Origin of the sequence: Lacihabitans sp. LS3-19, assembly GCF_024343575.1 — a bacterium.
Classification (GTDB): domain Bacteria; phylum Bacteroidota; class Bacteroidia; order Cytophagales; family Spirosomataceae; genus Leadbetterella.
This window is the reverse complement of record NZ_RJUA01000008.1, coordinates 1-57,671: the sequence shown is the minus strand read 5'-3', so window position 1 is coordinate 57,671 and position 57,671 is coordinate 1. Positions and strand designations below refer to the sequence as shown.

The 57,671-nt window shown below is 35.9% G+C and carries 48 protein-coding genes (1 of these 48 running past the window's edge); 23 read left to right on the top strand and 25 right to left on the bottom strand.

The window, feature by feature from the left end; translation table 11 throughout:
* The 4 genes from EGI22_RS08985 to tyrS all read left to right on the top strand — a co-directional run.
* Positions 1 to 75, top strand: the end of a protein-coding gene (locus EGI22_RS08985) for an RNA polymerase sigma factor (protein WP_255067878.1). 504 nt of this gene lie to the left of the window's left edge; the window shows 75 of its 579 coding nt (coding positions 505-579); its start codon lies beyond the left edge, outside the window; its stop codon occupies positions 73 to 75.
* Positions 68 to 1,384 (top strand): outer membrane beta-barrel protein, encoded by a 1,317-nt coding sequence (locus EGI22_RS08980; protein WP_255067877.1) that lies wholly within the window; start codon positions 68 to 70, stop codon positions 1,382 to 1,384. The genes EGI22_RS08985 and EGI22_RS08980 overlap by 8 nt, the downstream gene beginning before the upstream one ends.
* A 142-nt stretch (positions 1,385 to 1,526) precedes the next feature.
* Positions 1,527 to 2,165, top strand: coding sequence for an outer membrane beta-barrel protein (locus EGI22_RS08975; protein ID WP_255067876.1), 639 nt, complete (start codon positions 1,527 to 1,529; stop codon positions 2,163 to 2,165).
* Positions 2,166 to 2,172: 7 nt separating this feature from the next.
* Positions 2,173 to 3,486: a tyrosine--tRNA ligase gene (gene tyrS, locus EGI22_RS08970; RefSeq protein WP_255067874.1), complete on the top strand. Its 1,314-nt coding sequence runs from the start codon at positions 2,173 to 2,175 to the stop codon at positions 3,484 to 3,486.
* 297 nt (positions 3,487 to 3,783) lie between these two features.
* Here the strand turns inward: tyrS and EGI22_RS08965 are convergent, their stop codons facing one another.
* The 9 genes from EGI22_RS08965 to EGI22_RS08925 form a co-directional block, all read right to left on the bottom strand.
* Positions 3,784 to 4,350: a hypothetical protein gene (locus tag EGI22_RS08965; RefSeq protein ID WP_255067872.1), complete on the bottom strand. Its 567-nt coding sequence runs from the start codon at positions 4,348 to 4,350 to the stop codon at positions 3,784 to 3,786.
* 190 nt (positions 4,351 to 4,540) lie between these two features.
* Positions 4,541 to 5,344: an AAA family ATPase gene (locus EGI22_RS08960; protein ID WP_255067870.1), complete on the bottom strand. Its 804-nt coding sequence runs from the start codon at positions 5,342 to 5,344 to the stop codon at positions 4,541 to 4,543.
* A gap of 19 nt (positions 5,345 to 5,363) precedes the next feature.
* Positions 5,364 to 6,269 carry an EamA family transporter gene (locus tag EGI22_RS08955; RefSeq protein ID WP_255067868.1) on the bottom strand — a complete coding sequence of 302 codons (906 nt, stop codon included), beginning with the start codon at positions 6,267 to 6,269 and terminating at the stop codon, positions 5,364 to 5,366.
* A gap of 106 nt (positions 6,270 to 6,375) precedes the next feature.
* Positions 6,376 to 8,304, bottom strand: coding sequence for a 1-deoxy-D-xylulose-5-phosphate synthase (gene dxs / locus EGI22_RS08950; protein WP_255067866.1), 1,929 nt, complete (start codon positions 8,302 to 8,304; stop codon positions 6,376 to 6,378).
* A gap of 69 nt (positions 8,305 to 8,373) precedes the next feature.
* Positions 8,374 to 9,279, bottom strand: coding sequence for a rhomboid family intramembrane serine protease (locus tag EGI22_RS08945; protein WP_255067865.1), 906 nt, complete (start codon positions 9,277 to 9,279; stop codon positions 8,374 to 8,376).
* A gap of 33 nt (positions 9,280 to 9,312) precedes the next feature.
* Positions 9,313 to 9,972 (bottom strand): rhomboid family intramembrane serine protease, encoded by a 660-nt coding sequence (locus EGI22_RS08940; RefSeq protein ID WP_255067864.1) that lies wholly within the window; start codon positions 9,970 to 9,972, stop codon positions 9,313 to 9,315.
* A 57-nt stretch (positions 9,973 to 10,029) separates the two neighbouring features.
* The gene (gene mutL / locus EGI22_RS08935) at positions 10,030 to 11,877 is read right to left on the bottom strand and encodes a DNA mismatch repair endonuclease MutL (RefSeq protein ID WP_255067863.1); all 1,848 of its coding nucleotides are present in this window, start codon (positions 11,875 to 11,877) and stop codon (positions 10,030 to 10,032) included.
* 98 nt (positions 11,878 to 11,975) lie between these two features.
* Positions 11,976 to 12,440: a hypothetical protein gene (locus EGI22_RS08930; RefSeq protein ID WP_255067861.1), complete on the bottom strand. Its 465-nt coding sequence runs from the start codon at positions 12,438 to 12,440 to the stop codon at positions 11,976 to 11,978.
* A gap of 76 nt (positions 12,441 to 12,516) precedes the next feature.
* A complete protein-coding gene (locus EGI22_RS08925) occupies positions 12,517 to 13,908 on the bottom strand; it encodes a POTRA domain-containing protein (protein ID WP_255067860.1) in 1,392 nt (463 codons plus the stop codon).
* Positions 13,909 to 14,036: 128 nt separating this feature from the next.
* Here EGI22_RS08925 and EGI22_RS08920 point away from each other — a divergent pair, with 128 nt between their 5' ends.
* The 6 genes from EGI22_RS08920 to EGI22_RS08895 all read left to right on the top strand — a co-directional run bounded on the left by EGI22_RS08920 (position 14,037) and on the right by EGI22_RS08895 (position 19,426).
* On the top strand, positions 14,037 to 15,377 hold the full coding sequence (locus EGI22_RS08920) for an MFS transporter (RefSeq protein ID WP_255067859.1): 1,341 nt from the start codon (positions 14,037 to 14,039) through the stop codon (positions 15,375 to 15,377).
* Positions 15,378 to 15,526: 149 nt separating this feature from the next.
* The gene (locus tag EGI22_RS08915) at positions 15,527 to 16,351 is read left to right on the top strand and encodes a phosphosulfolactate synthase (protein WP_255067858.1); all 825 of its coding nucleotides are present in this window, start codon (positions 15,527 to 15,529) and stop codon (positions 16,349 to 16,351) included.
* A 3-nt stretch (positions 16,352 to 16,354) separates the two neighbouring features.
* Positions 16,355 to 17,005: a VTT domain-containing protein gene (locus EGI22_RS08910; RefSeq protein WP_255067857.1), complete on the top strand. Its 651-nt coding sequence runs from the start codon at positions 16,355 to 16,357 to the stop codon at positions 17,003 to 17,005.
* Positions 17,005 to 17,742 (top strand): shikimate dehydrogenase, encoded by a 738-nt coding sequence (locus EGI22_RS08905; RefSeq protein WP_255067856.1) that lies wholly within the window; start codon positions 17,005 to 17,007, stop codon positions 17,740 to 17,742. Before EGI22_RS08910 ends, EGI22_RS08905 begins: the two co-directional genes overlap by 1 nt.
* Before the next feature lie 617 nt (positions 17,743 to 18,359).
* Positions 18,360 to 18,662 carry a ferredoxin gene (locus tag EGI22_RS08900; RefSeq protein WP_255067855.1) on the top strand — a complete coding sequence of 101 codons (303 nt, stop codon included), beginning with the start codon at positions 18,360 to 18,362 and terminating at the stop codon, positions 18,660 to 18,662.
* 74 nt (positions 18,663 to 18,736) lie between these two features.
* The gene (locus tag EGI22_RS08895) at positions 18,737 to 19,426 is read left to right on the top strand and encodes a YjjG family noncanonical pyrimidine nucleotidase (RefSeq protein ID WP_255067853.1); all 690 of its coding nucleotides are present in this window, start codon (positions 18,737 to 18,739) and stop codon (positions 19,424 to 19,426) included.
* 91 nt (positions 19,427 to 19,517) lie between these two features.
* On the opposite strand, the gene EGI22_RS08890 is transcribed toward EGI22_RS08895, so the two are convergent.
* The 3 genes from EGI22_RS08890 to EGI22_RS08880 all read right to left on the bottom strand — a co-directional run bounded on the left by EGI22_RS08890 (position 19,518) and on the right by EGI22_RS08880 (position 21,844).
* Positions 19,518 to 19,718: a hypothetical protein gene (locus EGI22_RS08890; protein WP_255067852.1), complete on the bottom strand. Its 201-nt coding sequence runs from the start codon at positions 19,716 to 19,718 to the stop codon at positions 19,518 to 19,520.
* Between the two features lie 435 nt (positions 19,719 to 20,153).
* On the bottom strand, positions 20,154 to 20,600 hold the full coding sequence (locus EGI22_RS08885) for a hypothetical protein (RefSeq protein WP_255067851.1): 447 nt from the start codon (positions 20,598 to 20,600) through the stop codon (positions 20,154 to 20,156).
* Between the two features lie 611 nt (positions 20,601 to 21,211).
* Positions 21,212 to 21,844: a cation transporter gene (locus EGI22_RS08880; RefSeq protein WP_255067850.1), complete on the bottom strand. Its 633-nt coding sequence runs from the start codon at positions 21,842 to 21,844 to the stop codon at positions 21,212 to 21,214.
* Between the two features lie 74 nt (positions 21,845 to 21,918).
* Here EGI22_RS08880 and EGI22_RS08875 point away from each other — a divergent pair, with 74 nt between their 5' ends.
* Together EGI22_RS08875 and EGI22_RS08870 are read left to right on the top strand one after the other, a co-directional pair.
* Positions 21,919 to 22,158: a hypothetical protein gene (locus EGI22_RS08875; protein ID WP_255067848.1), complete on the top strand. Its 240-nt coding sequence runs from the start codon at positions 21,919 to 21,921 to the stop codon at positions 22,156 to 22,158.
* 10 nt (positions 22,159 to 22,168) lie between these two features.
* A complete protein-coding gene (locus tag EGI22_RS08870; RefSeq protein WP_255067847.1) occupies positions 22,169 to 22,675 on the top strand; it encodes a 3'-5' exonuclease in 507 nt (168 codons plus the stop codon).
* Positions 22,676 to 23,129: 454 nt separating this feature from the next.
* On the opposite strand, the gene EGI22_RS08865 is transcribed toward EGI22_RS08870, so the two are convergent.
* Entirely contained in the window at positions 23,130 to 24,518 is a 1,389-nt protein-coding gene (locus EGI22_RS08865) for a sialate O-acetylesterase (protein ID WP_255067846.1), read from the bottom strand.
* A 91-nt stretch (positions 24,519 to 24,609) separates the two neighbouring features.
* Between EGI22_RS08865 and EGI22_RS08860 the strand changes: the two genes are divergently transcribed.
* From EGI22_RS08860 to EGI22_RS08840, 5 genes are all read left to right on the top strand, one after another.
* On the top strand, positions 24,610 to 24,978 hold the full coding sequence (locus EGI22_RS08860) for a Rid family detoxifying hydrolase (protein ID WP_255067845.1): 369 nt from the start codon (positions 24,610 to 24,612) through the stop codon (positions 24,976 to 24,978).
* 162 nt (positions 24,979 to 25,140) lie between these two features.
* Positions 25,141 to 26,067, top strand: a complete 927-nt coding sequence (locus tag EGI22_RS08855) for a hydroxypyruvate isomerase family protein (protein WP_255067844.1) — start codon at positions 25,141 to 25,143, stop codon at positions 26,065 to 26,067.
* Positions 26,045 to 26,530, top strand: a complete 486-nt coding sequence (locus EGI22_RS08850) for a histidine phosphatase family protein (protein WP_255067843.1) — start codon at positions 26,045 to 26,047, stop codon at positions 26,528 to 26,530. Before EGI22_RS08855 ends, EGI22_RS08850 begins: the two co-directional genes overlap by 23 nt.
* Before the next feature lie 112 nt (positions 26,531 to 26,642).
* On the top strand, positions 26,643 to 27,032 hold the full coding sequence (locus EGI22_RS08845) for a GxxExxY protein (RefSeq protein ID WP_255067842.1): 390 nt from the start codon (positions 26,643 to 26,645) through the stop codon (positions 27,030 to 27,032).
* A 122-nt stretch (positions 27,033 to 27,154) separates the two neighbouring features.
* Positions 27,155 to 30,475 (top strand): DEAD/DEAH box helicase, encoded by a 3,321-nt coding sequence (locus tag EGI22_RS08840; protein ID WP_255067841.1) that lies wholly within the window; start codon positions 27,155 to 27,157, stop codon positions 30,473 to 30,475.
* A 13-nt stretch (positions 30,476 to 30,488) separates the two neighbouring features.
* On the opposite strand, the gene EGI22_RS08835 is transcribed toward EGI22_RS08840, so the two are convergent.
* The 9 genes from EGI22_RS08835 to EGI22_RS08795 form a co-directional block, all read right to left on the bottom strand.
* Complete coding sequence (locus EGI22_RS08835; protein WP_255067840.1) at positions 30,489 to 31,148, bottom strand: hypothetical protein; 660 nt, start codon at positions 31,146 to 31,148, stop codon at positions 30,489 to 30,491.
* 235 nt (positions 31,149 to 31,383) lie between these two features.
* On the bottom strand, positions 31,384 to 31,593 hold the full coding sequence (locus tag EGI22_RS08830; protein ID WP_255067839.1) for a hypothetical protein: 210 nt from the start codon (positions 31,591 to 31,593) through the stop codon (positions 31,384 to 31,386).
* 611 nt (positions 31,594 to 32,204) lie between these two features.
* Positions 32,205 to 32,852, bottom strand: coding sequence for a hypothetical protein (locus EGI22_RS08825; protein ID WP_255067838.1), 648 nt, complete (start codon positions 32,850 to 32,852; stop codon positions 32,205 to 32,207).
* 86 nt (positions 32,853 to 32,938) lie between these two features.
* On the bottom strand, positions 32,939 to 34,429 hold the full coding sequence (locus tag EGI22_RS08820; protein WP_255067837.1) for a M28 family peptidase: 1,491 nt from the start codon (positions 34,427 to 34,429) through the stop codon (positions 32,939 to 32,941).
* Between the two features lie 89 nt (positions 34,430 to 34,518).
* Complete coding sequence (locus EGI22_RS08815; RefSeq protein WP_255067836.1) at positions 34,519 to 36,060, bottom strand: acyl-CoA carboxylase subunit beta; 1,542 nt, start codon at positions 36,058 to 36,060, stop codon at positions 34,519 to 34,521.
* 111 nt (positions 36,061 to 36,171) lie between these two features.
* Positions 36,172 to 38,289 carry a methylmalonyl-CoA mutase gene (gene scpA, locus EGI22_RS08810; protein WP_255067834.1) on the bottom strand — a complete coding sequence of 706 codons (2,118 nt, stop codon included), beginning with the start codon at positions 38,287 to 38,289 and terminating at the stop codon, positions 36,172 to 36,174.
* A 33-nt stretch (positions 38,290 to 38,322) separates the two neighbouring features.
* A complete protein-coding gene (accC, locus tag EGI22_RS08805) occupies positions 38,323 to 39,789 on the bottom strand; it encodes an acetyl-CoA carboxylase biotin carboxylase subunit (protein ID WP_255067832.1) in 1,467 nt (488 codons plus the stop codon).
* Positions 39,786 to 40,784, bottom strand: a complete 999-nt coding sequence (locus EGI22_RS08800; RefSeq protein ID WP_255067830.1) for a methylmalonyl-CoA mutase family protein — start codon at positions 40,782 to 40,784, stop codon at positions 39,786 to 39,788. The genes accC and EGI22_RS08800 overlap by 4 nt, the downstream gene beginning before the upstream one ends.
* 1 nt (position 40,785) lies before the next feature.
* Positions 40,786 to 41,265 carry an acetyl-CoA carboxylase biotin carboxyl carrier protein subunit gene (locus EGI22_RS08795; protein WP_255067829.1) on the bottom strand — a complete coding sequence of 160 codons (480 nt, stop codon included), beginning with the start codon at positions 41,263 to 41,265 and terminating at the stop codon, positions 40,786 to 40,788.
* A 368-nt stretch (positions 41,266 to 41,633) separates the two neighbouring features.
* Between EGI22_RS08795 and EGI22_RS08790 the strand changes: the two genes are divergently transcribed.
* The 5 genes from EGI22_RS08790 (at position 41,634) to EGI22_RS08770 (ending at position 51,693) form a co-directional block, all read left to right on the top strand.
* Positions 41,634 to 43,961 (top strand): PSD1 and planctomycete cytochrome C domain-containing protein, encoded by a 2,328-nt coding sequence (locus EGI22_RS08790; RefSeq protein WP_255067828.1) that lies wholly within the window; start codon positions 41,634 to 41,636, stop codon positions 43,959 to 43,961.
* Between the two features lies 1 nt (position 43,962).
* A complete protein-coding gene (locus EGI22_RS08785) occupies positions 43,963 to 45,414 on the top strand; it encodes a DUF1501 domain-containing protein (RefSeq protein ID WP_255067826.1) in 1,452 nt (483 codons plus the stop codon).
* Between the two features lie 6 nt (positions 45,415 to 45,420).
* The gene (locus EGI22_RS08780) at positions 45,421 to 47,526 is read left to right on the top strand and encodes a chitobiase/beta-hexosaminidase C-terminal domain-containing protein (protein ID WP_255067825.1); all 2,106 of its coding nucleotides are present in this window, start codon (positions 45,421 to 45,423) and stop codon (positions 47,524 to 47,526) included.
* 49 nt (positions 47,527 to 47,575) lie between these two features.
* On the top strand, positions 47,576 to 48,643 hold the full coding sequence (locus EGI22_RS08775; protein ID WP_255067824.1) for a phosphotransferase enzyme family protein: 1,068 nt from the start codon (positions 47,576 to 47,578) through the stop codon (positions 48,641 to 48,643).
* A gap of 74 nt (positions 48,644 to 48,717) precedes the next feature.
* Positions 48,718 to 51,693 carry a PVC-type heme-binding CxxCH protein gene (locus tag EGI22_RS08770; protein WP_255067822.1) on the top strand — a complete coding sequence of 992 codons (2,976 nt, stop codon included), beginning with the start codon at positions 48,718 to 48,720 and terminating at the stop codon, positions 51,691 to 51,693.
* A gap of 74 nt (positions 51,694 to 51,767) precedes the next feature.
* Here the strand turns inward: EGI22_RS08770 and EGI22_RS08765 are convergent, their stop codons facing one another.
* Together EGI22_RS08765 and EGI22_RS08760 are read right to left on the bottom strand one after the other, a co-directional pair.
* Positions 51,768 to 52,427 (bottom strand): GDSL-type esterase/lipase family protein, encoded by a 660-nt coding sequence (locus tag EGI22_RS08765; RefSeq protein ID WP_255067820.1) that lies wholly within the window; start codon positions 52,425 to 52,427, stop codon positions 51,768 to 51,770.
* Complete coding sequence (locus EGI22_RS08760) at positions 52,424 to 53,161, bottom strand: DUF6503 family protein (RefSeq protein WP_255067819.1); 738 nt, start codon at positions 53,159 to 53,161, stop codon at positions 52,424 to 52,426. The genes EGI22_RS08765 and EGI22_RS08760 overlap by 4 nt, the downstream gene beginning before the upstream one ends.
* Positions 53,162 to 53,245: 84 nt before the next feature.
* Between EGI22_RS08760 and EGI22_RS08755 the strand changes: the two genes are divergently transcribed.
* Entirely contained in the window at positions 53,246 to 56,653 is a 3,408-nt protein-coding gene (locus EGI22_RS08755; RefSeq protein WP_255067817.1) for a HEAT repeat domain-containing protein, read from the top strand.
* Positions 56,654 to 56,729: 76 nt separating this feature from the next.
* Here EGI22_RS08755 and EGI22_RS08750 read toward each other — a convergent pair.
* Positions 56,730 to 57,671: M20/M25/M40 family metallo-hydrolase (locus EGI22_RS08750; RefSeq protein WP_255067816.1), on the bottom strand; the 942-nt coding region annotated here is incomplete at its 5' end.

Here is a 57,671-nt window from a genome sequence, read left to right as displayed (position 1 = left end):
AAAGCTCGACACAAAATGCAAGAATGGGTAAAGATGTACTTAGACGAAAACATAAATCAAAATAATCATGTCTGAGAATAATTTTGATAATAATATAAGGAAGAAATTGGAGTCTATCCGGCCCGAATATGAGGAGGCCGCGTGGAAAAAACTCAAACGGTCAATGCCGATACCGTGGTATCTCAGTTTTATGAGAGACTATGGCGGCTGGATGTTTGGTGGCATAGCTACTGTGGCATTTTTAGGAACTCAATACAATAATCAAACTATTAAAAAAGAAAACAAATTACTGAATGATAAAATCTCTACTATCTCAAATATTCCCGCTTTAACTACAGTTACTGACACCGTATACATATATAAAAACGATACCATATATGCTACGCAATATGTCACCAAATATGTGAAAGTTGGAGACGAATATGCTAAAGTTGAACCTTTTGGTACTGAAAGTAGAGGCATAGTAGGTGTAGGGTCTAAAAAAGATTTGAATAAAGAAGAAAAAGCACTGAAAGATGGAAAGGGATTGTCAAAGTCTGAAAATGCTGATTTAAGAAATTTGGCAATTGAATCAGACACACAACCAGAAATGGATCCTAATACAAGCCAGTCTAAGCTTATAAGTGATGCGGGTGAAAAAACGGAAACCAAAGAATTAGCCAAGGCAAAAGAGAATGCTGCGGAGGATGTGGGAGAGGAAAAATTGGTCGCCGAAGAATTGATAATTCCGGAGAAAAAAGTTGAGGCTCCAACTGAACCAAGCAAAGAGAAAAAGTTAAATCTAAAATCTATAAATGCTAGATTTGGGGTTTCGGCAGACTATATGGGTACCAAGTTTAAAAGTATGGGGCCCGCAGTTGAGATTTTCTTGGGAGATAGATTTGCTCTAAATACAGGATTGTTGATAACAGGCAAAAATCAGTTTGATTATCGATTGCCAAAAGATTTTAATAGCGGTACCGGAAAGCAGTTTGAAGAGCGATATCGACCTTATGTTGGTGGTAAGCCTGAAACGATAGAGAATATCAAAATTGAAACTTCTAGCATTAAGTTGCCTTTGTATTTTACATACTATGTTCCGGTTAAATACAACCTCTCATTTATGATGAGTACGGGAACTAAACTGGATTTATCTGTATTAGAATCAGTTAGTTATGTGGGAAGGAATTTCGCTGGGAATTCGTCATTTATAAGATTTGATAATCAATATAAACCGAAAGTATTCAATAGCTGGTATTATGGAATGGGTATACAATACCAATACAAGCGATTTGCAGGTCAGTTGTCGCCATATTTCGAGTTTCCTTTCAGGCAGGCATCCTATTTAGTGCCTCCAAAGAGATTCGGATTGAATGCCTCTTTGAAGTTTTCATTAAAAAAATAAGAATCCTTTTAAACCTTATCCTGCTTTTTGAAATACAAAGGCAGGATTTTTTTTATAGTTAGAATAAATAAAGGCTTAAAATTTAGTAGATTTGCAGACTTTTTTGCAATTAAAAAGCGTTTCAATTATAAAAAAACCAATAATGCACTCCATTAGAATATTGATACTAACCTTGTTTTGTACTACTGCTTTTGCACAATTTAAACCTAGACTTTTTGAGTTTGGTCCAAAAGTTGGCTTAAATATAACTGGTATTTCGACCCTGGACACCATAACATTTGACAAGAAGCTTTCAGTTGGTTATCAAGGAGGAATATTTACCAGATTAAATGTTGGTCGATTGAGCCTACAGCCTGAGTTTATTTATCAAACAAAAGGTGCAACTTTCAAATCCCCAAGTGCTGCCAAATATTCGTACAAATATTTTTCTACACCTATCATTTTAGGATTTACACCTTTCAAAGGCATCTATTTTGAAGGAGGATTTGAGCCAAGTTGGGCATTAAATACCGGTTACAAGAAAGATGGCTTAACCATATATGGACCTGATGTAGCTACTGATAAAAGCATTATAGTAGGTACTAGAATAAATATGCTAGATATGTTCTCGCTTTTGAGTTTGAATATCAGATACTCACACGGACTACAAAATGTAAGCACATCAAAACAAGGAATTACCCCAACTGATTTCCGCAATAGGGCAGTTCAAGTTTCCGCCACATATACATTTTCGGAGTATTATTTGTGGAAGAAAAAATATGGTGTAAAGAAAAAGAAATAAGCGAGAGATGAATTTTATAGAAGAACTTAAGTGGCGTGGTATGCTTCACCAGATGATGCCAGGCACAGAGGAGCAGTTAGATAAAGAAATGACTTCGGCCTATATTGGCTTTGACCCTACAGCAAAATCCCTTCATATTGGCAATCTGGCCACTATTATGCTTTTGGTGCATTTGCAGCGTGCGGGCCATAAACCGTATGCCTTGGTCGGTGGAGCCACTGGTATGGTGGGCGATCCTTCAGGGAAATCCTCTGAAAGACAATTTCTAGACGAGAAAATACTGAGAGAAAATCAAGAAGGTATCCGTAAGCAATTGGAAAAATTCTTGAGTTTTAACGCAGAGGCCAACAGTGCCGAAATGGTCAATAATTACGATTGGTTCAAAGACTTTGGATTTTTGCAGTTTTTGAGAGAAGTAGGAAAGTATTTGACGGTAAACTACATGTCTAGCAAGGATTCAGTGAAAAATCGTATAACTACGGGTATATCTTACACTGAGTTTACCTACCAACTTTTGCAAGGCTACGATTTCTATCATTTGTATAAGCACAAAGGCGTGAAAATACAGATGGGTGGCTCAGATCAGTGGGGGAATATTACCACAGGAACAGAGTTGATTCGTAGGAAAGAAAACAACGATGGCTCAGATGCAGAAGGTGATGTAGAATATTCGGCTTATGCACTTACTACGCCATTGGTTACCAAGTCTGACGGAACCAAGTTCGGTAAATCAGAAGGTGGAAACGTATGGTTAGATCCTGATTTAACGAGTCCTTATGAGTTTTTTCAGTTTTGGATAAATCAAACCGATGATGATTGCAAAAAACTGATTAGAGTATTTACGCTTTTGTCAAAAGAGGAAATAGAAAGCTTAGAAGCTCAGCACGCAGAGGCTCCGCATTTGAGAATAGTGCAAAAAGCCATTGCGAAAGACGTAACCACAAGAGTACATGGAGCAGAACAATATGAATTGGCCGTAAAAGCCTCAGAAGTATTGTATGGAAAAGCAACACTTGAAACTCTCCAAAGTTTAGACGAAGCTACATTTAAAAAAATATTTGATGGTGTACCTCAAACTACCATCTCAAAAGCAGAATTCGATGCTTGTCCATCGTTTTTAGACTTGATTTCTGTTACGACCAAAGGAGAAATTTACACTTCAAAAGGTGAAGCTAAAAGAGCCCTACAAGGCAATGCGGTAAGCATAAACAAAGAAAAACAACAAGACGAAAAACTCTCCGTTTCAGAAATTAGTTTGCTTGCTGGTAAGTATATTTTAATAGGAAAAGGGAAGAAGAATCATATTGTGGAGGTGGGGTAAACCTAATAAATATTGAAAATAAGGCCTAGTGAAGCATTTTACTAGGCTTTTTTTGCTAAAAAAATACAGTTACTCATTTTTTCATAACTTAAGAAAATATATTTTTGAAAGGAAAAAAACACAGATGGAAGTATTAGAAACTTTAAAGAATTCCGCATTACCTATGAAATGTGGCGAGCTAGAAGCAAAGCTACAGGAATAGACAAAGAAAAAGTAGAAAAAGCGTTAAAAACCCTTAAGAAAGAAGAGAAAATTACTTCACTCAACATGTGTTTTTATCATGCCTTTTGATTTTTATTAAATATTTACCCTCCAATATTCAACTCCGCTTTGGGTTTTAAAATAAACTAAACCAACTAGGGGTGCTAGAATGATTTTGTCTACCTCCAAATCTTCTATTTTTCCATCTTTCAATTCAAAAACTAAGACTTGAGGAAAAACTTTTTCATTAACTTTAAAATCTGATTCAAATTTTACAATCGATTGAATTTTACTGGAATTAACGCCAGAATAATTGGGGTTAGTGAAGGATTGGTTATTGTTACTTACATTGAACAGCTCAAAATTCGAGAATTTCAAAGAAAAACCAATATTGTTTAAATGCACAGAAACCATATTGCCCAATGGTTCATCAAAACCGTCCATTGTTATGCTGAAACTGTTGCCCAATCCATTAAATGTCTGAGTAATTCGCTCGTATTTAGCAATCTTTGTTGGTATACCTGCAACAGTGGTTTTGGAAGGTGAAAATTCTTCTCTGTTATATGCCAAATCCAACATTATATTTTCATTCGTGGAGCTCTCAAAGCTCATTTTTTCGTATTTCTTAGTGTCTACTTTCCAATTTCGTGTGTTAGGCAGCAAATAAAATGTCTCTTTTTTGAAAGCAAAGTCTTCTTTGCAAGCAAAAAAGGAAAATAAAAAAAAGATTAAATAAAAATTCTTCATTGTGCTCTATTTATAATTCAATTTAGTAACGACGAAATAATCAAATTATTTACTAGGGATTTAGAAATCAAATATTGCAACGAAAAAACTGCAATTCTTTAATTCTTCAATTTTTACTTTCCAATTCTCTCAAAAACACCTCCGGTCCATCCAAAAAAGCCTTCGTTAGCTGATAATGCGGAGTTTCTCTGTAAGTAGTTTCAGTAATGGTGTTGTTTTCGAATTGGAGAATTTGGGCGTTTTTCATTGCTAGTATTATCGGCGAATGCGTCGCAATAATAAACTGTGCATCTACAGTTTTAACTTTTTCAAGAATAAGGGCTATCAGAGATAATTGTCTTTGTGGCGAAAGTGCAGCTTCGGGTTCGTCTATGAGGTAAAGGCCTTTGCCAGTAATCCTGGTATTGAAAAATTTAAGGAACCCTTCTCCGTGGCTCATAGCATCTAGGTTTTCAGAGTAGCGGTCGGTTATCTCTTTTCTTTCACTCAGTAGGGGACTTAGGGCGAGGTTTATATCTCCTCCAGTCCAGGTTTCTTTTATTTCTTTTATTTCGGCGTCTAGTTCGGCTATGCTGCGAAGAATGTTTTTCACAAAGCCTATGAAATCCTCAGCTCTTGCAAAAAAGCCTCTATGTGTTTTTTCTGTAAATCTCAAAGAGAGCATTTTGCCTAAGGCTCTGGCCGGCTCCATCAATGGATCATCAGCAATAGAGATTCCTCCTGCCGTTGGTACACCAGAAGAATAGGCAATAGCTTCTAAAATTGTAGATTTTCCTGAACCATTCTCGCCCACAAAAAAAGTGATATTAGAGCTAAACTTGATGGTTTCTAGGTTTTTAACCAGTTCTAAATTAAACGGAAATTCCTCAGTTTCTGGTAAATTCCTTAAGCCTACAGATTGTAATATCATAAGTCCTCAAATTAAATTATCATCTAACTTTTCGCCTACCGATGGTCATTAAAACTACCCCTGATAATAAAATAATACTTGCCATAATTGACAAAATACTTAGTTTTTCGTGCCCGATATAAAATCCCAAAATCAATGCAACCACAGGATTAACATAAGCATACGATGATGCTAAAATAGGCGGGGCGTTATTTATCAACCAAACAAAAGCAGAATATCCAATATAAGATCCGAAAATTATTAAATAGACAATGGCCCATATACTACGAGCATGCATAGATTTAAGTTCCTCTATTTGCCCAGACTCTAAAACCATCGATAATATTATGGCGATAATTCCACCTGAAATCAACTGTAAACTTACACCTAAAAAACCTGTTGCTTGGGGTGTTTTGTAGCTTATTAATGAGCCATAAGCCCAGCTGATTGAACCAAAAAGGATTACCAAAATGGGAAATAATTGTTCTTTGCCAACGTCGTAGCTCGTACCAAATGGATTGAAAAGTAATACAATTCCACAAAAACCTAAGCTAAGACCGAGGATGGAGGCCAAAGATGGTTTTTTCTTAGAAAAGAAAAAATAGTCGAGGCCTAAAGTATAAATGGGTAATGCTGCTACAAATAGAGAAACTATGCTGGAGGGAATATAATTAATACCAAAACACATGCTAGAGCTACCAACTCCTGATAATATCCCTCCAATCAAAAGGCTTCCTTTGGCTTTGCTAAAGTCTCGATTTTTTGTAAAAACAACTGTAATTATTAAGAGCAAAATTCCACCTATCAAAAAACGCGTACCTGTAAGCAAAAACGGACTTAAGTCTTCCAAGCCGATTTTCATGCCCAAATAGGTACTTCCCCATAAAAAATAGACCAAAAGAAGATTTAAGAATAAATTGGCCTTGGGGTTATTGAAAAATTCCATTAATGATATTTGTACCTTACGTAAATTTGCATTTACAAAGCAATATTTGAGTATATTTAGGTGTCGAATTTAGTTTTGAGGTACATCTAAAATCAGAAATTCTTGATTAAGCCTTTATGACAGTTTCTACAGATGCCAATGCTGAAGCAACTATTCCTTTGGCATCGTATCCACATTCAGCATACAATTGCTGCTGTTCTCCATGTTCAACCAATCTGTCAGGTATTCCTAGACGTTTTACTTTTGCATGATAATTATGGTCAACCATAAATTCTAATATGGCCGAACCTATGCCGCCTTGTAAACAGCCATCTTCTACCGTAATTATATTATCAAACTTTTCGAAAACCTCATGAAGTAATGCCTCATCCAAAGGTTTTGCGAAACGCAAATCGTAATGTGCCACAGAGAGTTGTGGTTCTAATGAAGCAATAGCCTTGGTAACTTCATTGCCGATTGGCCCAAAACTCAATATCGCCAAATCTTCGCCGTCTTTTACTTTTCTTCCTTCTCCTACCTTAATTTCTGAAAAAGGCGTTCTCCATTCTGGCATTACACCTTCACCTCTAGGATATCTCAAAGTAATGGCTTCATGTCCACTTTGAAAAGAATCCGACTGAGCCAAAAACATTAAATTCCTAAGTTCTTCTTCGTTCATAGGTGATGCCACTACCATGTTAGGTACGCAACGCATAAATGCAATGTCATAAGCTCCGTGGTGAGTTGGGCCATCAGCTCCAGCAAAACCGGCTCTGTCTAGACAGAAAATCACGGGCAATTCCTGAATACAAACATCGTGAATTACTTGATCGTAAGCACGTTGCATAAACGAAGAATAGATATTGCAGAAAACTGTTAAGCCTCTCGTAGCCATACCAGCCGAAAGTGTAACCGCATGTTGCTCCGCTATGCCAACGTCAAATGCACGGTCAGGCATAGCTTTCATCATGATATTTAATGAAGAACCTGATGGCATCGCTGGTGTGATCCCAACTATTTTTTGGTTCTTTTCTGCCAATTCTACTATAGTATTTCCGAATACGTCTTGGTATTTTGGAGCTGTAGGTTTTGTGATAATTTTTTTCTGTATCTCACCTGTTACTTTATCAAAAAGCCCAGGAGCATGCCATTTGGTTTGGTCTAATTCTGCAGGGCCATAGCCTTTTCCTTTTACGGTTAAAACATGCAATATTTTCGGGCCAGGAATGCTTTTTAAATCTTTCAAAACCTCAACCATGTGGTCAATGTCATGCCCATCAATTGGACCGAAATACCTCAAATTCAGAGCTTCAAAAAAGTTAGATTGACTTAATAAAGCACCTTTCATGGCATTTTCTACTTTAGAAACGATCTCTCTTGCACTATGTCCAAAAGCACTCATCTTTCCGAGTAAATTCCAGACTTCATCTTTTACTTTATTGTAGGTTTTAGAAGTAGTAATGTCTGTTAAATATTCTTTAAGAGCACCTACATTTGGATCTATCGCCATGCAGTTGTCATTAAGAATAATCAAAAGGTTAGCATCATTTATAGAACCGGCGTGGTTCATTCCTTCAAATGCCAATCCGGCTGTTAAAGCTCCATCACCAATAACCGCAATATGCTGTCTGTCTTTTTCTCCATTGTGCATTGAGCCCATTGCCATACCCAAAGCAGCGGAAATTGAAGTAGAGCTATGCCCTACACCGAACGAATCATAAACACTTTCTTTTCTTTTCGGAAAACCAGAAATACCACCATACATTCTGTTGGTATAGAATTGCTCTTTTCTTCCAGTTAATATTTTATGTCCGTAAGCTTGATGACCTACATCCCAAATCAGCTGATCGTCAGGCGTATTGAAAACATAATGAAGTGCAACTGTTAGTTCTACTACTCCTAAACTGGCACCAAAATGCCCGCCATGCGTAGAAACCATGTCTATGATGTATTGTCTTAATTCCTGACATACTTGATGCAGTTGACTTGGATTTAATTTTTTTAAATCTTCAGGATAATTTATATCCTTCAAAAGATTTCCCTGGGTAATTAACATATTCTATTTAGTTGTTTCATTCTAACCAAATACCAGTTAAAATGTTTACTATGTTTTCATTGAAAATATTCAGTCTTTACTTTGGCTTGCCTTGAAAAGTCTATTTTTCTCTTCTTTGGTAAGGCTTTCGTAACCGCCTCCTTTATTTATTTTATCTAAAAGATAATCTACTTCAGCTTGGTCTGGTGTATCCGTATTATCGAAAAACTTTGTGCTGCTATATTCTCCAGCTGGCGTTTTGCTGAAGCTTTTCATTACCATTTTTTTCTTGGGTTTTCCAAGGTTCGAAAACCAATTGAAAATGTTTTCCACTGGTTCTGTAATATTAAAACCTGATCGTAAAAATTTTATCTGTAAATATCCAAAACTTGCTGCTCCCAGGTTAAGAATTCCTGTGTATCTATTTAATAACAAGGATAATATTAAAAAACTAATGGCTATTATACGGAGTTTTATGAAAAACCTAAAGAACATTAATTCGTATTCTGGTAAAAGTGCCACAGCAGCAAACATAATGGCATAAAGACCAGCTGATGCACCATAAAGTGTGCCATTGTAAACTTCCGTTCTGTTGAATAGTCCCAAGAATCCCCAAACTGCTTGATAAAAAAACACGGAAACAATAGCTCCTAAGATATAGATAATCATTGTTTTTTTTGTGCCTAAGAAGTCTGATAGGATATGTCCAAACCAAAATAAAGCCAAGCCATTGAATAGGACACTAAGTACGCCTGGATTGGTAAATGGGAAGATGAAAAGTGTCCATGGTCTTCGTATATTCTCTAGAAATGAACTATTTAGATAAAAGTTTTTAGATAAAAACTCTAAATATAAGTCTGGTTGAGGCAAAAATCTAAAGCTGAATTTTAGTAATTCCAAAAACAAAAACAAAAAAACATTAATCAAAATCAATTGAATGACTTGATTGTCTTTTTTTCTGAAAACATCCAATATGTCCGAAAATACACTCCGCATCAGCAATTTTATTGAATTAATTCGAGTACGAATTTAATAATAATTTCTTTTAGAAAAGCCAAAAAACTTTAATAATATGAATCCAGTGATCAAACCGCCAATATGAGCAAAGTGTGCAATGCCTGATTGTAGACCAGCTGTACCTTGAACTAACTCATAAATACCATACATTGTTACGAAATATTTGGCTTTTATAGGGAAAGGAAAAAACAAAAGCATCATTTCGACATTTGGGAATAAAAATGCGAATGCCATCAAAATACCGAATATTGCTCCTGAAGCTCCTACCATTGGAATTCTAGCTTGTCTTAGATAATCTATACTATCAACTGGAATTTGCGACATTTGATAAAAATCTAAGCCAGAATTTAAAATAGCAGCCCCAATACCACAAATAAGGTAATAAATTAAGAATTTTTTCGAACCCATATAGGTTTCCAAAGCTGAGCCAAATATGAATAAACCGAACATGTTACTGAATAAATGCCCAATACCACCATGTAAAAACATATAGGAAATAAACTGCCACGGTTTAAACAAAGGGTTGATTAAGTCTGGCGAGTTAGGAAGTAGGGGATTAAAGAAAGCGAAATATTGATGTATAAAATCCACTGAATAGATACTCGCAAAAAAATGAACTGCGACATTTATTATCAGAAGGTTTTTAACCATCGGCGTGATTCTGTCAAACATAAATTTGTTTTTATTATAATATACGAAATCCAAGAAAGAATAATTCTTTTTTTGGCTTTAATTTAAAAGCAAGGTAGCGATTTTTTCTAAACTAAGAATACGCATAACCTGTTTTCCATCAGGACTAATTGATGGCATAGAAGTCTCGAAAAGTTGATTTATAAGGCTTGAAATCTCCGGTTTACCTAAAGATTTCGACATTTTGGTGGCATTTCTTTTTGCCAAAGTTTTAGCTAATGCCTCCTTTTTATCAACTTTTTGGTTGTTCTCGTTTATTTTGTATTGTTCAATAATACTTTTAAACAAAACACCTTCGTCTTCATCCATAAACTGACTTGGTACCCCATTTATTAGATAGGTATTTTGGCCAAATTCTTCGACATTAAAACCGATATTCCGGATCATGTCTATAATTTCAAAACTCAAAGCATAGTCTATAGAATTCAATGTTACAGTTTTAGGAAATAATAACTGTTGCGAAATTCCATGCTGTGTATTTATTTCTTTCAGGTATTTCTCGTAAAATATTCGTTCATAGGCACTTTGCTGGTCTATGAGCATCAATCCACTTTTTACTTGAGCTATTATGTATTGATGATGAACCTGAATCGCGTTTATGTCTGTACCGTCTTTTGGAAGCGGGACTACCTCTTCTATTTTGTTTATTTTACTACTAAATATTACTTGTTGAGGTTCATCTTCAGCGAAGTCTTTCTTGGTTCCAAAACCATCAAAAAGCTTATCCCAATTGGTTCTATTGTCTTTTTGGTTTATTTCTCCTAAAGAACGAGGCTCTTTTTCGAAAGATGAAATCGAGGACTCAGAGCTTCGGATTGGGCTTTGTGTTGGTCGAGGGTTGTGGTTGCTGGCGTAATTGCCAATGTTTATATCAGCTTCAAAATCAATGCTTGGCGTAAGATTATAAACGCCAATTGCTTGTTTTACTGTAGATCTCAAAATAGCATAAATTGCCTTTTCATCATCAAATTTTATCTCGGTTTTGGTAGGATGAATATTTATATCGATATGACTTGGGTCAATTTCTATAAACAATGTGTAAAAAGGATGGCTTCCTTGTGGTATGGTCGATTCAAATGCCCCAGTAACAGCATGATGCAAGTAGTTATTTTTTATGAATCTTTTATTTACAAAAAAGTACTGCTCTCCCCTTGATTTTTTTGCTGTTTGCGGATTGCCTACATATCCATTGATTTTTATAAAAGGTGTATCTACTTGGCATTGAGCTAATTGGTCTCTGTAGCTTTTGTCTAAAACATCGGTTATCCTTTTGCTAAGTTTGGCAGAAGGTAAGTTATAAATCTCTATTTCGTTGTGAAACATCGAAAATTGCACTTCAGGATGTGCTAGAGCAATTCGCTGGAATTCTTCTAAAATATGTTTGGTCTCTACTGGATTGCTTTTAAGAAAATTTCGCCTTGCTGGTACATTAAAGAAAAGGTTTTTGATAGAAAGATTGGTGCCCTGAGGAGCCTGGATAAACTCTTGACCTTTAAATTCCGAGCCTTCTATTTTTATGGAGGTAGCCAATTCGTCTTCAGATCTTTTGGTCCGAAGTTCTACTTGGGCTACAGCCGCAATCGAAGCTAAGGCTTCCCCTCTGAAACCCATCGTACGGATATTAAAAAGGTCGTTTGATTCTTTGATTTTGGAAGTGGCATGGCGTTCAAAACACATCCTCGCATCAGTTGTAGACATACCCTTTCCGTCGTCTATAACTTGTATAAGGGTTTTACCTGATTCTTTTATAATTAGCTGAATATGAGTAGCTTCGGCGTCAATGGAGTTTTCCATAAGTTCTTTCACTACCGATGCTGGTCTTTGTACAACCTCACCCGCTGCTATTTGGTTGGCTATCGAATCTGAAAGAAGTCTAATTACGTCCATTTATATCAAAATTAAATGGCAAAGTTCCGAAATTTATGAGGGAATTCCGAATGAGAACAGGAAGTAATTAGGAATTGCTTAAAAAAATACCAGAGATTTTATTTTTCAAAAACCAAAAGTAAACCTTGTTCAATTTGGTTTTCCACTTTTGTAAGTGAAATTTTCGTTTCAAATTCATGGTTCCAACAATATCCATCTTTTATTGGAATAGGGAAGCCGTGTTTTTCGAAAATTTGGAAATAAAAAGCATCGAATAAATCGTTCGCAGATTTTTCGGTGTTCATAAAAACATCAACTTGGATTTTGTCTAACTTATTGAAAACATTCTTGAAGTATAGAATGTCAATAGTTTCCATTTTGGTGTTTGTAAACGATACACCAGTGTATTCTTTTTCTTTTTCAAATACTTTGAATCTTTCTTGGGAAATAATTTCGTCCAAATCTTGACCAAATCTAAAACCACGAAATATACCTTCGTTAGAATCAAATATTTTTTTAGAAAGCTTACTAATAGCGGAGTTTTCGCTCCTCCTTTTAGGGATTTTTAAGGCGACAGTGTTCAATTTTTACTCAATGGGTTATTAAATACAGCACTAAAGTATTGAAAAAAAACGATTTACAAAACATTTATGAAATTTTTTATAAATCTCTAGAGATACCGAAAAAGAATTTTCGTTCACCAAATTGATTTATAGAATAGGATGTTTTGACGTTGCTATTATACCAAGTCACAAAATCTAAGCCAATTCCACCACCGTTTAATAATTTGTTTGATAATTTAGAATTACTATAAATAGGGTAGTAGTTTTTAATGTACCCAAAATCGAAATAAATATTAGGATAGATGGCCAATGGAAGTGTGTTAAATTGAGGAAGTTTTATGAGATTTTTTAAATTAAAAGTCCTTTTGAAGGCTTCATATTTTAAAGTATTTTTTGATAAAGCGTAATGTTGGCCGTCTATAACATACAGTTCATATCCACGCACTAGGTTGTTCCCATAGCCCAATCCTGCAACAAGTGGATAATATTGTTTTTTAGGCGTTGATATTTTTCCTCTTAGTGTAGATTCGAAAAACAATGAATGGCCTAAAGGCCTATAATAGCCACCAAGTCCATAGATACTGGTTTGATTGTAGCCATTAAAAACAAAGGAATTATTAAGTTGAGTATACAATAATGTGCCTTTTAGTGGGTATTGTCGATTATCTCTTTTGTCAAATCTGTAATCGTAAACAAAGCTTAAGACTTTTTGATTAAGTGTGTTTTCTCCAAAATATCTGGGATTTAGTTGGCTTATAGTGTCTGCTATAGTAGTGTTTGTAAAACCTAAGTTTATGCTATGAAAATGATAGTGAGCATTTCTCAGTCGAAGTTCAAATATGGCACCGAGCCGTTCCCTCATGCGATTTTCTGTTGAAAAAAAATCTAGTTTATCATTCCAAGTTCTATAGGCCATCGTTCTTTGTGTGGAATAAAAAGCACCCGCTCTTATGCCAATTCGTTTTCGTTTGTCTATATAAGGTTTGGAGTAGGAAACTTCAAAATAGGGGATAAAGCCATTCATTGCTTTAAACTTGATCTGGTCATTGTTGCCACTTAGGTTAAAGTGCTTGGCAGTAAGGCCGTAGGTTAGTCTGTTGAGGTCTCGATTTCGGAGATACCACCATTCATTAAAGCTTCTGTCTGCTAAATATACTTCAGGTAGTACAACTAAATACCAGCGTTCTTTTACTGCCACAAATACGTGGATATGATCTCCTGACTCGTTGTAAAATACCTCTACTGTAAGGAAAAGATTTGTGTTTATGATATTTTGTCTGCAGCGTTCTAGAACCTGCTCAATATTGGTTAAACTTAGTGTATCACCTTGTTTAAAGGTTAATTCTCTAACTATAATATCTCGTTTAGTTTTATGATTTCCAGTTACTTGGATTTGTTCTACACTAAAAGACTTTTGGGAATATGACCCAAAGCTGAAAAATGTAAAAATAAAAACAAAGAATATATAAAATTTAACGCTGATATTCATTCTGCAAAGTATTCCGCCTCAATCCTAATCGCAATATTAACTATTTTAATTTTAATAAATATTCAAAAGGATAATTCAGAATATAATTTTTTTCATTTCTTTTGTAAAAATACTAATACGAAAAACCTATGATGAAAACCTTTAAACCGAAATTGACTTTTGCAAATATCATAAACATGAACGTTGGATTCTTCGGAATCCAGTACAGTTTTGGTCTTCAGCAAAGTGCCGTTAATCCTATTTATGATTTTTTGGGAGCAAGCCCAGACGAAATCCCCTTGTTAAATCTTGCAGGTCCTATGACGGGTTTGTTGATACAGCCAATTATAGGTGCTATGTCAGACAAAACTTGGTCGCCAAAGTTTGGAAGAAGAAAACCTTACTTTTTTATTGGGGCTTTAATGTGTAGCATTGCACTTTTGTTTTACCCATTTAGTAGTTCGCTTTGGATGGCAGCAGGACTTTTATGGATTTTAGATGTGGGCAATAATACAGCCATGGAGCCATATAGAGCATTTATTGCAGATAAATTAGATGAGTCTCAGCAACCGACAGGTTTTCAGGCTCAAAGCTTTTTTACGGGTCTCGGACAAACTTTGGTCAATCTTTCAATTTTTATTTTTCCAATGATCTTTTTGGGGACTACAGGCTCCTTACCCACTTGGATTTATGCTTCATTTTTTCTTGGTTCAGTATGTTCTATTGGTTCGGTATGGTGGAGTATGAGAAGTACGTCCGAGATTCCTCCAACGGAAGAAGAATTAGCAGAGATGAAAGCATCGCCCTTGAGTATTTTATCTCCTTTTATAGATATAATTGGAGCCATTAAAGATATGCCTAAAGTGCTCTGGCAATTGGCATTGGTTTATTTATTTCAGTGGTATGCTTTGTTTTGTTATTGGCAAAATTCTGCCAAAAGTATTGCTCAATCTGTTTGGAAAACCACGGTATATCAGGATAATCCTACTTATAGTGAGGCCGTGAGTTGGTCAGGTTTGGTAAACGGCTGGTACAATATCGTGATGTTTTTGGTGGCATTTAGTTTGGTATATTTTGCCAAAAAATACTCACCTAAAAAAGTACATGCATTTTGTTTATTATTAGCAGGCTTAGGTTTTTTAGCATTTCCAATGATTGAAAATAAATATTTGCTATTCCCTGCCATTACAGGTTTTGGAATAGGTTGGGCAAGTATGATGGGAATTCCATATTTGATAGTGGTAAGTGAGATTCCCAAAGAACGTTATGGTGTATATATGGGTATAATTAATATGATGATTGTAATTCCGATGCTTATTCAAACCCTGTCTTTTGGGTATATTTTAAAGCATTTCCTCAACAATGACCCTGGCAAGGCAATAACTTTCGCTGGTGTATTCTTGCTGATAGCTGCCGCTGCAACATTGCTAATAAAAGCCAAGCCCAATCAAAATATTGATATAAAAGCCGTTCCGATGGGTGGACACTAAGCTTTTTTATCTCACAAAACCACGATTTTGTTGCACTATCGTGGTTTTTGTGTTCAAATCTTTTATTAATTGTCAGAAGTCATAAAATCAATGCGGGTATTTTGTACTTTTGCATTTTGTAATTAATCGTAAAAACTAAGAGAGAAGAAATGAATTATTCGCTTTCGCAAGTGCCCGAGCGTACTTTACAACCTCGAAATGAAGGCCTTACCATGGTGATGGACAAGGGCTTAAGTATCAGAGAAACAGAAGACATGCTTAGCATATCATCAAACCATATAGACATCGTAAAATTAGGTTGGGCAACTTCGTTTGTTACACCAAATGTCCAAGATAAATTAGCAGTTTACAGAAACGCCAACATTCCAGTTTATTTTGGAGGTACGCTTTTCGAAGCTTTCGTGGTTAGAAATCAGTTTGAAGACTACATGAGAGTATTAGATAAATTTAATTTAGAGCTTGCAGAGGTCTCTGATGGCTCTATTACCTTGCCTCATGACGAAAAATGTCACTATATATCAGAGTTGGCCAAAAGAGGAAAAGTGCTTTCTGAAGTAGGTTCAAAAGATGCGGAAAAGATTTTTGCTCCTTATAAATGGATCGAAATGATGAAAGCTGAGCTGCAAGCAGGAGCTTGGAAAGTAATCGGAGAAGCTCGTGAAGGTGGAAATATAGGACTATACAGAAGTTCTGGAGAAGTTAGACAAGGATTAGTGGACGAGATAATTCACGCTATTTCGGCCGAAAATATCATTTGGGAAGCTCCTCAAAAATCACAACAAGTATATTTTGTGAAATTGGTGGGTACTAATGTGAACCTTGGAAATATAGCTCCAAACGAAATCATACCTTTGGAAACCATCCGTTTGGGCTTAAGAGGCGATACTTTCGCGACTTTCTTATCAGACGATGTAAAACAAAAATACAAATTGGGTAGATACTACCAAGACGACCGCATAAGACAAGACGACTAATCTATGGAATTGATTCATTTTTTATTAGAATTTTTAAAAGACCCATTAACCACACTTCAGGGCTTTTTAGCCGAATATGACAAGCTGACCTATGCTTTGTTGTTTTTAGTGATTTTTGTAGAAACGGGTCTGATCGTAATGCCACTTTTGCCTGGAGATTCATTGCTATTTGCTGTGGGATTGTTGGCCGCCACTACTGGTCAGCTGAATGTTGCATTTGTAATTCCACTTTTGATTTTTGCGGCTTTATTAGGCGACAATGTCAATTATTTTGTTGGAAGGAGATTTAGCGAATATGTAAAGTCTAAAGAAAAGATTCTTTTTTTGAAAAGAGAATACATCACCCAGACCGAGGAGTTTTATATAAAGCATGGACCAAAAGCGGTTATTATTGCCAGGTTTATGCCTATCATCCGGACTATAGCTCCATTTGTGGCAGGTGCGGCAAGTATGAAATACCGAACCTATATCACCTTCTGCTTCGTCGGAGCAGTGTTGTGGGTTACAAGTATTACAATGATTGGTTATCTTTTAGGCAACAATGAATTTGTAAAAGCCAACTTCGAAAAAGTGGTTTTAGGAATAGTCTTCGTATCTATTTTACCGATGCTTTGGGGAATTGTAAAAGTGAAGTTTTTTAATAATAAAGCCTAATGAAAAAATACGGTTTAGTTGGGTTTCCGCTCTCACATTCGTTTTCAAAGAAATATTTCACGGAAAAATTCGGAGAATTAGGACTGTCTCAAACACATCAGTATGAGTTGTTTGAGATGGAGGATATAAAAGAATTGAAGTCTTTGATTAGCAAAAATGAAGACTTGGTTGGATTGAATGTAACGATCCCGCACAAAGTTGATGTGATGCAATTTCTGACTGAAGTAGATCCTGCTGCTAAGCGAATAGGGGCTGTAAATGTGATAAAAGTTGCAGAAAACAAAAAACTAATCGGTTATAATTCGGATTATTTCGGGTTTCGTAAATCTTTAGAGGAGTTTTTGGGCAATGCCAAAGGTATAAAAGCTCTTGTTATGGGTAACGGAGGTGCAGCCAAAGCAGTTTGTGTGGCATTGGAAGACATGGAGATACCCTTCGAATTGGTTTCAAGAAGAGCTTCGGAGCATACGATAAATTACAGAAAGGCAAATGAGCTTTTGGCAGAATATAAATTGGTGATAAACTGCACACCATTGGGTACATATCCCAATGTAGCAAGTTTCCCCGATTTAGATTACGAGACATTCACAAGTAATCATTTTTGTTTCGATTTGGTGTATAATCCATCAGAAACGCAGTTTTTGCAGAAAGCCAAAGCCAATGGAGCCAAAACTAAAAATGGCTACGACATGCTGGTTTATCAAGCCGAGAAGTCTTGGGAGATTTGGGGTGAGTGATGTGGTTATTGGTTTATTAGTTAAAAGTGTATTTGTGTATTGGTTAATTAGTGTTTTAGTTATTGGTTTGTAGAGGGCTTTTGGTGATTATTGGTGAAACGGTTTTTGAATATTTTGAAATAACAATAACCCTAAAAAAGTAAAGAAACCAAAACCCCGAAGGGGTGCCATTATTATAATTAACAAGTCAAAAAGCAAAAAGTTATAACCCCGAAGGGTTGAAATTATTATAATTAAAAAGTCAAAACCAAGTGGCTAAAACCCCGAAGGGGTGGAATTATTATAATTAAAAAGTCAAAACCAAGAGACTATAACCCCGAAGGGGTGGAATTATTATAATTAAAAAGTTATAACCTAGTGGCTAAAACCCCGAAGGGGTGGTATTATTATAATTAACAAGTCAAAACCAAGAGGCTAAAACACCGAAGGGGTGAAATTGTTCTAATTGCCCTCCCTATAACTATCAGGACACAGACAACAAATCAAAACCCTGAAAGGAAAAAGCTTGAACTTAAATTTGAATTTGAATTTGAACTCGAATTTGAACTTGAACTTGAACTTAAACTTGCTTTTTGAGCTTGAGCTTGATTTTTAAAAAGAAATAAAATTATCAAAAAATGAAATATACAAAACACGTATTTGTTTGTACAAACGATAAAGACGCACCCAAAAAATGTTGTGGTAGCGAAAGAGGTATGGAGTTGGTAAATGCCTTTAAGGCAGGTTTAAAAGAGCGAGGATTAGATCTTGAGATAAGAGCTCAACGTTCAGGTTGCTTGGATACTTGTGCTTTGGGACCATCATTGGTGGTTTATCCTGAAGGCGTTTTTTATGGCAAAGTTACTTTGGACGATGTTGAAGAAATCATCGAGAAGCATTTGGTAGGAAACGAAGCGGTGGAGCGTTTGGTTATCGCCTAAAAAATCAATTTTATTTTGGTGCCTGATTTTTGTGTTATATTTTGCGGAGGTTTAAATCTTTAAAATATAGCATATTGAAAATCAGGCATTTGTTTTTTGACCTCGACCACACCCTTTGGGATTTTGAAAAAAACTCGCAAGTTTGTTTACAGCAAATTTTTGATAAAAATGATGTGATTTTTACTGGAAAAATTAGCTTCCAAGAGTTTAATGATACATTTTCTGTAATTAACAAAGGCCTTTGGGATGCTCTGGACCAAGGGCAGATTACCCACGAATATCTTCGAAAAATTCGCTTTCAAAAAGTCTTAAGTGCTTGTGATATACATATAGACGAAGAAACTTCTTTCAGTTTAAATGATATGTTTCTTAATCTTTTGCCTCATCAAAAACTACTGATGGACGATGCTCTTGCAACTCTCCAAGCATTAGAAAAGAAAGCTTATAAAATGCATATAATAAGCAATGGCTACCATGAAATCCAAAAGTTGAAGATGGAGAGTTCAGGCATTTTGCATTTTTTTGAGTGTATAGTTACCAATGATATTGCTGGCTCAAGAAAACCCGAAAAGGAGATTTATGAATACGCACTAAACAAAGCCAATGCCCATGTTTCAGAAAGTGTGATGATAGGAGATAACCTAGTAGCTGATATAGAAGGAGCCCAAAAAGCTGGTTGGAAAACCGTTCATTTTGATATAAATGGGGCCTATACGCCAAATACAAAGATTAATGCTTTGAGTCAGTTGTTGGAGATTTTTTGATGTAACTTTGTGAGCCAAAATCTAAAAACATAGAGAACCTGCCTTAGAATGTCATCTCGAACGAAAATTAGCAAGTTTTCACATGTATAGTTTATTCATTTAAAAATAACAGCAATTCTTTGTCAGAGTATCTTCTTGATTTTCTTTTGCCATTGACACTGATGTGAAATTTGTATTCTTGGTCTTTGAAATGCCAAAATAAGTATTCAATAATTCCGATTATTTCAGGTCTTTGGATTTCTGAAACACAATCACCAATTTGATATTTGGGCTGTGGTTTTAATGGTTCCATTTCTGTTTTTCATCGTTCCAACGGCTCGCAAGCAAGATGATTTTGGAGCGAACATTGAGTTAATTAATTGATTATCAAACTTTTAATTGCTTGCCCGCGTTGGAGACAGACCAACTTTGCAAGCTCTTCTTTTCGAGTGTCGCCCGAAAAATAAGCGACCCAAAGTTATAAAAAAATGTAGTAAAAACTACGTCATAACATCGAAAAAAAAACTTTGAATACCACGCCAATTTCACGTCGAAAGTAACGATGGCGAAAAAAGAACCAAAAAATGGCGAAGTTTTTGAGAATTAACGCTTTAAAACTTCGCTTTGAAATTGTCGAAAGTGCCTAAAAATTAGAGGGAAAACTCAAAAAAGAATTGTGGAAAATATAAGCTAACCTTGAACTTATCTTTATTGTTTACTGAAAATATTTCTTTTGAAGAACATCGAATCATAAATTTAAAAAACTTTCTAATTTTTTCAAGAACTCAAATTCATTTTTAAGTAGAAAATAAAGAGCTATCGGTGTAGTAATTATTATATAAGAAATCATTGTTACAATGCTTTTAGTAGGATTCGTCTCCTCCAAAATAAAATCCTTCGGGTTTTGTTCTAAATATTTTATTATAACACTTTTTTCTTGTACAAGATATTGCTTGTAATCTAATCCCAAACTGGCTTTTTCGGTTAACACTTCACCAAAAAATGTGTTAAACTTCACAATAGGGAAATATGTTTTTACATTTTTCTTTTCCTCAATATGATATTCAATAATTTCCCCTGAAACACTAATTCCATTTTTAAAAATTTTACGGAATTTGAAATAAATTTTTGCGTATGTCCATATTAAGTAACTATCGAATATAATAAATATTAAAATTATTATAATCGGTTTCATTTTTGCATTTTAAAATTTTTCCAACATATAAAATACGTATCTACTAATACCCCCTTTGGTGTTGACAATCAATGGAATAATAGTATTTTTGCATTATTATGTTGTTTTGTTTAAATATCGCAATATATGAGAGAAAATACTAAACATCAAATCTTTCAATTAGAAAATTTTGAAAGGCATTATCTTGATTCTTACAATCGCCTTTATTTTAAAAAGTCTGCTGAATCTGATTTTAAACTGAAAAAAGCAATATTTAAAAACTCTAAATTGGGATATAAAATTAACAACAGATTTTACTTTGTTCATTAATTAAAGCGATTGATGGTTTCCCCAAATCCTTATAAACTCCCTTTTTAATCATCATCTAATAAGTTTTTTACCTCTTTGGCGGCATCTTCGCCGCTTACTTGCAAATATCAAAATAAAAATATTTTCGCCTCATCAGAGTCCCCGATAGGAACTCCGCACATTTCAAATGCTTAGTGAGTAATTTCATTCAATTTCAGAATCCACTTAAGTGAGACTCTGAACGGACGCAATCATCTAAAAAGTAATAATCTTATATCGAACTCAGGGCAATATAGGGAAATTCCGAAATTGTCTTATGGCTTTCAATGACAATGACAAACATGCACGCCTGCCGCTTTTTCCAAAGACTCCTTGCCTTCAGAATAAGAAAAATAGGCGATGCCGATGGCTCCCAAAGCGTCAATATAGGGGATTTTAGTGAAATAATAGATGAAACTGGAAGCTAAAAGCACCATAGACATATACATGCAAACACGTGCACAATTGGCATCTGATATGATGGCGTCGGAGTTTAGGGCTTTTCCGACTTTTATTTTTTGTTGTATCAAATACCACATGAAACCTATCGAAATACTCGCGATTATCACGCCAGGTAAGGTGTTTTGTGGCTGATGTTTTTCATAAATACTTAGAATTGAGCTCAAAACCAAAAGTATGGCGAGCCCATATAAACAGTATCCTGTGATTTTTAAGGCCGTTTTCTCAAAGTCCGATGTATGGCTTTCTGGATTTTTCTGAATTCTTTTTATCATGATCAAAATTCCGATACTCGATATCATTTCTATAAAACTATCGACTCCGAATCCAAAAAGGGAAAGGGCCTCGTCTTCAAAACCCCAAAAAGTACTCACTATGCCTTCTAGAAGGTTGTATATGATGGTAAACCAAGATAGGATGGTGGCGGTTTGGTAATATTTTTCTTTTATATTTTCCATATTCAAAGGTAAGTTTTTTGAAAGTGCAACAGGGAATCAAAAAGGTTTTTTTATTTTTGATAAAATATTGAGAAATGGCTGGCTGTTCGAAAAAAACTTATCTTACTGAAAATCTCGCTGTAGATGCACTTTTAGAGGCACGCATCCGGTTTGTGCAAAACACTTCTGTGGCGGTGTATCAATGTGAAGATTGCGGCTCTTGGCATTTGACTTCTCGTGGAAATATGCACCCGAGACTAGCCAAGGCTATGGAAACTGGCGAGATAAAGAAACAGAGTCAAGCGTATTTTTGGGAAAAGAAATTGGGATATTAAACGTAAGAAATTGGAATTTGTAGCGATAGATTTTGAAACAGCAACTTGGCACCGAAACAGTGCTTGTGCGGTAGGTATAGTGCATGTAAAAAACGAAGTTATCGTGGAGGAATTTTATACACTAATACAGCCACCCAACAACGAATACATGTATCATAATACCAAAGTGCACGGCATTACATCAGAAGATACTTTCGATGCTCCCACTTTTGAGGAGGTTTATCCTAAAATTAAGCAATTGATGGAAGGGAAGCTGGTAGTTGCTCATAATGAATCTTTCGACAGGAATATTCTGTACCACACGATGGAGCATTTCGGGCTTTCTTATTCCGAACTTAGGATAAAGTCTAGCTGGGAGTGTACGGTGAAGATTTTCAGAAAAAAAGGAAACTTTAAAGTCAACTTGGCTGCCTGTTGTGAGAGATATGATATTCCGCTCGACCACCACAATGCCCTTTCAGATGCCCGTGCATGTGCAAAACTATATTTAATCCATAAAATGCCTTTGTTTTCTTGATTTGGTGCGACGTGATGGAACACTGATGACACGGATTAGACAGATGTGCACAGATTTTTTTTTTGACTACTAATGGTGCAGATTAAGTAGATGTGCACGGATTTTTTTTGGAACACTGATGACACGGATTGGACAGATGTGCACAGATTTTTTTGGAACACTGATGACACAGATTGGACAGATGGGCACGGATTATTTTTGAACACTGATGACACAGATTGGACAGATAGGCACAGATTTTTTTAGAACACTGATGACGCAGATTGTACAGATAGGCACAGAAATTTTTTAGAAAACTATGAATCTTATTCAATAAAACGATACTGATTTAATGGTCTTAATAGGATTTAAAAAAAAAATCCGTGTTAATCCGTGCTGCTTGCATCCGTGTCATCCGTGTTCCATTCTCAAGTATATCAATACTATTTGCATCCGTGTTCCATTCTAAAGAACATCAATAGTTTTTAAAGCTCCACCAATTGTCTGTTATTAATGCTGATGCGGGTAAACCTTGGGAGTTTTTTAGGCTGCCTTCGGTGGTGTTGGTCCATTCGAACCTTGCAAAAATCGGGTAACTTATTTTGTGATTAGTTAAAACAATCGAATTGCTTTTTACTCTCACATTGGCTTTTTTAAACTCTCCACTGATGTCTGCTATCTCGAAATTATCTTGGCAGTTTTTATCGCAATGAAGATCTGTTGTATCAAAATATAAGGTTACATGACCTTTTTTGGACTCAAAAGTAAGGAGTTTTGGGCCTGAAATATTTCCGTTGTAGGCATTGTAAAGATTTTTTAGAGCCACATTGGCCAGTCTTATTCCAACATCTTTTTTGTTTCTTGGATGAATATCGTTTACGTTACCTATGTCAGATATCGTCACCATCGCAGTGTTTGGTGTTGATTCGGCCATTCTTTGTGCGTTTCTGAGTATTACACCTTCCTCTGGGTTCCCATATTTGTAAGGAGCAATTTGCACATAATAAAACGGCAATTCCTCAGCCCAAGCTTTTCTCCAGCTACTTATCATTGTGCTCAATAATTTATCATAATTGGCGGCATTCATCACGTTTGATTCCCCCTGATACCAAAGGAAGCCTTTGATTTTTAAGCCTGCCAAAGGTGCGACCATGGCGTTATAGATAACAGCGTTTTTTACAGGCCCCCAAGGTACTTCTTTTAGACCCAAAGCGTCTTTGTTGAGCACAGGATCTGCCTTTATGTACTCTTCAGGTGTCCAAGCCTCGGCAGGTGTACCACCCCATGATGTATTTATTATTCCGATAGGGATTTGTGTGTTTTCGTAAATTTGTTTTGCAAAAAAATACCCAATTGCACTGAAATTTTTCATGGTTTCGGGTGTACATTCTTGCCATTCGCCACTAAGGTTTTGTTGAGGAAAAGGTGCAGTGGCATGGTTTACAGAGAAAAACCTTATTTCTGGAAAATTGGCTTTGGCTATTTCTGATGCTGCGTCGTCTATGCCAGCGTTGGGAGTCCATTCCATGTTGCTTTGTCCTGAGACTACCCAAACTTCACCTATCAAAATATCTTTCAAGCTTAATTCATTGAAGCCTTTTATTTTTATTTCGTAGGGTCCGCCATATTGAGGTGTATTGATTTCAATGCTCCATTTGCCGTTATTATCTACTTTAGATATATATTTTTCATTGTCCCAACTGCTAGTAATTTCTACTGGTTCACCCGTTTTTCCCCAGCCCCATATTTTAACTTTTGATTTTTGTTGCAAAACCATGTTAGAGGTAAAAAATGAAGGAACTGTTAGGTTTGCAAAAGTTGTAAATGTGCTTATAAGGAGGATAAAAAAGATTTTAAATTTCATAATTGGGTTATTTTTTTTGCAAAAATGCTAAATCTAAACACATGAAACCAAAAAATGCTCGTATTTTTACTTTTATTCAAATCAATAATAAATGAGCAAAAAAATCATATTTACAGAAAAAGCACCAGCGGCTATTGGGCCTTATTCTCAAGCCGTTTTGGCTGGCGATACACTTTATGTTTCAGGACAAATAGCCTTGGATTTGGCTCCATTAGGAGATATTAAAGCCGAAACGCAAAGAATTATGGAAAATCTAGGGCATATATTGACAGAAGCTGGGATGAATTACACGAATGTTGTAAAGTCGAGTATTTTCTTGAAAAACATGGATGATTTTGCCATAGTAAACGAAGTCTACGGGAGTTTTTATCCAGAGAATCCACCTGCAAGAGAAACGGTACAAGTGGCTAAATTGCCAAAAGATGTGAATGTGGAAATATCAGTAATTGCCGTAAAATAAAAAACCTCCCGATTGCTCAGGAGGCTAAGTATAAGGTCAAGATTGATTGATTATTAAGGTTAAATAGCGATGCAAATCTATGACAAATTCAAGAAAAAATATAATTTTTGTTCAAAAAAGATTTTAAAATTTTATATCTCTCTCATAATCAACCTTTAAAAAATGGAAAATAGACGTGATTTTATTAAGAAAAGCCTTGGAGCAGCTTCTTTGCTTAGTATCGGAGGCTTAAATAATACTTTTGGAAATCCAATAAAAGTGGATGCCAACAATTTTAAATTGCTATATGCACCTCATTTTGGCATGTTTAAGAATTCGGCTGGCGATGACCTTTTTGATCAGTTGCAGTTTATGGCTGACAATGGTTTTAAGGCAATGGAAGACAATGGCATGCTAAAAAGACCTGTGGAAACCCAAAAGAAGATTGGAGAAACTATGGCAAAACTGGGCATGAAAATGGGTGTTTTTGTGATTGACGGGGGCGAAAACTGGAAAATATCTTTGGCTTCAGGGAAAACTGAGTTTAAGGAGAATTTCTTGAAAACTTGTCGTGAGTCTGTGGAAGTAGCTAAGAGAACCAATGCAAAATACATGACTGTAGTTCCTGGTTTTTTTGAAAGAAAATTGCCAATGGGTATCCAGACAGCCAATGTTATAGATGCTTACCGCAGAGCTTGTGATATTTTTGAGCCACACGGCTTAGTTATGGTGATGGAGCCTTTGAGCGATACACCAGACTTGTTTTTGCAGAATTCTGATCAAAGTTATATGATTTGTAAAGCTGTCAATAGTCCTTCGTGCAAGATACTGTTTGACATGTGGCACATGCAACGCAACGAAGGCGAACTGACCCGAAATATGGATTTGGTTTGGGAAGAAATAGGGTATTTTCAGATTGGCGACGAACCAGGCAGAAAAGAGCCAACCACTGGCGAAGTGAACTATAATTTCCTTTTCAAACATATACATGACAAGGCGAAGGAAAACAAACAAGAGTTTATTTTAGGTATGGAACACGGGAATATGTTTCCAGGCAAAGAAGGAGAACAAAAATTGATACAAGCCTATGTTCAGTCTGATAAATTTTAGGAAAAATATTTTTATAGTATTTCTTGTGGTATGGGCTTTAAACTCCTGTACCACAAGTTTTTATGTTGTAAGGCATGCCGAGAAATCTTCCACTCCTAAAAACGATCCAGTTTTAACTGAGGCTGGAATGCAAAGGGCGGAAAGATTGAAGGATATTTTAGTAAATAAGAAAATCAAAAAGATATATTCTACCCAAACGGTAAGGACTACAAGTACTGCACAACCGCTTTCCGATGCTATTCATATTCCAGTTGAAATTTATGATGCAAAAAATCAAACCGAGTTTATCGCTACGCTCAAAAAGTCTAAAAAGAATACTTTGGTAGTTGGGCATAGCAATACCATCAGGTACATTATCAATGGTTTAGCTGAAAAAGAAGTATTATCTAAAGATTTGGAAGATAATGAATATTCCAATTTGTATATCGTGAGGAGGGGGAAGGTGAAGGTGGAGAGGTATTGAAACTTAATTGTCGGAATTAGGATTTTTAGGATTTTGAGATTATGGGATTTAAATTTTTGAAATATTCTATAGGATATTTTTTTTGATTGTATAATATGAATTTTCTGATTAAATGAAACACAAAGAAATAACACACAAGATAATAGGATGTGCTATGACAGTTCATAGTGTACTCGGTAATGGATTTCAGGAAGTTATTTACCAAAGAGCTTTAGATATAGAAATGACAAAGCAAGGTTTGATATTTAAAAGAGAAATGTCAATGAACATTTTTTATGATGGTCATGATATTGGTACCAGAAGGGTAGATTTCTTTGTTGAAGGTTGCATAATGGTAGAGATTAAGGCAGTAATTCAAATGGATGATGTACATTTAGCTCAAGCAATGAATTATTGTCAAGCCTATAATTTACCCATAGGATTATTGATAAATTTCGGTGCTAAAAGTCTTGATTTTAAGAGGGTTTACAATGTTAATCATCCTGAGAATAAGAAGAATTAATGTGGGTAAATTGTCTGAATTTTTATACTTAAGATTTTAGGTATGAAGTAAATAAAGAAGAAGAAATATTTTATAGTAAAAATCTTAAAATCATCTAATCCTAAAAATCTTAATTCCGACAAATGCACCCCCAAACATACATTCTAAAAAACCGCCAAGTAGGTTCGCTTACCTATAAGGATACGTTTAGGTATGGGGTAGAACTTAGTTTGGGACTAAAAAATGTTGATGTTCAGCCTTTAAATATTGAAATTGATAATGCACTTTTTGCATTAAATACGCAAAGTAAAAACCTACCTGAGGTGGCAGTAAGCCAGCTCGAAAATGATATTGTGCTTACTTGTCCATGCGAAGCGATTAAAAATACACTTTGTGAGCATCAAACTTTGGTTTTACAAACGCTCATAGCAAAGCCAGATTTTAAGTTGTTTTTTGATAGAAATCTACGTCTTGAAAGAATAAAGAAAGCCTCCGAAGCATATGGAATGTCCGATGAAGCGGATTTAGATAAATATTTTGGACTAAAATATGCTGATAGGCAAACTTATGTAGTTCCGCTCAATACCGAGCTGATACCTGTGGATGAAAACGCTACTTCTTTTCTGAAAAGTAAATTATTTGTAAAGAAAGAAGAGGATCAAAGACCTGAGCAGAGTGAAATACCAAAGCAAATTTTGGTTTTTAGAAGAAATAAATTTCAAGAAACTTATTCGCTTGAACTTTATAAGGCTGCTTTAGCAAAAAACGGAAAAATCAAAGCTCCATTTACAATTGCTGACCCTCTTAATGAAGTTTGGGAGCATGAAAATCCTGATGCCATTCGGTTTTTTACTGCTTTGGCTAAAGTTCAAAAAACTGGTGATTGGAATGATTTTCAAGCTATAAAAAGTATCGTGAAAAATCCCTTATCACTTTCTTTTTTTATTTCGGATTCGGATGTGATACAGGCCAATAATTTAAAAGCTGTTAAACTTGAAAATGCTTCGACTGGTCTAAATATAAAGGTAAAATTAAAAGAGCCTTTTTATGAGGTCACGACTAGTATTTCGGTTAATGAGCACATTTATGCATTGCAAGATATAAAAATCAAGTTCAATTGCTTTTTTCAGATTGCCGACCGTTTAGTTTTTATTTCAGATGTGGAATTACTGCCTATCATCAAATATTTTGCTGAGAAAAGAGCAATTATGCTCATTTATCCAAGCAAATTTGAGGTTTTTAGAAAAGAAATTCTGGATGCGATGTCAGACAAAGTGAGTCTCGAATATGCATTTATTAAAAAGAAAAATAAGGAGAAATCTATAGAATGGAATACGGATTATGCTATTGAAAAATTGATATACCTATCTGACGAAAAGAACTTTGTAAACATAACGCCAGTAGTGAAGTATGGCAATTTGGAAGTGGCTGTTCACTCAAAAAAGCAATTGATAGATATTGATCCCAATGGCAATCATTTTGCGGTAGAACGAGACGAGGAAACGGAATTGAATTTTACGGCGTTAATTTCCAGATTACATCCAGAATTTGCGGAGCAATTGGCTGAAGGAAATTATTATTATTTACACAAACAGAAGTTTTTAGATGACAATTGGTTTCTTGATTTTTTTGAGATTTTAAGAGAAAACAATATTAAAGTTTTGGGTTTTAATTCTCTGACTAATAATAGATTAAGTCCTTATAAAGCAAATGTTGAAATTAGTGTTTCTTCAGGGATTGATTGGTTTGATGCTAAGGTTAAGTTGAAGTTTGGAAGAAAGGAGGTACCGCTTAAAGTTTTACACAAATCCTTAAGAAATAAGTCTAAGTTTGTGGAATTGGATGATGGCACTTTGGGCCTGATTCCTGAAGATTGGATAAAGAAATTTGACAGTTATTTTAAGGCTGGAAAACTAGAAGGTCCTTTGATTCGGACGCCAAAGTCAAGGTTTTTGGATATTTTAGATTTGTATGAAGAAGAGGTTTTGAGTAAGGAAACTTGGGCGGAGATAAATTATTTAAAGACAAAGTTTGAGCATTTTGAAACCATTGAAAATGTGGAGGTGCCGAAGGAATTGAACGCCACACTTCGCGATTACCAAAAACATGGCCTCAATTGGTTAAACTTCTTAGACGGCTTTAATTTTGGAGCTTGTCTGGCGGATGACATGGGTTTGGGTAAAACGATTCAAATCATCGCTTTTCTATTGACCCAAAAGCAAAAACATCCTGAACAACAAAGTTTAATAATTCTTCCTACTTCTTTGTTATTTAATTGGTTAGATGAGTTTTCGCGGTTTGCACCAAGTTTGAAAATTGCTTCACATTATGGCAATTCAAAATTAAATTCTAAAGTAGAAATTAAAGGTTTTGATGTTATTCTTACCACCTATGGCACATTGCTTTCTGATTTGCATTTCCTGAAAAGCATCTCTTTTAATTACATCATTTTGGATGAATCTCAGGCCATTAAAAATCCTGAATCGCAGCGTTATCGTGCAGTTCGGACTTTGGTTTCTCGCAACAAAATTGTGTTAACAGGCACACCGATTGAAAACAATACGTATGATTTGTACGGACAACTTTCGTTTGCATGTCCTGGGCTTTTAGGAAGCAAAAACTATTTCAAAGACATCTATGCCGAGCCAATTGATAAATTTAAAGAAACCAAAAGAGCGGAGGAATTAAGGAAAAAAATCAGTCCGTTTATTCTTCGGAGAACGAAAAAGCAAGTAATAGAAGAATTGCCTTCTAAAACCGAAATGCTGATTTACTGCGAAATGGGTTTGGACCAAAGGGCGGTTTATGATACGCATGAAGCAGAATTGCGTGATTATCTTCAACACAAAACCGATGAGGAAGTGAGTCCTATGCATGTTCTGACAGGCCTGACCAAACTCCGTCAAATATGCAATTCACCCTCGCTTTTGCCAGATGACCAATATCCTAACGAAGTTTCTTCGAAAATAGAAGTGCTTTTAGAACAGCTAGAAGGCCAAATAGCAGAGCATAAAATCCTGATTTTTTCACAATTTGTGGGTATGTTGGATTTGATAAAAAAATCTTTAATAGAAAGAAATATTCAGTTTGAATACCTTACTGGCCAAACCAAAAATAGGGCGGATAAAGTAAAGAATTTTCAAGAAAATCAAGAAATCAGAGTTTTCCTTATAAGCTTAAAAGCGGGTGGGGTAGGACTCAATCTAACCGAAGCCGACTATGTGTATTTGGTGGATCCATGGTGGAATCCTGCCGTCGAAAACCAAGCGATAGATAGAGTTTATCGCATAGGGCAAAAGAATAAAGTAATAGCCGTAAGGCTCATTTGCCCAAACACTATCGAAGACAAAATGCTCAAACTCCAGTCCTCTAAAAAAGAATTAGCAGGAAAATTGGTAAATACCGAAGCCGATATTTTCAAAGCCTTTAACCGCAAGGAGTTGTTGGAGGTTTTGGGGAGATGAGAAAAATTGAATTTTATTTGTAAATCGTTATTTCCGATATATACTTTTCTATTGTTTCAGGATACATATATCTTTCGTTTTTGAAATCTATTTTCATGCTTCCTTTAGCCATTTGTTTTTGTGTATCTCTGCTCCAAGCTAAAAGTTGATAACCGAGTCCGTGTTGTATGCATATCAAATCTGTATTGTATTCAAAAGTATCCATTTTTTTTGATGAAAGATGTTGGAAAAATACCTTAACCATGTACCAGCGACTATGTGATTGAAAATCAGCAACATGGCTAAGTTCATGTGCTAGCACGCCAATTCTACCATTTAAACTTAAAGAGTCGAATAAAATCGGTGCCAATCTCGGGATAGTTTCAGAACTCACGGCTATAGTATATTTCCAGTTAGATTTTTTTCTAAAAATATTCAAAAAAGAAGGTGTGCTGGTAAATGGAATGATTTGTTTTCGCTTGATTATTTTGATATTTTTAAATGGAATTTCCCCAAAATAAGGCTTAATCAGATTTACATATCTTGTGTAAGAAGTATCTATGTTGTTGATTGGTTTGTTTGGAATTAACAAGAATTGATCGGATTGAAAAGTTTTGATAGGCTGATTTTGTCCAAACAAAACAGGTTCTCCAAAAACAAAAAAAATAAGAAAGATTATTATTTTATACTGCATTTTTAGCTTTTTCCTTTAATAATGAAAAATAGAAAAGAATGATTTCAATTTTTGCTTTTTTTTAAATCATTTTTTTTCTTTTATAAATTTAATCAGTTTTAGTCTTTTTTTTACCCCATCAGCTCGCTAGAATAGAACCGCTTACATTCATCAAAGGGCAAAAAACTGTTGAGGCAAGTCCAAGTGTAGCTATTTTGTCCATTTTGTTGGCAAATACAGAGGCCAAACAGGAGTTTTAGATTCCTATTTCTATTGCTATTGCACTGGCCTTTGTTTCATTTAGTTTAGAGGTTTTTGCAGAAAAGTAGCCTAAAATATAGCCTCCAAAATTATGAATTGTAATTGCAATCAAAAGAGAAATGCCGACTGTTTCAAGTGCATTTTGGCCATTAGCTGATACTATTTCTGTAACCATACCAATTTCTAACATCGAAAAGTATGGCAAAATATTTGTGATCTTTACCTTAAGATTTGGAAGTAATTTGTTTGCTAAAATGCCTATAGAAAATGGTATAATTACAATTTTTCACATATCCCAAAACATGGCTTTTACATCAATTTCAATAAGTTCTCTTCCATATGTTTTCACTAGAAAGGTGTTTAAACTGGAGCCTATAAGGTAACTAGAGTAGTTAGGCAAATAGATAAGGCCAGATTTGCTTTGGATATCATTGACATGGCCAAGCCAATTGGGCTAAAGCCGATAAGGATTAATCCTGCATCTATTTCGGCTGGAAATTAAAAAAAATGGTTAGTCCAAAGCCAAGAGTAGGCATTATTAAAACCTGAGAAAATTTCCAATTCCAACCTGCTCTGGAGTTTTTATTACAGCCACAAAATCTTCAGAAGAAATAGTAGATCCTACACCTAACATAATTATTTGTAAAATAGGTGAAAACAATTTACTGGTTTTAAAGCTTTTTATTTCAACAAAACTCTGAGGAAAGCAATAGGCTAAAATAACAATGAAAACTATTGAAATAGGGTAATTGTATCTTTTCTTAATGGCTGAATGTTAAGATTTTATACTAAGAAAATTCTAAATTTTGATTGTTTTTAAATTTCAAAATTATCATCGCTTTTAATTATTTTGAAGAAATCATTTTTAAAAATTACATCCCATCTATAACTGATTTTGTTTGGTTCTCCACATATTTTGCAATCATATTCCCAAGCCGAACCGAAAGGATTTAATTTGATATTGGCATTTTTTATTGCGTTGATAATTTCGGCCTTTTCGGTTTGGGTTTCAGAATTGTTCTGAAAGTTTTCTAAATTTAGAATTTCTAAAAAATCATTTGAAAGGAGGTTTTTTTCAATAATTTCAGGAATAAATTTTGCGGCTAAAAATCTTTCAATTGAATTTTCGGCAATATCCCCATTTTTGCATTTTCGGCACATTCCTCCTTCCAATTGGCTAAAATACCCCTTTGGGATCTCAATTGTTTGTGTTTTTGCAAATCCATAAGAAATGCTTGCCAAATTACTCAAAAGTGCATTTTTCCAATAGCCAATTTTATCGTTTTGACCAAGATTAATATCATTAAAAGATCCCGCACCACCAAAGGCATGCAAATGGTGTTCGGTTGATTTGTCTTTATTCCAAACGTCTATGTCTTTCTGCATCCAATCTGCCCAAAACTGCTCGCCGTTTGAGATTAATAATGATTTTAAGAGTTCTAATGTTTTTAGGTAAGTTTCCAATTTTTGCTTTTAAAAGAATACTGAATTTGAAAATCTGAGTTTTTTAGAATGGAAAAATATCAAACAATGGCCTAGGAAATTCTCAATTATTTTCCATACAACTCCTGCCCAACTTTCTCATATTTATCTCCCGCATTCCACTTTGGTGCATTTGGTTTATTGGCAATCAATCTTGCAGAATATATAAAAGCCTGACAAAACCTTGTGATATAACTCATGCTCACATTTTCAGGATTGTCGGCCGCTTGGTGGTAATACTTGCCAATTTCTGCATCAAAAGCAGTAAGACCTGGAGAATAATTTGGTGCAGGAATACCCTTCGCTGCCAAACTTACATTGTCGGATCGGTCAAAAAGATTTTGTTCTGGTACAGGGTCGTTGATAGCTTCTAAGCCAAATGCTTTACTGGCTTTTATGATTTCTTGTTCAGCATCTGTTCTGTTTAGACCGATTATGGTTACTTTGGTAGAATCATTGTATCCTGCCCCGTCAGAATTTAGGTCAAAAATGCAGCTTTTCAAAGGAATCAATGGATGTTCTGCATAATATTTTGAACCTAACATGCCCAGCTCTTCTCCAGTATAGGCTAATAATAAAATGGATCTTTTTGATTTGAGTTTGGCGAAACTCTGGGCAGCCATCAAAATTGCTGTTGTACCGGTCGCATTGTCCCGTGTTCCATTGAAAATTGTATCTGATTCTGTTACTTTTCCTCTGTTTTTACCTGCTCCTATGTGGTCAAAATGAGCTGAAAGTACCATGTATTCGTTTTTCAATACTGGGTCAGAACCTTTAATTACACCGACAACATTATATGCTGGAACTGATTGTTTATTAACTTCTCCAGTGTTTAGGCTTAACGTTTTTAGGTTTTCTTTCGTGAATTTTTTAGAAAAAGTGGAATTCACCCAAATATGTGGAATGTCGGAATTTACATTGGAGGCTGCTGAAAGTTTTTCACCACCGAAGTTTCTTGTGATAGAAGCAAAAGGGAAGCTTAAATTGTAAATTTGAACCAATGCCAAAGCTCCATTTTCGGCAGCGAATTTGATTTTTTTAGTAGAACCTATCATGTTTTGATAGGGTTGGTCATTGTCAGGGATACCGAATTGACAAACCACTATTTTGCCTTTTACGTCTATTCCACTGTAATCGTTTTGTTTATCATCTATCCAGCCATAGCCTACAAAAACCACAGGAATATTTTCAAGTTTCGTTTCTTTTCCACTCAAAACTATGAAATCTTTGCTTAGTTCTAGCGTTTCATTATTTGCAACAAGATTTCCGAATTTTGCAGGTTTTGATAATTCCAAAGGCACAGTTTGTAAAAAGTCTTTCTGACCTTCTACGGGTTTTACACCAGCCAAACGAAACTGCTCTGCAATGTATCTTGCGGCAACATTGTTGGTGATTTCGCCAGTTCTTCTACCCAACATTTCGTCAGAAGCAAGAAATCTTAAGTGAGACTCAACTTCGTTTTGTGATAATTTATATTCAGGAAGTTTCGATAGTTTTTGAGCAAATAATAGACAAGGAATTAAAAGGACAATTAAGGTTGATATAGTTTTCTTTTGCATTTGAAGTTTTTTATTTCAAATGTAAGGATTTTTTGAAAAATATTTTAAAAAACCTTAAACAGGGGAATTCGTCCACGAAAGAATATTCCTCACAACGGTATATTCCCATGCTTTTTCTTCGGCAAATGATCTACTTTGTTTTCTAACATTGCAAATGCTTTAATGAGTTTTCGACGAGTAAATCTTGGCTCTATTACTTCATCTACAAAACCCCTTTCGGCAGCGGTATACGGGTTAGCGAATAGTTCTGCGTATTCTGCTTCTTTTTCTATCAATTTGGCGGCTGGGTCAGCGGCTTCTGATATTTCTTTTTTGAAAATAATCTCCGAGGCTCCTTTGGCTCCCATCACGGCTATTTCAGCTCCTGGCCATGCAAAGTTCATATCCGCACCGATGTGTTTGGAGTTCATTACATCATAAGCACCTCCGTAAGCTTTTCTCGTGATTACGGTAACTCTTGGTACCGTGGCTTCGCTCAATGCATATAAAAGTTTGGCTCCGTTGGTTATTATGCCATGCCATTCCTGGTCTGTACCCGGTAAAAATCCAGGGACATCCACCAAAACCAAAAGCGGGATATTGAAACAATCGCAAAAACGTGTAAATCTTGCTGCTTTTTTAGAACTTTCTATGTCTAAAACGCCAGCTAAACTGATAGGTTGGTTGGCTACAATTCCTATGCTTCTACCAGCTAATCTCGCAAAACCAACTACGATGTTTTCAGCATAATCTTTATGAATCTCCATAAAACTCTCTTCATCACATATTCCCGAAATTACCTCCCGCATGTCATACGGCTGATTGGCATTTTCTGGAACTATAGTCTCTAAAACCTCTCTGATTTCCGTGTCTAATTCATAGGGCAATTTGGCTGGAGTTTCTTCGCAGTTTTGTGGAATATAACTTAGCAATTGTTTGATTTGCTGTATACATTCAAAGTCATTGGCAGAGGTTAAATGCGTCACCCCAGATTTGGTGGCGTGGGTCATGGCTCCACCCAATTCTTCGGAGCTAACTTCTTCATTTGTAACGGTTTTTACCACGTTTGGTCCCGTAACAAACATATAACTTGTGTGCTCCACCATCATTACGAAATCTGTGATAGCAGGTGAATAAACCGCTCCGCCAGCACATGGGCCCATAATGGCCGAAATCTGTGGAATAGCCCCAGAAGCTCTCACATTTCTATAAAAAATATCTGCATATCCGCCTAGTGAACGTACGCCTTCTTGAATTCTAGCACCACCAGAGTCGTTTAAGCCGATTACTGGAGCACCATTTTTCATGGCCATGTCCATTATTTTGCATATTTTTTCGGCATGCGTTTCAGATAATGAACCGCCAAAAACTGTGAAATCTTGGGAGAAAACATAAACTAATCGGCCATTTATCGTGCCATAGCCTGTGATTACGCCATCACCTAAAAATATCTGATTGGCCATGTCGAAATCTTTGGTTCTGTGGGTAACCAAAGCCCCGATTTCTTCAAAAGAACCTGCATCCATCAACAATTCAACTCTCTCTCTTGCAGAAAGTTTGCCTTTTTTATGTTGAGCAGCAATTCTATTTGCTCCACCACCAAGTGCGGCTTCTGCCAGTTTATTTTTTAGTTTTTCTACTTTATTAGCCATTTTTTAATGTCTTGTTTTCTTAATCTGAAAAGTATTTTTTTATGATATTTCAGTTTTATTATTTTTTCTTAACCTTCAAACTTTTTTACTTTTAACCTATTAATTCTTACTTTAATCTTTCATTAAAAGTTCTATTATTTCTTTTCCTGCATTGGCAATTGGCGTACCTGGCCCAAAAACTGCAGAAACTCCTTTTTTATAAAGAAAATCATAGTCTTGTGGTGGAATTACGCCACCTACAATCACTTTGATATCAGGCCTTCCCAGTTTTTTTAGTATTTCGATGACTTCTGGTACTAATTTTTTATGACCAGCAGCCAATGAGCTTATTCCTACCACATGTACGTCGTTTTCAATAGCCTGTTGAGCTGCCTCTTGCGGCGTTTGAAACAAAGGGCCGATATCCACATCGAAGCCGATATCTGCAAAACCCGTGGCTATAACTTTGGCTCCCCGGTCGTGACCATCTTGACCCAATTTGGCAACCAAAATCCTAGGTCTTCTACCGTCAAACGCAAGAAAACTATCACTTAGTTTTTTTGCTTCTTCAAATGATTTGTTGTCATGCATAGCTTTTGAATATACGCCTTTTACAGATTGAATATCAGCTTTATACCTTCCAAAGGCCACTTCCATAGCATCCGAAATTTCACCTAAAGTACATCTTACTTTGGCGGCAATTATGGCTTTTTCTAATAAATTCCCTTCCCCAGTTTGTGCTGCTTTTGTCAACTCAAGCAAGGCAAGGTTTACTTTTTCTGTATTTCTTTCTTTTTTGATTTTATTGATTAAAGCAATTTGTCCAATCCTTACAGCTTCATTATCAACTTCTAAAGTGTTTAAAATCGTATTTTGAGAAACCGTGTATTGGTTTACACCAACTATTATTTCTGTGCCGCTATCTATTGCCGCTTGTTTTTTTGTTGCTGCTTCTTCTATTTTTAATTTCGGAATTCCTTTTTCTATCGCATTGGCCATGCCGCCTACTTGATCTGTTTCCTCTATTAGCTCCCATGCTTTTTTTACCAATTCTGCTGTGAGATATTCAACATAATATGAGCCTGCCCAAGGGTCAACTGCTTCGCATATTCCTGCCTCAGTTGACTGGAGATATTTCTGCGTGTCGCGGGCAATTTTCGCTGAAAAATCGGTTGGCAGAGCGATGGCTTCGTCCAATGAATTGGTATGCAAGGATTGCGTTCCTCCAAACACCGCAGCCATGGCTTCTATGGTTGTTCGGGCTATGTTGTTAAAAGGGTCTTGGGCCGTTAGGCTCCAGCCAGAAGTTTGGCAATGCGTTCTTAAAGCTAAAGACTTTGGATTTTTTGGGTTAAATCTTTTTACGATTTTAGCCCAAAGTAACCTAGCCGCACGCATTTTGGCTATTTCCATAAAGAAATTCATGCCTATGCCCCAGAAAAATGAAAGTCTAGGAGCAAAATCATCTATGTCTAAGCCTTTTTCTATACCTGTTTTCAAGTATTCCAATCCATCAGCCAATGTGTAGGCGAGTTCAACATGTGCAGGAGCACCAGCTTCGTGCATGTGGTAGCCACTGATACTTATGGAGTTGAATTTGGGCATATTTTTCGAAGTAAAATCAAAAATATCCGCAATGATTTTCATGGAAGGTTTTGGTGGATAGATATAGGTATTTCTCACCATAAATTCTTTCAAAATATCATTTTGAATGGTTCCCGAAAGCTTTTCCATGCTTACGCCTTGTTCCTCAGCTGCAACTATAAAAAAAGCTAAAACTGGTATCACAGCACCATTCATGGTCATCGAGACGGACATTTGGTCAAGTGGAATTTGGTCAAAAAGTATCTTCATATCTTCGACCGAATCTATGGCCACTCCAGCCATGCCCACATCACCGCTTACACGAGGGTGGTCTGAATCATAGCCTCGATGTGTTGCTAAGTCAAATGCAACAGAAAGGCCTTTTTGACCCTGAGCTAAGTTTTTTCTGTAAAATGCATTACTCTCTTGTGCAGTCGAAAAACCAGCGTATTGACGAATAGTCCACGGTCTGTTAAGATACATGCTCGCATAAGGGCCACCTAAAAACGGAGCAATTCCAGAAGTGAAAACCTGATGATCCTGAACGACAGGAGAGCAAATGTTTTTGACAACAATTCCTTCTGAAGTAATGTATTCTTTAAAACCTTCAGCTTGTTCAATTGAAGGTTTGTCGAATGTTATTTTTGAAAAATCAGGTCTTTTCATTTTAGTTTTTAATATTAGCCCAAATCGTTTTTATTAACGTTTTTTCCAATTTCGGTTTTCAATATTTATTGTTTTCAAAGTGTCCTTGTTGGCATTCCAGTGAGCTAATGCCATCAATGCTGCTTTTCTTGCTTTTCCTTTTTGCCAAGCCTGAGCTTGTTCTTTAGAGAAGTATTTTTTTACAAAATGCGTATCGAAATTGGCCGTTTGGAAAGCTTCGTGGTCCATTACAAATAATCCGAAAGGTAGTGTAGTTGCAAATCCTTCGATTTTGTAAGCTGCTATGGCTTCTTTCATTTTTTGAATTGCCGTGGCTCTGTCTTTTCCAAAAGTCACCAATTTAGCTATCATTGGGTCATAATAAATCGGAATATCCATGCCCTCTTCATAGGCATCATCTAATCTAACTCCCTCTCCTGATGGTTTTTCGTATTTAGTGATAGTTCCGATAGATGGCAAGAAATCGTTCAATGGATCTTCGGCATATACCCGAAGTTCAACCGCATGACCATTGATTTTTAAATCTTCTTGCGAAAACGAAAGCTTTTCACCACGAGCAATTTTTATTTGTTCTTCTACCAAGTCTATGCCTGTAATGAACTCAGTTACAGGGTGCTCAACCTGAAGTCGAGTATTCATTTCTAAGAAATAAAAATCTAAGTTTTCATCCAAAAGAAATTCGACTGTACCTGCTCCTACGTAGTTGCATGATTTAGCCACTTTTACTGCTGCTTCTCCTATTTTTTGCCTTTTTTCTTCTGTTAATATTCCCGACGGAGCCTCTTCTATCACTTTTTGATGGCGACGCTGAATGCTACATTCTCTTTCGAAAAGGTGTACAATGTTGCCATGTTTATCACCCAAAACTTGAACTTCAATGTGCCTTGGTGAGCCCACATACTTTTCTATAAAAACCGAACCGTCTCCAAAAGCCGATTTGGCTTCAGAAATAGCTCTGTCCATTTGTTCTACAAAATCTTCGGCTTTTTCAACTACACGCATGCCTTTTCCACCGCCACCTGCTGAGGCTTTTATTAATATTGGAAAACCAATACTGGCGGCAATTTTTTGAGCTTCAGGAATATCCGTGATGGCCTGATCTGTACCAGGAACCATTGGGATATCGTATTGTTTTACACAATCTTTGGCAGCGAGTTTTGAGCCCATAAGGGTAATTGAAGCAGGTTCTGGCCCAATAAAAGTGATGCCCGCTTTGGTTACTTTTTCTGCAAAAATGGCGTTTTCACTTAAAAATCCATAGCCAGGATGTATGCCGTCCACGCCTAATTTTGTAGCAAAATCTATTATTTTGTCCATGTTTAGGTAGGATTGGCTAGATGCAGCCTCGCCCAAGCAAACTGCTTCGTCAGCAAACCTTACGTGCATTGCATTTCTGTCAGGCTCTGAATATACCGCCACTGTTTTTATACCCATTTTTTTTATGCTTCGCATAATTCTCAGGGCTATTTCGCCTCTATTGGCAACTAAAATCTTCTTCATTTATCTATTATGAACAATTTCCAAATTTCATTTATCAAGTTTTGGCAGATGACATCTATAAAATAACTACCTGCCGAGGGATCATTTACTCTAAAAAGAAAACTCTCATTCCAAAGTATATTTTGAATGTTTCTTGTTATTCTAGGAGCAAAATCTTTTTCATATTTCTCGCTGTCGAATGGAATAGTTTTAATCAAAACACTATCTGTTCCACCCATTATGCTCGAAGCTGCCATCTGCGTAGCAGCTATCGTTTGAGAGTTTGGGCTTTCTTGTTTTTGTTGGATTTCGGTGTAGATATCTATTTGTTTCTCTTCTGAATTGTAAGCTTCAGCTATTTTATTCCATAAGATTTTTATGGCCTTGTGTTGAGCAATGTTAAGATAAAAGTTTTCATTTGCCTCAAGAATTAAAACAGCTTTTATTCCTTCATGAAAAGTTAAAATTTCTACTTTTCTGAGACTTTCTGAAATACTTTTGGCAAGAACCTCATTTGGAAGAATATCAATAGCTATTTTACCTAAATCCTTAATTTCTGGATACAAATTTTCATTTAAACCAGAAAAAATAAGTTTTGAATTTTTGCCTTGAAAATATTCTTTGAGCTTTGTGATAAATTCATCTTGATTAGTCGTTTTTATACAAAAACGAATTTCAATAAAATTTAGAAAAATACCTTGGAATACCGTTTCAAAATCAAACGTTTCCTCATTAATATCTATACAAATTCCAGAAGCACCGTTTTCTAGAGCAGATATAATATTTCGATTTATTTCAGAAGAATTCTCTCCAAATATTTCCTGCGAGATTATCCAACCTTCTCCTGAGGATTGTATACTAGTTAAAGCACTTGGTTTTGAATTTCCCAAAAAAGGATTAGCCGTAACACCCTCTGAAATCTGGTAAGTTTCAAGCGGTCTTTTTAGCTCTTTTTCAACCAATTTTCGCCATTCGGTATAATTCGCAGGCTCGAATTCTTCGAAAAAATCTTTCATATTAGGCAAGTTCAATTAAAGTTTGACCTTTTTCTACGGCTTGTCCAGTTTTTACGAGGATTTTTTTAACCACAGCTTCGTGCGGAATTTTAATGACATTTTCCATTTTCATGGCTTCCAAAATCAAAACTTTGTCATTTTCTATTATTTCCTGACCTTCAGTAACGCAAATTTCTATCACCAAACCTGGCATAGGAGCTTTTATAGCATTGATTTTAGTTGTCTTTGGTTTGTTTAATCCCATTTGGTCTAAAACCTGATCCAATTCATTTTTGATCTGAACTGGAAATCTTTCTCCGTCTAATTCTATTATATATTTTTTATTGTCGGCAGAGATAATATTGCCTTTTATATTTTGGTTTTCGTACAAAAAACTGAAGTTCTCATCTTTATTGTTTACAATTTCAAACTTTGCGATTTTGTCTTTTTCAAATTCAAAGTCGAAGCCTCCAGCGTTTACAATAATCTTTTGCTCTGGCATAATGTCCTATAATTTATGTATTGCAAGATAACGATTGCATTCAAGAAACTTTTAAAGAATATATAAAAAATTAAAATAGTACAATTATTTTTTTTGATTTATTGAAATAATACAAGGGTTTTGCTGATTTTCTGAATTTTCAAAATTGAATTATTCTCATTTTTTCATACTGAATTGGTTGAAATATTATAATTATATTTAGGAAGGTGATAATTCGAAATTTTGATTTCGGAATTAATAATATTAAAATAGTTTTATTTTTATTATTTATAAGTTTTTAGTTTTAGAATTACGTTTTCAATAAAGTTTTCAAATTCTCGGATATTTATTAAAAAAATTTAATATTATTGTATGGTAAATCATCCTTTATGAATAAGAAGCTAATTAATAAAGCCTTTTTCCTAGTATTCACCTTGACAGGAATTGTCTTCATCAATTTTGAATGTACCGATTCCACAGCTCAAGGAGTGCCTGATGTGATTGATTACAATTTCCATGTTAGGCCGATTCTGTCAGATAGATGCTTTGCTTGCCATGGCCCCGATGAAAAAAAACGCGAGGCAAATCTTAGGTTAGATACTGAGGACGGTGCATTTGCTGCTTTACAAGATAATCCCAAAGCACATGTTGTAGTTAAGGGAAATCCTCAAAAATCAGATTTGTTTCAAAGGATTATTTCTAAAGATACTTCTTTGCGAATGCCTCCACCAAACTCAAATTTGACATTGACCGAAGATGAGATAAAAATCATAGAAAAATGGATAAGTCAAGGTGCGAAAGTTAAGAAACATTGGGCTTTCATTCCTCCTGAAAAATCTCCTTTGCCCAAAGCCGACAAAGATTGGGTGAATAATGAAATTGATTATTTTGTTTTTGATAAAATGAAAAGTCTGGGGCTGTCTCCTTCGGAGCAAGTAGATAAAGAAAGTTTACTGAAACGCGTAAGTTTTGATTTAGTAGGTTTGCCGCCTACAATAGAAATGCAAGAGGCTTTTTTAAAAGACGAAAGCCCTGAAGCTTACGAAAAAGTAGTAAACCAGCTTCTGAAAAACCAACATTTTGGCGAAAGAATGGCTCTGAATTGGCTGGATATCGCCAGATACGCCGATTCGCATGGCTATCAAGACGATGGTTTGCGAACCATGTGGCCTTGGAGAGATTGGGTTATTCATGCTTTTAATTCTAATTATACTTATAAAAAATTCATTACTTGGCAGTTAGCTGGGGATATTTTGGCCGATAAAATGAAATGGCATCCCAAAGCCAAAGAAATGAAATTGGCTACAGGTTTTAACAGAAACCATAAAATCACGCAAGAAGGCGGCGTGATTGACGAGGAATATAGGGTAGAATATGTGACTGACCGTACCAATACGTTTGGAAAGTCTATACTGGCCATGACTTTAGAATGTGCAAAATGCCATACGCACAAGTTTGACCCAATAAGTCATGAGGAATATTACGGCACATTTGCGTTTTTTAATCAAGTGCCCGAAAGAGGAATATTTGGAACAATTGATGCCTCATTTGCAGATCCGCCCAATATGGAAATCAAAAATGAAGACGTTAAGAGTATTTTTAATTTTATCAATAAAAAAGATACTACCAAGCTTCAGGTGATGATTATGAAAGACTCTTCAGTATTACAACCAACCTATATTTTGGAAAGAGGCAATTATGATTCGCATGGAAAAGTTGTAGATTTTACCACTCCTGAAGCAATCCTTAAATTCCAGAATTATGAAAAAAACAGACTGGGCCTTAGTCAGTGGTTATTTGATGCAAAAAATCCTTTAACTAGTCGCGTCTATGTAAACAGGATTTGGGATCAGTTTTTTGGAAGAGGTTTAGTGAAAACCACAGGCGATTTTGGTATGCAAGGCGAGCTACCCACTCATCCTGAATTACTGGATTGGCTGGCGGCGGATTTTCGACAAAATGGCTGGAATATCAAACGCTTGGTTAAGCAAATTGTAATGTCTTCTACCTACAGGCAGTCTTCCAATGTGAAAAAAGAGCATTTGCAAAAAGACCCTGAAAATAAATATTTGGCTCGCTCCACACGAATGCGGATTCCCGCAGAGATGGTTCGAGACCATGTTTTGTCAGCTTCGGGAATTCTAAATGAAGAAATAGGTGGGCCGAGTATAAAACCTTATCAGCCCAAAGGACTTTGGGAAGTGGCGACATCAGGAAGAGGAACTTTGGCAACTTATGTGCAAGACCATGGGAAGGATTTGTACCGCCGAGGCATGTATGTGTTTATAAAAAGGACGGTTCCGCCGCCTGCAATGTTGATTTTTGATGCTAGCAATAGAGACCAATGTGAGGTACAAAGAACGCGAACCAACACGCCTTTGCAAGCATTGGCCATGCTAAATGACCCACATGTGCTAGAAAGTTCGAGAGTTATGGCTCAAGAACAAATGCTTAAAAATATCAAAATAGAAGAGGCACTTGAAAATGGTTTTAGAAGTATAATATGTCGGAAACCAAGCAAAAAAGAGTTGATGATTTTGCTGAGCTATTACGAAGACGAAAAAGCCTTCTTTAAAAATGAACCTAAAAAAACCTTGGCTTTGCAAAAAATAGGTGAATATGAGCATAAAAATGTGAAAGATTTGGTTGGTTTTGCGGCTCTTTTGCAAACTTATCAGATGATTTTTAATATGGAAGAAACCCTCATTAGAGTTTAATATGGAGAATGAATTTTTGAAAAATAGGCTGAATGTCAATCGCCGACATTTTTTGGGAAAAGCTGCCGTTGGATTGGGAAGTATGGCTTTAGGCTCTATGATGATGCCTGATTTGTTTAAAACGGGCGATTTGGCCTCAAGTTTTCCTTTAGGTTTGCCACATTTTGCTCCTAAAGCCAAGCGGGTAATTTACCTATTCCAAAACGGTGCTCCATCGCAATTGGAAAGTTTTGATTATAAACCAATGCTCAATAAGCTCGCTGGGCAAGATTTGCCGGAGTCGATTCGAAACGGGCAAAGGCTTACAGGAATGACATCTGGTCAGTCGAATTTCCCGATGGTGGGCTCATATTTTAAATTTAATCAGCATGGGAAATCCGGTGCTTGGATATCGGAATTGTTTCCGAATATTGCTAAAATAGCTGATGATATCTGTATTGTGAAAACCATGAATACGGAAGCTATTAATCATGACCCTGCATTGACATTTCTACAAACGGGTGCTCAAGTGGGCAATAGGCCGAGTATGGGTGCCTGGATGAGTTATGGTTTGGGAAGTGAAAACCAAAATTTGCCAGCTTTTTGTGTGCTTTTGTCGCGTGGAAGAGGAAACGGTCAAGGGGTATATTCAAAGCTTTGGACCAATGGTTTTCTAGATTCTACCCATCAAGGGGTGGTTTTTTCAAGTGGCGAAGATCCTATTTTGTATTTGAATAACCCAGAAGGTACAGACAAGACTTCTCGCAGAAGAATGTTGGATAAATTGGCGGAGTTAAATCATTTGGGTTTTGACCAAAATGCTGATCCAGAAGTTGAAGCTAAAATCAAGCAATATGAGATGGCGTACAGAATGCAAACCGCTGTACCAGAATTAACGGACTTGTCGAAAGAGCCTGATCATATCATAAAGATGTATGGTCCTGATTGTTTGGTTCCTGGGACTTATGCTGCCAACGCACTTTTGGCAAGAAAACTCTCTGAGTCTGGGGTGAGGTTTGTACAGCTTTATCACCAAGGTTGGGATCAACACGGCAATCTTACAGGAGAGATGCCACTTCAGGCCGAAGATGTTGATAGAGCGTCTGCGGCATTAGTGACCGATTTAAAACAAAGAGGACTTTTGGACGAGACTTTGGTGATTTGGGGCGGGGAGTTTGGCCGGACAAATTACTCGCAAGGTAAATTTGGTGTGGACAATTACGGCCGTGATCATCACCCAAGAGCGTATAGTATTTGGATGGCAGGCGGTGGTATAAAAGGTGGAACTGTTTATGGCGAAACAGACGAATTGGGTTATAATATTATCAAAGACCCTGTTCATATTCATGATTTCCACGCTACTGTAATGCATTGTATGGGATTAAACCACGAAGCCATGACCTATAAACACCTCGGCAGAAGATACAGATTGACAGATATAGCTGGAAAAGTAATCCCCGGACTTTTGGCCTAAAAATCTATGAAAAGAATACTGTCTTTGTTTTGTTTGGGCTTGAATGTATTACTTCTGTTTATAGCTTTTTTTAATGATAAAGTAAGCATCCCATCTTGGATGAGCTTTGTCGGTCGTACCCACCCAATGGTTTTGCATATTCCTATTGGTTTAGCGATTGGTTTATTGTTTTTCTACTTCTTGAAATCAAAAATTGAGAAGACTTCTTTTGATTTAATACTCGAAAACTTATTATTGATTCTTTCATTTTTTGCGGTTTTGAGTGCTTTTGCAGGTTTGGTTTTGTCTTTTGAAAATGGCTATGAAGCCGCCACTTTGCAAAATCATAAATACACAGGTGTAATCTTAAGTATTTTATTATATGCACTTTATGAATTTAGGAACTTCTTTTTTTCTAATCCTTTAAAGTCTAAAATTTCGATTTTTGCAAGTATAGGTTTAATGCTTGCAGTTGGGCATTTAGGAGGCAATATTACGCATGGAGAAGATTTTTTATTTGGTCCTAAAAAAGAAGTTGAAGCCAATACTGTTTTTGAGAAATTTGTAAATTCTATTCTTGATAAAAAATGCAAAAGCTGTCACAATTCCCAAAAAGCAAAAGGGAAACTTGACATGAGTACCATTGAAAAAATTAAGATTGGAGGTAAAAATGGCAAACTTTGGGTTGGGGGAGATACCTTAAATAGTCATTTGCTTAAGCGAGCATATTTGGACTTGGAAGACAAAAAACACATGCCACCAAAAGGTAAGCCTCAGTTGACTGAAATAGAATTGAATGTTTTGAAAAACTGGATAAAAGAAGGAGCGAATTATGAAACTAAGCTTTCTGACATAAAACCTAATTCATTTTTTTATACATTAAAAGGCGAAACTAAATCAGAAAACGTAAAGGTTTACAATTTCTCTGCAGTCAGCGAAGGTCAATTGGAGAAATATAATTCGCCGTTTTGTACCATTGCTCCGATAGCTTCAGGTTCACCAGCTTTAAAGGTGAATTTCTTTGTGAGTTCCAAGTTTGACCCAAAAACTTTGCAAGATTTGTCGAATCTGAGTGAACAAATAGTCAGTTTGAATCTTTCAAAAATGCCTGTAGATGATGGTGTATTTTCTGAAATAGCCAAATTTAAAAATTTGGAATATCTCAATCTTAACCAAACCAATATTACTGGAAAAGGAATTGAGCAATTAAAATCTTGCAAAAACTTAGAGGGATTGGCATTAGCAAATACAAAGCTGAATTTTGGGGAATTGAAAAAAGTTTTAAGCATGCCTTCTTTGAAGAAAGTTTTCCTTTGGGAAACACACTTTAACCCAGCTCAACAAGCCGAATTGAAAAAGTCAAAAATGGATATTGAGTTTGGCTATGTTCCTGACGAAAGCGAAATACTAAAACTAAATGCACCTATTCTTGTGAATGAGTCATCTGTTTTAGATAAAAACGCTAAAGTGCAGTTTAAACATTCGCTTCAAAATGTTGAGATAAGATATACGCTAGATGGTTCGGTTCCAGATTCTTCCAAATCATTGATTTATAAAGAACCATTAAGTATTAAAAACTACGGTCAAGTCAGCGTTTTGGCCACAAAAGAAGGTTGGTTAGCCTCAAATGTTAAAAACTATTATTTTTTCAAATCTGATATTAAAGCCAAAACTGCCCAACTGAATCTACCGGCAGACCCTAAATATGTGGGAAATGGGAACGAAACTTTAATAGATGGCAAGCAAGGAGATCCGATAAATTTCAAAGATAAAAACTGGTTAGGTTTTAGAGAAAATAATTTTGAGGGCGAATTTGTTTTTGAAAAACCTACTAAAATAAATGGCCTCACCTTAAGTTATGCCGAAAAAACGGATGCTTATATTATGCCTCCGGTCTCGGTTGATATTTGGGTGAAAATAGGAGGGAAGCCTTTTGAGCACTTTAAGAAAATCGATGTTCCGCAGTTGACTAAGTTGACTATTAGTGGTACAAAAGGTTTGGATGTTAAAATAGATAAAGAAAATATTGAAGCACTGAAGATAGTGGCTAGTCCGTTAAAAAAGTTGCCCAATTGGCATCCAGGGAAAGGGGATAAAGGTTGGCTTTTTGTTGATGAAGTGTTTTTTTATTGAGTTTTTGTGGCAATTGTTTAGTTTTGTGTTTTTTATATCATAATTAAAATTGGAGAAAATCTTAGAAGCGTTTGGTTTATGTAATGCCGAATTCAAAATAAAAGAATTCGGTTCAGGTCATATTAATAGTACTTATTTGCTTGAATCACAATCGAGTGAGGATAAGTATATTTTGCAAAAAATAAACGTTAATGTTTTCAAAAATCCTTATATAATTGCCCAAAATATAGGCAATACCTCAGATTTTCTAAAAAGAAACCATCCTGAATATCTCTTTATCCACCAAATACAAACCAAGGACAAACAGGATATTTTTGAACATGAAAATGAGTTTTGGCGATTAACACAGTTCATTCCTAATTCATATTCTATCAATACCTTAGATAATCCAGAAATGGCATTTGATGCCGCGAAAGCTTTTGGTTTATTGGCCAAGAACCTTCATGGGATGGATTTGGGCGACCTGCAACCGAGTATTCCGGGATTTCATGATTTGGCTTGGCGATATGAGCAGTTTGAAGAGTCATTAACTGCTGCAACGGAAGCGAGGAAGAAAAAAGCGAAAGACGAGATAGATTTTTGTTTTGCAAATAAAAATCTTGTAGAGACTTATAAAAATATAGTGTCAGATGAAACTTATCCAATAAGGATGATGCATCATGATACCAAAATCAACAATGTGCTTTTTGATAAAACCACCAACAAAAGTCTCGCTGTGTGTGATTTGGACACCTTAATGCCTGGTAGGATAATTTCGGATCTTGGAGATATGGTCAGGACCTCTACAAGTGCGGAGTCGGAAGAAAGCATAAATTTTTCTGAAGTTAAAGTAAGGGAAGAATACTTTGAAGCCTTGGTAAAAGGTTACGTGGGTGAGTTGAAAAGTCATTTGACAGCTTCTGAAAAACAAAGTTTGATTTTTGCTGGACCTTTCATGATTTATATGCAAGGCTTGCGTTTTTTGGCAGATTATCTAAACAATGACATTTATTATCCCGTTAAATACCCAGAGCATAACCTCAATAGAGCTATAAATCAGAGAGTTTTATTGGAAGATTATTATTCGAAAGAAGTGAAATTTGCAGAAATTATCGAAAATATTTTTCTTTCAAATTGATTATTCCTTATCCTTTTGGGTTCTATTGCGTATTTTTGTTTAATATTTAAGCGGAGTCTTCAATAATAAATTGTATGCCCAAAGTCCTGATTTTTATTTTTTTAATATTCACAATATTTTCCTGTAATTCTCCCAAAGGCGAACAATTTGACCGTTTTCCTGAAGGGAAAACCAAAGAATTAATCACTACTGCTGGAATAGATTTAAAAGATCCAGAGCTCGAATTGACCCTTTTTGCCTCAGAACCCGACTTTGCCAATCCTACCAATATGGATATTGACGCCCAAGGTAGAGTTTGGATTTGCGAAGCATATAACTATAGAAATGATGTAAACAATGTGCCTTACCGCAAAAAAGGCGATAGAATCCTGATTTTAGAAGATACCGACGGTGACGGAAAATCAGACAAAACCAAAGTTTTTTATCAAGGTGAGGATGTAAACTCTGCACTCGGAATTACGGTTTTGGGAAATAAAACGATTGTTTCATGTAGTCCCAATGTTTTTCTTTTTACTGACGAAAATGGAGATGATATTCCCGATAAAAAAGAGGTTTTGTTTAAAACTGTAGCTGGTCTTCAAAGCGATCATGGCGTACATTCATGTGTTTTCGGTCCTGACGGTAAATTGTATTTTAATTTTGGAAATTTCGGACAAGGTTTGTTAGATAAAAACAATAAGCCTTTAAAAGATATTTATGGAAGAGTAATCGGTCAAAATAAGGCTCCTTTTCAAGATGGAATGGCTATAAGGTGTGATTTAGATGGTAAAAACTTTGAGGTTTTAGGTTGGAATTTTCGAAATAATTATGAACTCTGTGTAGATTCTTTCGGAAGAATTTGGCAGTCAGACAATGACGATGATGGTAAAAAATCTAACCGCATAAATTATCTTTTGACTTATGGAAATTACGGTTACAAAGACGAAATGACTGGGGCAGATTGGCGAGTGGCAAGGACCAATTTGGAAGATTCTGTTTTTAATCAACATTGGCATCAAAATGATCCAGGTGTAGTGCCCAACTTATTGGTTACTGGTTCGGGCTCGCCAACAGGTATTTTTATTTATGAAGGACAAGCTTTGCCACAAAAATACCATAATGGTCTGTTTTTGGCGGATGCAGGAACCAATGAAGTTTCGAGTTACACAGTTTCCAATAAAGGAGCTGGATATTCTATTGCTGAAAATGTGATTTTAGATGCTTCTGCAAAAGACATGTGGTTTCGACCTTCAGATATTTGTGCGGCACCAGATGGTTCTGTTTTTGTAGCTGATTGGTATGATACTGGTGTAGGCGGGCATTTTATTGGAGATTTAGACAAAGGTCGTATCTATAGAATATCCTCTAAAAGTATGAAGTATAAGGTGCCAAAATATGATTATGGAAATGTTGGATCTTGTATCGAAGCACTTAAAAATCCATCAAATGCTATTAGATATTTGGCATTTAGTGCCTTGCAAAAAATGGGTAAAAAAGCCGAGTCTGCTCTAATAAACCTAACTAAAAATCCAAATCCTGTTTTTCAAGCGAGAGCTTATTGGCTGTTATCTGGTTTAGATAATAAATATGTAAATGAAGCTTCCGAAAGTAATATTGAACAAATAAGGGCTGCTGCAGTGAGGATGGTGAAGAAAGCGAACAATAGTGCTTTTTATGGTAAAATGGCATTAGATCCTTCGTATCAGGTGAAGCAGGCAGTTGCGACGGCTATATATGAAACTCAAAATAAACAAGCATGGCTGAATCTTGCAAATGCCTATAAAGCAGGCGATAGATGGTTTTTAGAAGCCCTGGGGATTGGAGCATCACAACACTGGGATGGATATTTGGAAGCCTATTTGGCAGGCAAAGATTGGATAAATAGTGTTTCGGCGAAAGATTTAATTTGGAGAAGTAGAGCCAAAAAGACCTCTCAATATTTGGTAGAGATAATTGAAAAAGAAGCTGCAAGTTCGCAAGCGAGGTATTTCAGAGCTTTTGATTTTCAAGAAAAAAACGCTAAAAATCAAGCACTTTTGGGCTTGCTGAAAAAAACTAAATCAGAAGCTCAAAGCCTTTTGGTTTTCAAGCATTTTGACGCCGAAAGCATAGTTTTAAATCCAGAATTTAAGGCAGTTTTGCCAAAAGTGTTAAATAATATTAAAAATGACAAAGATTTTATCGAGATAGTTTCGAAGTATAATTTGTATGAGCAAAGGCCACGCTTAGAAAAGATTGTTTTTGAAAACGAAAATAAAGAAATCTACGAAAAAGGTGCTCAAGCTCTCACACAAATGTTTGGGGTGGTTTCCTTGAAAGACGCAATCAATCAAAAGCCACTCAATCAAGAAAGGGCTATAAAAGCCATTCAACGCATAGGTTTGATAGATAACGAAACAGTGACCAAAGCTTTAGTTTTGATTTTTTCAAATGACAATTATCCTTTTGCTATTCGAGAAGCGGCAGTTTTGGCCATGGAAGGCTATCAAAGTGATGTGAAACTTTGGAACTTAATGAAAGTAAATAAACTTAAAAAAGAGTTTTTGCCTGCGGCTAAAATCGTACTTTCTAGGACTTTTCATAGCGACTTGAAGGTGGAATTCGAACAAAAATATGGGAAACCTCAAACTATTGCAGTTCCATTAACTGTAGGTTTTTTGAATAAAAAAGGGAATATTGAAAAAGGCAAAGAGATATTTTCGATGTATTGTTCATCTTGCCACATGATTAATAAGGAAGGGGTTGATTTCGGTCCAGGCTTAAGTGAAATCGGGAAAAAACTAACAAAAGAAAGTATTTACAATGCCATTATAAATCCGAATCAAGGGATAAGTTTTGGTTACGAAGGTTATAATATTACGCTTTCTGATGGTTCATCTTTCCAAGGTTTAATTACCTCCAAAACAAGCGACGCTTATTTAGTAAAAGTACCGGGACAATCAGATCAAATTACTTACAAGAAAAACCAAGTAAAAACTGTCAGTCCTATGGATGCATCCATGATGCCAGCTTTCCCATTGGAAGAAAAACAATATGTTGATTTAATTGAGTATTTGTCTGGATTAAAGTAGGAATTTATATTGCCACTTTTATTGAGGAAATTCTTTTTTAGAATTCCCTCAATGGCACAGATATCTAAAATCATTTATGGCATCAAAGCTTTATACATCAGCTCAGCCACAAACATATTCCCTTTTTCGTTGAGATGCACGCGGTCAGTTGTTAAGATTCCTCTGTCTTTGTTTTCAGGATTATTGGCAAGATTGTAGGCTAAAAACTCCTTTCTTAAGTCAATCAATCCGCATCCATTTTCTTTTGCTTGCTCTCTTATAATATTAGAATAAAGATTCATGTCTCCATCCTGCTGATTGCTATGGTCGGTTTTTTCGCCAATAGCCGCAGGAGTTGCACAAATCACTTTTATTCCTGCTGCCTGCATTTTCTTTATCATGGCGGCATAGAATTTCGGGAATTTGTCAGCGTCTGTTCCTGTACCGTAGCTAGCTTTATGCCAAACGTCATTTACGCCAACATATATTATTACCACATCTGGCTTTTTTGAAAGAACATCGTCTTCCATTCTAAGATACAAATCATACACTTTGTTGCCACCTATTCCAGCTCCAATCAACTCCGATTTGTCACCAGCTTTGGCAAACATTTCTTGCATAAGGGTAATGTATCCACCAGGTTTTACACCAGCTTGTGTGATAGAATCTCCAAAAAATATAATCTTAAGCGGAGGATTACTTCTGAAAGAGAATAAGGTGAAACAAAGAATAAGGCTTAGAATAAATACTTTCATTTTATTTTAACATTTAGGTTGATTATTTCTGATTTCAAAGGAATTTTATTGTCTTCAAACAATTTGTCTAGGTCTTCAAGTTTAGTATTTAAGTCCTCAAATCCATAGTTTTTATAATCGCAGAATTTTATGCCATTTTCGGTTTTACAGTTAAATGCCTCTCTAAATCTTATTCCGCCGCCATTAGTTTCGTAAGAATATGCCAAATAATCCATGGCCTTGGTTTTTTGTTCTATCCAATACATAAATACATCATTGTGGTCTTTTCCACCGCCTTGTTCGTCAAAGCTCACCTTTATTTTATCATAAGTTTTTCCTTTAATTGTTGAGGTGCCAATGAGTTCTTTGTGCACAGCTGGATCATTCAATGGTTTAGGCAAAAGGAAGAAATATACCACCGAGTTTATAGAATTCGAATATTTCGCAACCATAGAATCTGCCACTTCCACTTTCAATCCATCAATTTTTCTTTCGAAGCTATCATTGGTTACTATATCAACTATTTTTTTTCCAGAACTATCAATTTGCATTCTGGAATTTGAATATTTTCCGTTTTGGTTAATAAAAGAATATTGCATATTTCTAAACTCTAGACTTATGTCAAAATTGTCGTATTTCTTTCCTCCGTATACTTCAATGCATTCATTTACAATGCTTTCTGCTGAAGGTTTGCAAGCGTATAAACTCAAGATGAGTAAAAAAAGGAGTCCGCTGAATAGTCTATTTATTTTCATGAAGTTTTTTTTAGTAAAAATAGAGAATTTAATTCTGCTTTTTTTCTATATTTTTGTAGAATTTCAACCATTAAAAAAAATACGATGAGAGTATTTACCCAAAAAACCATTTGGATTTTAAGCATTTCATTATTCCTTGTTTTGTTTTATTCTTGCAAAAAACAATCGGCAAATGATACCCAGCTTTTGGTTATGGATAGTAATCCAGAGCCTGTCAAAAACAATCAGGTATTAAGAGAAAAAACACCTTTAAAAGTTGGAGAGGGTCTCCAAGTAAAACTTTGGGCCAACGATTCTCTTGCTCCTGACCCTATTGCTATGTCTATTGGCGACGATGGTGCAGTTTTTATAACAAGAACCAACCGTCAAAAAAACTCGGAATTTGATATCCGTGGTCACCAAAATTGGATGACTGCTTCTATAGGTTTGCAATCTTTAGAAGAAAGGAGGAGTTTTTTGCATGAAACATTCGCTACTTCCAAAAGTGCGGAAAATTCTTGGCTTAAAGACCTTAATGAAGATGGAGTTCATGATTGGAAGGATTTGGCAGTAGAAAAAGAGGAGATATGGAAAATTGAAGACTTAAATAAAGACGGTGTTGCAGAAAAAGCAACGAGGGTTTTTAATGGTCTCAATGAAGAAATAACCGATGTGGCCGGAGCACTTTTGGTAAGAGGAAAAGATGCGTTTTTGGGTGCTGGGCCCGATATGTGGCGGTTAACAGACAAAAACGGAGATGGCATTTATGAAACAAGAAAATCAATTTCTCACGGCTATGCGGTTCATATTGGTTTTGGTGGACACGGTATGAGTGGAGCCATTGAAGGTCCTGATGGCCGAATATATTGGGGAATTGGTGATATAGGAGCAAATTTAACCTCTGTTGAAGGTAAAAAGTATGAATATCCAAATGAAGGAATAATCGTTAGGTCTAATCCTGATGGTACTGATTTTGAGGTTTTTGCTGCAGGTTTGAGAAACACCCACGAGTTTGTTTTTGATCAATACGGAAATATTATAACAGAAGACAATGACGGTGACCATCCTGGTGAAAGCGAGCGTTTGATGCACGTTGTAGAGGGTTTGGATGCTGGTTGGAGAGCAAACTGGCAATATGGTAAATATACCGACCCGAAAAATAATAAATACAAAGTATGGATGGATGAAAAACTATTTGTACCTCGGTGGGAAGGTCAGGCTGCCTATATTATTCCTCCAATCCAAAACTATCACAATGGCCCAACAGGTATGCAGTTTAATCCTGGAACAGCTTTTGGAAAAAAATGGCTGAATAAATTTTTCATTGTCGAGTTTGTAGGAACACCTTCGAGGTCTCATATTTGGTCGTTTGGGCTTAAACAAAAAGGAGCTTCCTTTGTATTGGATGGAGAAACTGACATTTTGAGTGGGGCATTACCAACAGGAATTAAGTTTGGACCTGATGGTGCTTTATATGTAGCTGACTGGATAAATGGCTGGGATACAAAGAATTATGGGAGGATTTGGAAAATGGATGTAGTGGATTCAGAAAATGATTTGGAGGCTATTAGACAAAAAACACTTTCTTACATGCAATTGAAATACCCGCTCCAAACAGATATGATGTTATTCGATTTATTGGGTTTTGATGATATGAGAATCCGCCAAAAAGCACAGTTTGAGTTGGTAAGTAGAGGACAAAAAGGTTTTGATATATTCAAAAAAACTTTAGAATCTTCGGATAAACAATTGGCAAAAGTTCATGCGATTTGGGGTATTGGCATGTTAGCTCGTTCAAATTCTGCCTTTGCTGATGCAATTTTGCCGATGTTACAAAATGCTGATGCAGAGTTGGTTGCACAAACAGCCAAAACGCTTGGAGACTTGAAAAATGCGAAGGCTTACGATGAATTGGTGAAATTATTAAGCCATGAAAATTCAAGAGTGAAGTTTTATGCAGCCGAAGCATTGGGAAGAATTGGCAATAGAAATGCTGCATCTGCAATAATTAAAATGATAGGCCAAAATAATGACGAAGATGTTTATCTTAGACATGCAGGTGTTTTGGCATTATCAAGGTTAGGTGCAGATACTGAGGTTTTGGCTCTTGCTAACAATAAAAGCAAAGCACTGAGAACTGCAGCAGTTTTGGTTTTAAGAAGAATGAAAAGTGATAAAATTGCTGTTTTCTTAAATGACGAAGATGAATATATTGTGACAGAAGCTGCGAGGGCTATAAATGATGATTTGTCAATCCCAGGGGCTTTTGAGGCTTTGGTAAAAGTTTTGGACAATGAAAGATTTAGCTCAGAGCCATTGTTGAGAAGAGCCATAAATGTTGCTTTAAGATTAGGAGATAATCAGTCTATGGATGCTGTTATCAAATTTGCGAAAAGGCAGAATATTTCGGATGAGTTAAGAGCAGAGGCCATTGCCACATTAGGCACTTGGGCTGAGCCATCGGTTTTAGACAGAGTAGATGGACGTTATCGTGGAGTAATCAATCGTGATATTGCTGCTATATCTGCTGCCTTGACACCCCATGTTTCCGTGTTTTTGAACGATAAAAACCCTGCTACGCAAATAGCAATTGCTCAATTATTGAATAATCTTAAGATAAGTGCTTTCAATCAAAATTTAGAAGAAATATTTAATACATCAACAGATGCAAAAGTAAAAGTAGCCGCCATAGATGCTTTGAGTGGTTTGAATTATGCAAAACTTGGAGAAGTCGTAAAAAGAGGATTAGCAGACGAAAAATCGGAAGTTAGGACTGCTGCAGTAGGTGGTCTAAGCAATCTGGATATAAGTGAAACGGAATTGAATGATATTTTAAAACCCATTTTTGAGAAGGGTTCGGTAAGGGAAAAGCAGAAGTTAATTGGTGTTTTAGGTAGCTTACCTTTAGTGAAAACACAGAAAGTTTTAACATCAATGATAGATTTGATGGCTGATGACAAACTTGAAAATGAATTGTTGTTGGATTTGACTGAAACAGTAAATAAAACGGGTTCGGATGTTTTAATTCAGAAACTAAAAGCCTCAAAAAAATCAGATAATTGGCTAGAAGAATTTAAAGTGGCACTTTTTGGAGGTAATTATTGGGAAGGAAGAAATGTCTTTAACAATAATTCTGCCGCACAGTGCGTGAGGTGTCATTCAATCGGTGCTCCTGGTTCTGGTGCCATAGTCGGGCCAAATTTGAGCAAAATTGGAAAAACTCTCACCCGTGAAATTATTCTCGAATCATTGGTAAATCCAAGTGCTAGAATATCGCCAGGCTATGGCCAAGTAAATTTAGTTTTAAAAGATGGTACCGAAATAATGGGTACTGTTGCTTCTGAAAATGAACATGAAATAGTATTGACTACTTCTGATGCTGAACCAACTAAGGTGGCTTTGAGCAGAATAGAAAGACGTGAAAATATGCCATCAGGAATGCCGCCAATGGGCGAAATTCTTAGTAAAAGAGAATTGAGAGACTTGGTGGAATATTTGGCAGGAATGAAATAAAACTTAGTTATTTAGAAAAAAAGGAGGGAGAATATTTTTTAAGTATTCTCCCTTTTTTAATGGAGTTTTGAAATTTTCATGAAAGTTCTATAGCCAATTTTTCGAACATTTGCAAACATTTTTCTATTTGTTCTATTGCCACGAACTCATTGGGTCTATGAGCTTGAGCTATATCTCCAGGGCCACAAATAACAGATTGGAATCCTGCCAAGGCAAATTGACCCGCTTCGGCTGCATAAGCAACAGTTTTTAGTTCCAGATTTTCTGATATTTTTTGAATCAGTGGGACAACCTCCAAACCCTCCGGTGTATCCAAAGGAGGAACGGCTGGATGATCTACTTCGGTGATAATTTTAGCACCAGGGAATCTTATTTGTAATTCTTTTTCAAGTTCATCACAGTATTTATGGAAGTTGGCTAAAATAGCATCAAGATTACTTTTTGGTATAATACGAACATCCCAATAAAATGTACATTTATCAGCTATCACATTCGGGGCTATTCCTCCGTTAAATTGACCCACATGTATAGATGTATGATTTGGTGTGAATCTATCATCTGTCTCACCTGCCTCATATAATGCATTCATTTTATTCTCTAACCATACAACCAATTTTGCAGCAATGTGGATTGCACTTACTTCGGTTTTTATTCGGCTGCTATGTCCTGCAGAGCCATGAACAGTGGTTTTCATTACACAAATGCCCTTTTGCCCAATTACAGGACTCATCATCGTAGCTTCCCCAATTATTGCGTACTTTGGTTTTTCAATATAAAAATCTCGAATGGCACAAGCCGTTTCAAAACCCGAGAGGCAACCTATTTCTTCGTCATAAGAAAAAGCAAAATAGATGGGTTTTTTAAGGTTAGAGTTTTTAAAAAGTTCAACACTCGCTAGGCAGCAGGCTAAAAAACCTTTCATATCACACGAACCTCTAGCAAACCATTTCTCGTCTTTTTCGGTAAGTGTAAAAGGCTCAGTAATCCAATCTTGCCCTTTTACAGGCACTACGTCGGT

What these genes read in the sequence shown, in the direction of transcription:
- EGI22_RS08860 (WP_255067845.1), top strand. Translation starts at nt 24,610, where the DNA reads ATGAGCAAAAAAATCATATTTACAGAAAAAGCACCAGCGGCTATTGGG.
- EGI22_RS08760 (WP_255067819.1), bottom strand. Translation starts at nt 53,161, where the DNA reads ATGAAAATAAATAGACTATTCAGCGGACTCCTTTTTTTACTCATCTTG.
- EGI22_RS08880 (WP_255067850.1), bottom strand. Translation starts at nt 21,844, where the DNA reads ATGGAAAATATAAAAGAAAAATATTACCAAACCGCCACCATCCTATCT.
- EGI22_RS08845 (WP_255067842.1), top strand. Translation starts at nt 26,643, where the DNA reads ATGAAACACAAAGAAATAACACACAAGATAATAGGATGTGCTATGACA.
- EGI22_RS08960 (WP_255067870.1), bottom strand. Translation starts at nt 5,344, where the DNA reads ATGATATTACAATCTGTAGGCTTAAGGAATTTACCAGAAACTGAGGAA.
- mutL (WP_255067863.1), bottom strand. Translation starts at nt 11,877, where the DNA reads ATGGACGTAATTAGACTTCTTTCAGATTCGATAGCCAACCAAATAGCA.
- EGI22_RS08835 (WP_255067840.1), bottom strand. Translation starts at nt 31,148, where the DNA reads ATGCAGTATAAAATAATAATCTTTCTTATTTTTTTTGTTTTTGGAGAA.
- EGI22_RS08945 (WP_255067865.1), bottom strand. Translation starts at nt 9,279, where the DNA reads ATGCGGAGTGTATTTTCGGACATATTGGATGTTTTCAGAAAAAAAGAC.
- EGI22_RS08850 (WP_255067843.1), top strand. Translation starts at nt 26,045, where the DNA reads ATGTTCAGTCTGATAAATTTTAGGAAAAATATTTTTATAGTATTTCTT.
- EGI22_RS08790 (WP_255067828.1), top strand. Translation starts at nt 41,634, where the DNA reads ATGAATAAGAAGCTAATTAATAAAGCCTTTTTCCTAGTATTCACCTTG.
- EGI22_RS08900 (WP_255067855.1), top strand. Translation starts at nt 18,360, where the DNA reads ATGAAATATACAAAACACGTATTTGTTTGTACAAACGATAAAGACGCA.
- EGI22_RS08855 (WP_255067844.1), top strand. Translation starts at nt 25,141, where the DNA reads ATGGAAAATAGACGTGATTTTATTAAGAAAAGCCTTGGAGCAGCTTCT.
- accC (WP_255067832.1), bottom strand. Translation starts at nt 39,789, where the DNA reads ATGAAGAAGATTTTAGTTGCCAATAGAGGCGAAATAGCCCTGAGAATT.
- EGI22_RS08765 (WP_255067820.1), bottom strand. Translation starts at nt 52,427, where the DNA reads ATGAAAGTATTTATTCTAAGCCTTATTCTTTGTTTCACCTTATTCTCT.
- EGI22_RS08800 (WP_255067830.1), bottom strand. Translation starts at nt 40,784, where the DNA reads ATGAAAGATTTTTTCGAAGAATTCGAGCCTGCGAATTATACCGAATGG.
- EGI22_RS08910 (WP_255067857.1), top strand. Translation starts at nt 16,355, where the DNA reads ATGGAATTGATTCATTTTTTATTAGAATTTTTAAAAGACCCATTAACC.
- dxs (WP_255067866.1), bottom strand. Translation starts at nt 8,304, where the DNA reads ATGTTAATTACCCAGGGAAATCTTTTGAAGGATATAAATTATCCTGAA.
- EGI22_RS08915 (WP_255067858.1), top strand. Translation starts at nt 15,527, where the DNA reads ATGAATTATTCGCTTTCGCAAGTGCCCGAGCGTACTTTACAACCTCGA.
- EGI22_RS08925 (WP_255067860.1), bottom strand. Translation starts at nt 13,908, where the DNA reads ATGAATATCAGCGTTAAATTTTATATATTCTTTGTTTTTATTTTTACA.
- EGI22_RS08920 (WP_255067859.1), top strand. Translation starts at nt 14,037, where the DNA reads ATGATGAAAACCTTTAAACCGAAATTGACTTTTGCAAATATCATAAAC.
- EGI22_RS08975 (WP_255067876.1), top strand. Translation starts at nt 1,527, where the DNA reads ATGCACTCCATTAGAATATTGATACTAACCTTGTTTTGTACTACTGCT.
- EGI22_RS08780 (WP_255067825.1), top strand. Translation starts at nt 45,421, where the DNA reads ATGAAAAGAATACTGTCTTTGTTTTGTTTGGGCTTGAATGTATTACTT.
- EGI22_RS08795 (WP_255067829.1), bottom strand. Translation starts at nt 41,265, where the DNA reads ATGCCAGAGCAAAAGATTATTGTAAACGCTGGAGGCTTCGACTTTGAA.
- EGI22_RS08820 (WP_255067837.1), bottom strand. Translation starts at nt 34,429, where the DNA reads ATGCAAAAGAAAACTATATCAACCTTAATTGTCCTTTTAATTCCTTGT.
- EGI22_RS08875 (WP_255067848.1), top strand. Translation starts at nt 21,919, where the DNA reads ATGGCTGGCTGTTCGAAAAAAACTTATCTTACTGAAAATCTCGCTGTA.
- EGI22_RS08885 (WP_255067851.1), bottom strand. Translation starts at nt 20,600, where the DNA reads ATGAAACCGATTATAATAATTTTAATATTTATTATATTCGATAGTTAC.
- scpA (WP_255067834.1), bottom strand. Translation starts at nt 38,289, where the DNA reads ATGAAAAGACCTGATTTTTCAAAAATAACATTCGACAAACCTTCAATT.
- tyrS (WP_255067874.1), top strand. Translation starts at nt 2,173, where the DNA reads ATGAATTTTATAGAAGAACTTAAGTGGCGTGGTATGCTTCACCAGATG.
- EGI22_RS08785 (WP_255067826.1), top strand. Translation starts at nt 43,963, where the DNA reads ATGGAGAATGAATTTTTGAAAAATAGGCTGAATGTCAATCGCCGACAT.
- EGI22_RS08890 (WP_255067852.1), bottom strand. Translation starts at nt 19,718, where the DNA reads ATGGAACCATTAAAACCACAGCCCAAATATCAAATTGGTGATTGTGTT.
- EGI22_RS08840 (WP_255067841.1), top strand. Translation starts at nt 27,155, where the DNA reads ATGCACCCCCAAACATACATTCTAAAAAACCGCCAAGTAGGTTCGCTT.
- EGI22_RS08955 (WP_255067868.1), bottom strand. Translation starts at nt 6,269, where the DNA reads ATGGAATTTTTCAATAACCCCAAGGCCAATTTATTCTTAAATCTTCTT.
- EGI22_RS08815 (WP_255067836.1), bottom strand. Translation starts at nt 36,060, where the DNA reads ATGGCTAATAAAGTAGAAAAACTAAAAAATAAACTGGCAGAAGCCGCA.
- EGI22_RS08980 (WP_255067877.1), top strand. Translation starts at nt 68, where the DNA reads ATGTCTGAGAATAATTTTGATAATAATATAAGGAAGAAATTGGAGTCT.
- EGI22_RS08770 (WP_255067822.1), top strand. Translation starts at nt 48,718, where the DNA reads ATGCCCAAAGTCCTGATTTTTATTTTTTTAATATTCACAATATTTTCC.
- EGI22_RS08865 (WP_255067846.1), bottom strand. Translation starts at nt 24,518, where the DNA reads ATGAAATTTAAAATCTTTTTTATCCTCCTTATAAGCACATTTACAACT.
- EGI22_RS08905 (WP_255067856.1), top strand. Translation starts at nt 17,005, where the DNA reads ATGAAAAAATACGGTTTAGTTGGGTTTCCGCTCTCACATTCGTTTTCA.
- EGI22_RS08755 (WP_255067817.1), top strand. Translation starts at nt 53,246, where the DNA reads ATGAGAGTATTTACCCAAAAAACCATTTGGATTTTAAGCATTTCATTA.
- EGI22_RS08940 (WP_255067864.1), bottom strand. Translation starts at nt 9,972, where the DNA reads ATGTTTGACAGAATCACGCCGATGGTTAAAAACCTTCTGATAATAAAT.